At 62.5% G+C, this 56,348-nt stretch carries 53 protein-coding genes (1 of these 53 running past the window's edge); 25 read left to right on the forward strand and 28 right to left on the reverse strand.

Annotation, left to right across the window (positions count from 1 at the left end; translation table 11 throughout):
- Positions 1-400 precede the first annotated feature (400 nt).
- From M5B44_RS22405 to M5B44_RS22430, 6 genes are read right to left on the reverse strand one after another with little or no spacing between them, the layout of a single operon-like run.
- On the reverse strand, positions 401-1,213 hold the full coding sequence (locus M5B44_RS22405) for a YfaP family protein (protein ID WP_248740523.1): 813 nt from the start codon (positions 1,211-1,213) through the stop codon (positions 401-403).
- Between the two features lie 3 nt (positions 1,214-1,216).
- Positions 1,217-2,836 carry a DUF2300 domain-containing protein gene (locus M5B44_RS22410; protein ID WP_248740524.1) on the reverse strand — a complete coding sequence of 540 codons (1,620 nt, stop codon included), beginning with the start codon at positions 2,834-2,836 and terminating at the stop codon, positions 1,217-1,219.
- Between the two features lies 1 nt (position 2,837).
- Positions 2,838-7,403: an alpha-2-macroglobulin family protein gene (locus M5B44_RS22415; protein WP_248740525.1), complete on the reverse strand. Its 4,566-nt coding sequence runs from the start codon at positions 7,401-7,403 to the stop codon at positions 2,838-2,840.
- Entirely contained in the window at positions 7,400-8,065 is a 666-nt protein-coding gene (locus tag M5B44_RS22420; RefSeq protein WP_248740526.1) for a DUF1175 domain-containing protein, read from the reverse strand. The genes M5B44_RS22415 and M5B44_RS22420 overlap by 4 nt, the downstream gene beginning before the upstream one ends.
- Positions 8,035-9,747: a DUF2138 domain-containing protein gene (locus tag M5B44_RS22425; RefSeq protein WP_248740527.1), complete on the reverse strand. Its 1,713-nt coding sequence runs from the start codon at positions 9,745-9,747 to the stop codon at positions 8,035-8,037. The genes M5B44_RS22420 and M5B44_RS22425 overlap by 31 nt, the downstream gene beginning before the upstream one ends.
- Positions 9,748-9,798: 51 nt before the next feature.
- Entirely contained in the window at positions 9,799-10,590 is a 792-nt protein-coding gene (locus M5B44_RS22430) for a YfaP family protein (protein WP_248740528.1), read from the reverse strand.
- Positions 10,591-10,867: 277 nt separating this feature from the next.
- Between M5B44_RS22430 and M5B44_RS22435 the strand changes: the two genes are divergently transcribed.
- From M5B44_RS22435 to M5B44_RS22455, 5 genes are all read left to right on the forward strand, one after another.
- Positions 10,868-12,013 (forward strand): Fic family protein, encoded by a 1,146-nt coding sequence (locus M5B44_RS22435; RefSeq protein ID WP_248740529.1) that lies wholly within the window; start codon positions 10,868-10,870, stop codon positions 12,011-12,013.
- 88 nt (positions 12,014-12,101) lie between these two features.
- Positions 12,102-12,344 carry an exodeoxyribonuclease VII small subunit gene (locus tag M5B44_RS22440; protein ID WP_007894317.1) on the forward strand — a complete coding sequence of 81 codons (243 nt, stop codon included), beginning with the start codon at positions 12,102-12,104 and terminating at the stop codon, positions 12,342-12,344.
- Entirely contained in the window at positions 12,341-13,228 is an 888-nt protein-coding gene (gene ispA / locus M5B44_RS22445) for a (2E,6E)-farnesyl diphosphate synthase (RefSeq protein WP_085712314.1), read from the forward strand. The genes M5B44_RS22440 and ispA overlap by 4 nt, the downstream gene beginning before the upstream one ends.
- 91 nt (positions 13,229-13,319) lie before the next feature.
- Complete coding sequence (gene dxs / locus M5B44_RS22450; protein ID WP_248740530.1) at positions 13,320-15,218, forward strand: 1-deoxy-D-xylulose-5-phosphate synthase; 1,899 nt, start codon at positions 13,320-13,322, stop codon at positions 15,216-15,218.
- Positions 15,219-15,358: 140 nt separating this feature from the next.
- Positions 15,359-17,242: a TonB-dependent receptor domain-containing protein gene (locus M5B44_RS22455; protein WP_248740531.1), complete on the forward strand. Its 1,884-nt coding sequence runs from the start codon at positions 15,359-15,361 to the stop codon at positions 17,240-17,242.
- A gap of 3 nt (positions 17,243-17,245) precedes the next feature.
- On the opposite strand, the gene M5B44_RS22460 is transcribed toward M5B44_RS22455, so the two are convergent.
- From M5B44_RS22460 to nrdR, 12 genes are all read right to left on the reverse strand, one after another.
- On the reverse strand, positions 17,246-18,046 hold the full coding sequence (locus tag M5B44_RS22460; protein WP_248740532.1) for a cobalamin-binding protein: 801 nt from the start codon (positions 18,044-18,046) through the stop codon (positions 17,246-17,248).
- Positions 18,046-18,465, reverse strand: a complete 420-nt coding sequence (locus M5B44_RS22465; protein ID WP_065259553.1) for an MFS transporter — start codon at positions 18,463-18,465, stop codon at positions 18,046-18,048. Before M5B44_RS22465 ends, M5B44_RS22460 begins: the two co-directional genes overlap by 1 nt.
- Positions 18,462-19,079 carry a GTP cyclohydrolase II gene (gene ribA / locus M5B44_RS22470; protein ID WP_065259552.1) on the reverse strand — a complete coding sequence of 206 codons (618 nt, stop codon included), beginning with the start codon at positions 19,077-19,079 and terminating at the stop codon, positions 18,462-18,464. Before ribA ends, M5B44_RS22465 begins: the two co-directional genes overlap by 4 nt.
- Positions 19,080-19,202: 123 nt before the next feature.
- Positions 19,203-19,937, reverse strand: a complete 735-nt coding sequence (locus tag M5B44_RS22475; RefSeq protein WP_248740533.1) for a substrate-binding periplasmic protein — start codon at positions 19,935-19,937, stop codon at positions 19,203-19,205.
- A 28-nt stretch (positions 19,938-19,965) separates the two neighbouring features.
- On the reverse strand, positions 19,966-20,469 hold the full coding sequence (locus tag M5B44_RS22480) for a phosphatidylglycerophosphatase A (RefSeq protein ID WP_065259550.1): 504 nt from the start codon (positions 20,467-20,469) through the stop codon (positions 19,966-19,968).
- Complete coding sequence (gene thiL, locus M5B44_RS22485; protein WP_248740534.1) at positions 20,466-21,431, reverse strand: thiamine-phosphate kinase; 966 nt, start codon at positions 21,429-21,431, stop codon at positions 20,466-20,468. Before thiL ends, M5B44_RS22480 begins: the two co-directional genes overlap by 4 nt.
- Positions 21,432-21,448: 17 nt before the next feature.
- Complete coding sequence (gene nusB, locus M5B44_RS22490) at positions 21,449-21,949, reverse strand: transcription antitermination factor NusB (protein WP_085712321.1); 501 nt, start codon at positions 21,947-21,949, stop codon at positions 21,449-21,451.
- The gene (gene ribE / locus M5B44_RS22495; protein WP_003228649.1) at positions 21,946-22,422 is read right to left on the reverse strand and encodes a 6,7-dimethyl-8-ribityllumazine synthase; all 477 of its coding nucleotides are present in this window, start codon (positions 22,420-22,422) and stop codon (positions 21,946-21,948) included. The genes nusB and ribE overlap by 4 nt, the downstream gene beginning before the upstream one ends.
- Positions 22,423-22,513: 91 nt before the next feature.
- Positions 22,514-23,605 (reverse strand): bifunctional 3,4-dihydroxy-2-butanone-4-phosphate synthase/GTP cyclohydrolase II, encoded by a 1,092-nt coding sequence (ribBA, locus tag M5B44_RS22500; RefSeq protein ID WP_065259547.1) that lies wholly within the window; start codon positions 23,603-23,605, stop codon positions 22,514-22,516.
- A 16-nt stretch (positions 23,606-23,621) separates the two neighbouring features.
- Complete coding sequence (locus tag M5B44_RS22505; RefSeq protein WP_248740535.1) at positions 23,622-24,284, reverse strand: riboflavin synthase; 663 nt, start codon at positions 24,282-24,284, stop codon at positions 23,622-23,624.
- A gap of 47 nt (positions 24,285-24,331) precedes the next feature.
- Positions 24,332-25,465 (reverse strand): bifunctional diaminohydroxyphosphoribosylaminopyrimidine deaminase/5-amino-6-(5-phosphoribosylamino)uracil reductase RibD, encoded by a 1,134-nt coding sequence (gene ribD, locus M5B44_RS22510; protein WP_248740536.1) that lies wholly within the window; start codon positions 25,463-25,465, stop codon positions 24,332-24,334.
- A complete protein-coding gene (gene nrdR, locus M5B44_RS22515; RefSeq protein ID WP_003228656.1) occupies positions 25,462-25,926 on the reverse strand; it encodes a transcriptional regulator NrdR in 465 nt (154 codons plus the stop codon). Before nrdR ends, ribD begins: the two co-directional genes overlap by 4 nt.
- 128 nt (positions 25,927-26,054) lie before the next feature.
- Between nrdR and M5B44_RS22520 the strand changes: the two genes are divergently transcribed.
- Genes M5B44_RS22520 through trxA form a run of 3 tightly spaced genes read left to right on the forward strand, consistent with a single transcriptional unit; the run spans position 26,055 to position 28,084 of the window.
- Positions 26,055-26,519, forward strand: coding sequence for a hypothetical protein (locus M5B44_RS22520; protein ID WP_065259544.1), 465 nt, complete (start codon positions 26,055-26,057; stop codon positions 26,517-26,519).
- Positions 26,516-27,172, forward strand: a complete 657-nt coding sequence (locus M5B44_RS22525; protein ID WP_248740537.1) for a class I SAM-dependent methyltransferase — start codon at positions 26,516-26,518, stop codon at positions 27,170-27,172. Before M5B44_RS22520 ends, M5B44_RS22525 begins: the two co-directional genes overlap by 4 nt.
- A gap of 39 nt (positions 27,173-27,211) precedes the next feature.
- Positions 27,212-28,084 carry a thioredoxin gene (gene trxA / locus M5B44_RS22530; RefSeq protein ID WP_102620873.1) on the forward strand — a complete coding sequence of 291 codons (873 nt, stop codon included), beginning with the start codon at positions 27,212-27,214 and terminating at the stop codon, positions 28,082-28,084.
- Positions 28,085-28,088: 4 nt separating this feature from the next.
- On the opposite strand, the gene M5B44_RS22535 is transcribed toward trxA, so the two are convergent.
- A complete protein-coding gene (locus tag M5B44_RS22535) occupies positions 28,089-28,445 on the reverse strand; it encodes a hypothetical protein (protein ID WP_248740538.1) in 357 nt (118 codons plus the stop codon).
- Positions 28,446-28,579: 134 nt separating this feature from the next.
- Here M5B44_RS22535 and M5B44_RS22540 point away from each other — a divergent pair, with 134 nt between their 5' ends.
- The 5 genes from M5B44_RS22540 (at position 28,580) to M5B44_RS22560 (ending at position 32,562) form a co-directional block, all read left to right on the forward strand.
- Positions 28,580-29,182, forward strand: coding sequence for a DUF2796 domain-containing protein (locus M5B44_RS22540; protein ID WP_248740539.1), 603 nt, complete (start codon positions 28,580-28,582; stop codon positions 29,180-29,182).
- 15 nt (positions 29,183-29,197) lie between these two features.
- A complete protein-coding gene (locus tag M5B44_RS22545) occupies positions 29,198-29,908 on the forward strand; it encodes an ABC transporter ATP-binding protein (protein WP_134828252.1) in 711 nt (236 codons plus the stop codon).
- Between the two features lies 1 nt (position 29,909).
- Complete coding sequence (locus M5B44_RS22550) at positions 29,910-31,175, forward strand: ABC transporter permease (protein WP_064599744.1); 1,266 nt, start codon at positions 29,910-29,912, stop codon at positions 31,173-31,175.
- Positions 31,176-31,186: 11 nt separating this feature from the next.
- A complete protein-coding gene (locus M5B44_RS22555) occupies positions 31,187-31,705 on the forward strand; it encodes a DUF3299 domain-containing protein (RefSeq protein ID WP_248740540.1) in 519 nt (172 codons plus the stop codon).
- Between the two features lie 158 nt (positions 31,706-31,863).
- Positions 31,864-32,562 (forward strand): OmpW/AlkL family protein, encoded by a 699-nt coding sequence (locus M5B44_RS22560; protein WP_114885812.1) that lies wholly within the window; start codon positions 31,864-31,866, stop codon positions 32,560-32,562.
- Between the two features lie 190 nt (positions 32,563-32,752).
- Here the strand turns inward: M5B44_RS22560 and M5B44_RS22565 are convergent, their stop codons facing one another.
- Both M5B44_RS22565 and M5B44_RS22570 read right to left on the reverse strand, forming a co-directional pair.
- Positions 32,753-33,682, reverse strand: a complete 930-nt coding sequence (locus tag M5B44_RS22565) for an NAD-dependent epimerase/dehydratase family protein (protein ID WP_248740541.1) — start codon at positions 33,680-33,682, stop codon at positions 32,753-32,755.
- Positions 33,675-34,559 (reverse strand): sugar nucleotide-binding protein, encoded by an 885-nt coding sequence (locus M5B44_RS22570; RefSeq protein WP_248740542.1) that lies wholly within the window; start codon positions 34,557-34,559, stop codon positions 33,675-33,677. Before M5B44_RS22570 ends, M5B44_RS22565 begins: the two co-directional genes overlap by 8 nt.
- A gap of 178 nt (positions 34,560-34,737) precedes the next feature.
- Here M5B44_RS22570 and M5B44_RS22575 point away from each other — a divergent pair, with 178 nt between their 5' ends.
- Positions 34,738-39,033, forward strand: coding sequence for a DEAD/DEAH box helicase (locus M5B44_RS22575; RefSeq protein WP_248740543.1), 4,296 nt, complete (start codon positions 34,738-34,740; stop codon positions 39,031-39,033).
- Here M5B44_RS22575 and M5B44_RS22580 read toward each other — a convergent pair.
- Positions 39,027-41,129: a mechanosensitive ion channel family protein gene (locus tag M5B44_RS22580; protein WP_248740544.1), complete on the reverse strand. Its 2,103-nt coding sequence runs from the start codon at positions 41,127-41,129 to the stop codon at positions 39,027-39,029. The genes M5B44_RS22575 and M5B44_RS22580 overlap by 7 nt on opposite strands.
- 189 nt (positions 41,130-41,318) lie before the next feature.
- On the opposite strand from M5B44_RS22580, the gene M5B44_RS22585 reads away from it, so the two are divergent.
- From M5B44_RS22585 to M5B44_RS22600, 4 genes are all read left to right on the forward strand, one after another.
- Positions 41,319-42,530, forward strand: a complete 1,212-nt coding sequence (locus tag M5B44_RS22585) for an MFS transporter (RefSeq protein ID WP_248740545.1) — start codon at positions 41,319-41,321, stop codon at positions 42,528-42,530.
- Between the two features lie 171 nt (positions 42,531-42,701).
- Complete coding sequence (locus M5B44_RS22590) at positions 42,702-43,499, forward strand: endonuclease/exonuclease/phosphatase family protein (protein ID WP_248740546.1); 798 nt, start codon at positions 42,702-42,704, stop codon at positions 43,497-43,499.
- Positions 43,496-44,782, forward strand: a complete 1,287-nt coding sequence (clsB, locus tag M5B44_RS22595) for a cardiolipin synthase ClsB (RefSeq protein ID WP_248740547.1) — start codon at positions 43,496-43,498, stop codon at positions 44,780-44,782. The genes M5B44_RS22590 and clsB overlap by 4 nt, the downstream gene beginning before the upstream one ends.
- Complete coding sequence (locus tag M5B44_RS22600) at positions 44,779-45,768, forward strand: lysylphosphatidylglycerol synthase domain-containing protein (protein ID WP_248740548.1); 990 nt, start codon at positions 44,779-44,781, stop codon at positions 45,766-45,768. Before clsB ends, M5B44_RS22600 begins: the two co-directional genes overlap by 4 nt.
- On the opposite strand, the gene M5B44_RS22605 is transcribed toward M5B44_RS22600, so the two are convergent.
- From M5B44_RS22605 to M5B44_RS22615, 3 genes are all read right to left on the reverse strand, one after another.
- Entirely contained in the window at positions 45,769-46,527 is a 759-nt protein-coding gene (locus M5B44_RS22605; RefSeq protein WP_007955615.1) for an alpha/beta hydrolase family protein, read from the reverse strand.
- Positions 46,517-47,626 (reverse strand): DUF3182 family protein, encoded by a 1,110-nt coding sequence (locus M5B44_RS22610; RefSeq protein WP_248740549.1) that lies wholly within the window; start codon positions 47,624-47,626, stop codon positions 46,517-46,519. Before M5B44_RS22610 ends, M5B44_RS22605 begins: the two co-directional genes overlap by 11 nt.
- Before the next feature lie 178 nt (positions 47,627-47,804).
- On the reverse strand, positions 47,805-48,800 hold the full coding sequence (locus tag M5B44_RS22615; protein WP_248740550.1) for a GlxA family transcriptional regulator: 996 nt from the start codon (positions 48,798-48,800) through the stop codon (positions 47,805-47,807).
- A gap of 101 nt (positions 48,801-48,901) precedes the next feature.
- Between M5B44_RS22615 and M5B44_RS22620 the strand changes: the two genes are divergently transcribed.
- The 7 genes from M5B44_RS22620 (at position 48,902) to M5B44_RS22650 (ending at position 54,064) form a co-directional block, all read left to right on the forward strand.
- The gene (locus tag M5B44_RS22620; protein WP_248740551.1) at positions 48,902-49,456 is read left to right on the forward strand and encodes a cysteine hydrolase family protein; all 555 of its coding nucleotides are present in this window, start codon (positions 48,902-48,904) and stop codon (positions 49,454-49,456) included.
- A gap of 154 nt (positions 49,457-49,610) precedes the next feature.
- Positions 49,611-50,279: a YjfI family protein gene (locus tag M5B44_RS22625; RefSeq protein WP_134828264.1), complete on the forward strand. Its 669-nt coding sequence runs from the start codon at positions 49,611-49,613 to the stop codon at positions 50,277-50,279.
- 17 nt (positions 50,280-50,296) lie between these two features.
- Positions 50,297-50,995 carry a PspA/IM30 family protein gene (locus M5B44_RS22630; protein WP_114885831.1) on the forward strand — a complete coding sequence of 233 codons (699 nt, stop codon included), beginning with the start codon at positions 50,297-50,299 and terminating at the stop codon, positions 50,993-50,995.
- A 124-nt stretch (positions 50,996-51,119) separates the two neighbouring features.
- Positions 51,120-51,764 carry a DUF2491 family protein gene (locus tag M5B44_RS22635; RefSeq protein WP_248740552.1) on the forward strand — a complete coding sequence of 215 codons (645 nt, stop codon included), beginning with the start codon at positions 51,120-51,122 and terminating at the stop codon, positions 51,762-51,764.
- 13 nt (positions 51,765-51,777) lie between these two features.
- Positions 51,778-52,203 (forward strand): DUF350 domain-containing protein, encoded by a 426-nt coding sequence (locus M5B44_RS22640; protein ID WP_085712345.1) that lies wholly within the window; start codon positions 51,778-51,780, stop codon positions 52,201-52,203.
- Between the two features lie 17 nt (positions 52,204-52,220).
- A complete protein-coding gene (locus M5B44_RS22645; RefSeq protein ID WP_248740553.1) occupies positions 52,221-52,907 on the forward strand; it encodes a DUF1190 domain-containing protein in 687 nt (228 codons plus the stop codon).
- On the forward strand, positions 52,907-54,064 hold the full coding sequence (locus M5B44_RS22650) for a glutathionylspermidine synthase family protein (protein WP_248740554.1): 1,158 nt from the start codon (positions 52,907-52,909) through the stop codon (positions 54,062-54,064). Before M5B44_RS22645 ends, M5B44_RS22650 begins: the two co-directional genes overlap by 1 nt.
- Before the next feature lie 65 nt (positions 54,065-54,129).
- Here the strand turns inward: M5B44_RS22650 and M5B44_RS22655 are convergent, their stop codons facing one another.
- From M5B44_RS22655 to M5B44_RS22665, 3 genes are all read right to left on the reverse strand, one after another.
- Positions 54,130-55,335, reverse strand: coding sequence for an acyltransferase family protein (locus M5B44_RS22655; protein WP_248740555.1), 1,206 nt, complete (start codon positions 55,333-55,335; stop codon positions 54,130-54,132).
- Positions 55,336-55,604: 269 nt separating this feature from the next.
- On the reverse strand, positions 55,605-56,123 hold the full coding sequence (locus M5B44_RS22660) for a single-stranded DNA-binding protein (RefSeq protein WP_007966163.1): 519 nt from the start codon (positions 56,121-56,123) through the stop codon (positions 55,605-55,607).
- Positions 56,124-56,132: 9 nt separating this feature from the next.
- A protein-coding gene (locus M5B44_RS22665; RefSeq protein ID WP_119428952.1) for an MFS transporter crosses the window boundary here: on the reverse strand, positions 56,133-56,348 show its 3' end. Its footprint extends 1,182 nt past the window's final position; 216 of the gene's 1,398 nt are visible here — the last part of the coding sequence; the start codon falls outside the window, past its right edge; its stop codon occupies positions 56,133-56,135.

The raw sequence follows: 56,348 nt of genomic DNA on the forward strand, positions 1-56,348 counted from the left end.
GTCGGACTGGTTTCGACTATATGCCTCAGCCTGACAGCATGCGTGGGAGTAGGCGTTTCCCTCCCTGAAAAAACCACACTCAAAACCGACGCCTACAGAGTACAAAACTACCGCTCGACTCCCCCACAGATCACCAGAACAGCAAAATCGACACCTGTCCGAGAATGGTGCGGAGTTACTGTCTGGGCGCTAGTAGTTCCAGTGCCGTTGAAACTGCCGGTGTGCACGTCGTACTCCGAGCAATCCTTCGGCAAAGATGAGTTCGGAAACGAGCTCGTTCTGCTCGACACCGAGCAAAAAGTGCCATCTCCGCTATACGCTTGTGGTCCATTCATGGTGCTGGGACCCATCGTTCACGGATATGAAGGCAATGCACTGTGCGGCGTTTTCCCCGATTGACTCACGGATAGCTGAACGACTTCACCAACGTCAACTCCCCCACCGCCCGCATCGGCACCACGAACGTTTCCATCTTTTCGCTCGGCGTCCCTTCTTCGGTAATCACCGTCACCTGCGCGGTAGTCAACGGCTGCACCGACTCTTCCCCGCCCTCGTCATCTCCGCGATAACCACCACCAAAATAATTCACATACACCAGATACTGCCCCTTGATCGGCGCCGGCATGGCGAAGATTTCCGGGCCGTAACCGGTGGTCACGTCGACGTCCAGGGCGGCGCCGTTGGGGGCGACGCGGTCGCCGTACCAGATGTGCGCGCCGTCAGGCGTGATCAGATGCAGGTCGAGGTCGGTGCCGTCGCTGTCCCAGGACAGCAGCACGCGCAGTTTGGCCGGGGTGGCGCCGCCGTTGGCGTTGAGGAACTGGGTGCGGTGGCGTTGCTGGCCGTCGGGGCTGCGGACTTCGACGCTGTTGCTGCCTTTGGGGAAGGAGAACGGGCGGTCGAAGCGGCCGCTGTCGTCGATTTTCAACGGCATGCTGACGCCATTGACGATCAGCCGGCCGGGCTCTTTGCTTTTCGGCGTGGCCTTGATTTCACCGCTGATACGGGCGGTGTTGGCCTGGCCGACCGGGGTGTTCACCGAGGAGGCCGGGTAGTTGACGGTCTGGCGGAAGTTTTCGCCGTCGCCCTCGGGCGCGCCGCTGCGCCAGCCGCCGACCGGGGTGTCGAGTTTGACGCTGTCGGCGGCCATCGCCATCGGCCATGCATTGAGGGCGCAGAGCAACAGCAAGACCTGTGGATAACGGAGTGTCATGGTCTATTCCAGCAAAAGGTGACGGGCGAGCCCTTCGATGTAGGTTTCATCCTGGCCGTTGGGGTGTGCTTCAAAGGCCAGGTGCAGGTATTCGTGTGTCAGGTCGAGGCGATCCTGCAACGACAGCACGCCGCGCACGTAGATGCGCTGGCGTTCGCGGTCGACGAAGGGCCGGCCGAAGGCGAGTTTGCAGACGGCGAAGGTGCTGACTTCGTTGTAGCCGGTTTCGCTTTCCAGCCTCGGACGCCAGCCACGCCGCTGCTTCTGCAGCCAGTCCTGCGCGGCGGGCAGCGCTTCGCAGGACGCCACCGGGTTGTCCCAACGACTGAGGCTGGCACGGGGATAGGCGTGCAGCAGGATCGCGTCGTAACGCTGGCCGGCATTGGCTTGTTCGACGGCTTGTTGCCAGGCGAGTTTGTCGGGGCCGGGTTGATCGGAGTGATAGGTGACGGTGCTGCCGGCCAATACCAGATCCGCCGTCCACGCCGCGATGTTGCGCGATTCGACAGAGGCTGGACGTGGTGCGACCCGTTGGCGGGTGCTGCTGTCATCGATGCTCAGGCATTCGCCGTTGCGCGTGGCGTTTTGCAGCAGATACGTGCGGATCGCCACGGCCAACGCTTTGGCCGCTTCGGCGGGTTCCGGTTTGGCTTCGCGCTCCAACACCCGAGCGACGTATTCTTCGCGATCCAGCCGCGCCACAAGCTTGTCGTTGAGCAGAAACAGTTCGCCATCGCTGTGGATATCCAGCGCATTGCCGTTGGCGAATTCGACACGGTAATCGCCCTGCAACGGACCCGAACCCGCCACCCGATCACCGGCCAGAACCCGGGCAAGCGGATAGCGCGAAAACAGACCGACCTCGACACATCGCCCCGCGTCCGCCGGCCAGGAAGCAGGCAACACCGTCGCCAACGCAGCACCGTAATGCCGCAGAACCATCTGACTGGTACCCCGGCCACCGGCCCAGATCGGCGAGCCGTCCGCCGTCCAGCCAGCAAAACCGCCCTGGCGTGACTTAGAATCCTGATCGCCAAGCCAGCTCCAGGTTTTCACCCGCAAGCGCCCGCCGAGCTCACCGACGACATTACCGTCCGCCGCATTCAAGACGACATCAAGCAGCAACCGGCGCATCTGATCCTGAGCCGGCAACCAAGACAAAACCTTCAGCAAGTCAGCCACGGAAACCCGGGTAGCCGGCTGCACCGATGGCAGGTCCAGCAACCACGACGGCGCCTGTCGCGCCTGCCAATAGGTTCTCCAATCGCCAGCAGTTATGCCCAACCGCGCCGGCTCGAAATACAGCCCGCAGGATTTCACCAGCGCCTGATCACGCTCGATCTTGCCGCCCGCGCTGCAGCAATAAACCTCTTCCTTCGACTGCCCGCGACATTCATATGCCGGCTCTTGCGCGCCGGTATCCACCAGCCACGCGTAAACGAACACCTTCCACAAACTGCCCAGCGGTGCCTCCAGCGACGAAGGCAATGGCTCGCGGGCGATCAGTTGCGTGGTGTTCAGCGACAGCAACTCGCCCTTGTAGGCCACGCGCAACGGTTCATCCTGCGCCGTCGCCAGCGCAGGAATCACACACAGCATCAGCCACAGCAGCGGCCGGGTCATGTCAGTTGACCGTGACCTGACCGAGGGCGGCTTTCGCCTCCTGGGCCTGATGCTGCGGCGCGTAGACCTGAGTGAAACGCACCGGCGGCAGGTTGAACTGGCCCTTCTGCGAGAACCGCACCAGATGCCGCAGACGCAATTCACCGCTCAGCGCATCCACCGGCACCGCGTAGACCAGTTGGCCCGGTTCGAAACGTGCTTTTTCCAGCGCGGTCGGCTCGGTGCCGTCCTTGCCCTGCAACTTGATGCCCCACGTGGTGCGCTCGACATCCGCGCCCGGCGGCAGCGGCACTTCAAGCATGCCGTAGCGCAGCGGTTTCGGTGCTTTGCTGGTGAGGATCACTTCGTCCAGGTACAGGCTGTCGCTGGACAGTGGTTTAGTACCGACCGGCTCCAGTTTGAAAGTGAACGCTTCGTCACCCGGCACCAGACGCGACAGGCGACGAGTGATGGTCACCGCCATCGGATCAATTGCCGGTTGCTGGGTCTGGAAACTCAGCGCGGCACGCAACGGACGCTCCTGAGTGCCCGACACTGACAACACGCTCGGCACCGACGTAGCACCCTGCCACGTCCAGAACATTTCACCGGTCGCGCCGTAGTTTTTCTTCCAGCCTTCGCCCGGAGCCAGGGCGATGGTCGGCGAGGCCTGAGCGATGCTGCGTTGCAGCCAGGTCAGCGCCAGCGCACGTTCGAGGGTCGATTGCTGCGGCAACAGGCGTTGCAGCAGCGCGTTCGCACGAGCCTGATCGAACGGTTGCAGCGACAGGTTCAGCGCTTCGATAAACGGTTGCGAACTGACCGACAAGCGCTGTTGCGCAGCGCCCAACTGACGATTGAACGCATCCGGCAAAGCGACTTTCGACTGGGTCGCCAGCGATGCGGTCAAGATCCGCGCCGCCGCCAGACTGAGCGCCGAATCCGGATCGCTCATCACCAGACTGTCTTCACCGTCGTCCATCAGGTTCGCGGCATTACCCTCACCGGCCTTGGCCAGATCGTCCATCAAGCCGCTGAGCAGCGTGTTGACCGGCAGATGCATCTGTTTGGCGAACGACAGGATCAGCGCCCGTTGCAGCAATGGCGTATTCGGCGCCTGCTTGGCGTAGACCTCCAGTACCCGTTGCCAGTGTTCCGGCGGCAGGGTCAGCTCCAGCACCTGGCTGGCGTTCCAGTCGGCGTAATAGGCGTAAGCGGTTAGAAACGCATCCGGCTCACCGTCGAAACCCCACCAGGTGAAGCTCGCCGACGGCCCGGCCATTTGCACCAGCCGCAGACGGCTGTTCTGCATGATCAGGCGCAAGCGGTCGCGCATCTGCGGGCTCGACGCCAGCGACGGATAGGCGATGCTCAGCGGCAGCAGGCGGCTGGCGGTCTGCTCGACGCCGCCGTACGGATAGCTGAGCAGGTCGTCGAGGGCCGAACGGTACAACGCTTGCGGGCTGTCATCCAGACGCAGGCGAATGTCGGTGGCGTCCGCCGGCAGGCTCAACGGCGTGTCGCCGCTGGCTACCTCAATGCTCTGGGTCTGCGTCACTTGCCAGCCTTCGCCGGTGGCGCTCAGGCGCACAGCCAAGGCATCGGCGGTTTTGCCGTCCTGCACCAGTTCCGCTGTCCATTCGCCGGAGGCCAATGCGAAGGCCGGCAGCGGCAGGTAGTTGATGCCGTTGTTGAGGGTCACCGGCAGGCGCTGTTCGGCGCCGGCGTAGTGGGTCACCAGTTCAGCCTTGACCGGTTTCTCGGCCTGGCTGAAGGCGAACACGCCGAGTTGCGGCTGATCACCCTTGCGGAATTTGCTCGGGCCGCTCCACTTCAGGTACAGCGGTTTTTCCGAGCGGACGAACTGCTTCTTCTGCCCGACCTGACCGTCATCGGCAATCGCCCGCGCGGTGATGCGCCAGCGGGTCAGCGAGTCCGGCATCTTGAAGGTGAAGCGGGTCTTGCCGTCGGCGTCGGTCAGCAGCTCCGGTTGCCACGCGGCGGTGTCGACGTCTTCGCGGCGCGGCCGCTCCAGCACTTTCACCCCTCGCTCGCTGCGGTTGGCCTTGCCCGGCGCGCCGGGGCTGCCCGGCAATGCCACGTCGTAGCTGATGAACGACAGGCTGGCGCTGGTGCGCACGTTGTTGCGGCGCGGGTGATAGAAGAACTGGTCGATGGTCGGCGCGACTTCCGGTTGCAGCGCGTAGACCATTTCGTCGACCACGCTGACCGTCAGGTGCGCCGGCACAGCCTTGCCGGCAAACTGCGTGGTCAGGTCGACCGTCACGGTATCGCCCGGCTGATAGGTCTCTTTGTCGGTCTTGATCGCCACGTCGATCTGCGGCGCGACGACCTTGATCCCGGCGTTCTGGAAGCTGTACTGACCGCCCTTGGTGTACAGCACCGAGAACGTCAGGTTCGGCGCGAAGTTGTCCTTCACCGGGATGCGTGCGCGGTATTGGGTGTCGCTGAGTTTTTCCAGTTTCAGCCAGTCGCCGCCCTTGGCCAGCAGCGCGGTGGCTTCGACCTTGTCGCGCTCCAGCGACAGCAGTGCATCGCTGACCGGCTCGGGGAAGGTGATCAGTGCCAGTGCTTCGTCACCGGCCTTGTACTCCGGTTTGTCGAGGACGATTTCCACGGTGCCCGGCACAGCCTTGACGCCATCGCCGGTGACCGAATGACCGGTGCCACCAAGCACCCGGCCAAACTGATCCTTCAGCGACAGGTTGTAGGTCCCCGGACGATCGAACGTCACGCTGAAACCTTTGTCTTTCGCCGCCAGTTTGCCTTCGCTGGTGGTCTGGTCTTCCAGACGCACCCAGCTGTAGCTGCTCGGCACCACGGCCTGCGCCTGTTCGCTGCCACCTTCGTTGGCGTAGCTGAACGCGACTTTGTCACCGACTGCGCTGAAACGCTGCGGCGCAGTCAGGCGAAAGCTTGCCGCGCCCCGGTCGATGAGGATTTCCTTGGTGGTCTTGACCCGATACGCCGCGCCATCGCTGGCGAACACGGTGAGCATGTAGCGGCTCGGCTTGTCGGCGGCCGGCAGGTCGAGGGCTGCATTGCCCTTGCTGTCAGTGGTCAGTTCAGTGCTGGTCAGTTCCACCGGGAATTGCCCGAGGTATTGCAGCTCGTTGTCGACCATCGACAGTTGCTGGGCGCGCAGGCTCAGGGTCAGTTTGGCATTGGCCACCGGCTTGCCGTCCGGGTACAGCAGCACCAGGCTGCCCTTCACCGGATCGCCAGTGCGGTAATCCTGCTTGGCCAGATTCAGCGAGATTTCGAAGTGCGGCTTGATGTACTCCGCCACCCGGAACGCGCTGCTGTAGGCCTGATCCTTGTAGTTGAAACGCAGCTCGTAACCACCGGCCACCGCATTGTCCGGCAGCTGGAAACGGCCCTGGGTGCCGGCCTTCGAATCGAGCTTCAGGTCGAGGCGTTGCAACTCGGTACCGGTCGCATCGAGCACGCTGACATTGACGTCCGCCGCGCCCGGCAATACCGAATCCCGCGCGTTCTTGAATTCACGACCAACGATTTTCAGCGACACCCAATCGCCCGGGCGATAAAGCGGCCGGTCGGTGAAGGCGTAGAGTTTGGTGTCGTAGATTTCGCTGTCGTAATAGAAGTTTTCCGAAACGAATACGCCGCCCTCTTCGTCCTCGCCGATGACGAACGAACGCTCCGGGCTGACGTGTTTCAGGCGCAGCAGACCATCGGTGTCGGTGGCGCCGCTGCTCATCACGCCGAGGCCGTCGGTCCACAGCACATTGACCTTCGGCACCGAGCTGCCTTCGTGTTTGCGCGCGGCCCACACCAGCAATTCATCACCGGCAATCTTGCTCACCGCCACGGTGTTGGAGACGAACACCATGGTGGTCGCGCGGTACTTGCCGATCAGCGCTTCGACCAGATACAGGCCCGGTTTCAGATTGCCCAGCGGGATGTACACGTTACCCGGCGCGACGCTGACGAACTCGCTGGACGACCCGGCCAGATTGACCCCGGTCGGCGGCTGGATCGGTTTGGCCTGCCACAGCGGATAACGGAACTGGCTGACCACCGGCAGACCCGGAATCAGCGCGAACTGCGGCTGCGCGTCATAAGGTGTGGGCGCGGCGATGGCATTGCCCATCTTCAGTTCCGGCACTTCCTCGGTGACTTGCTGGCGCGACTCGTAGGAGAACGCACGCTGCATCACCCGACGGGATTTGCGGTACCAGTTGTCCCACAGGTACGCGAGGGTGTTCGACAGGCCTTCACCCTTGAACTGGCCGTCGCTGACCACGCGGTGCAGGTTCTTCTGGCGCTTGAGGAAGTCCAGCGGCTTGTCGATCTTGTACACGCGGATGTCGGCGCCGCCGTACGGTTCCATGCGGAAACGGCGGTAGTCACGGCCCGGTGCTTCGAGGCGCACCACCGCCTGCTCGTCGCTGGCGAAACTGCTGTCGGCCAGCAGGAAAAAACTTTCACCGGACACCGGCGTGTAGCCGCTTGGCTCGACGGAGTCTTCGGCATTCACCGCCGAAAACGGCAGGGTCAAGAGCAACAGAAAAGGCAGTAAACGCAACATGCGGGCACCGGTCATTGGGAGAGAAAGTTCAGTCGATAGACGCCGATGAAGTTGGGGTTGGCTGCGTCGGGTATCCATCGGGTGTCCTTCCATGTCATGAGTTGCTGCAGGCTTGCCGAACGCATGCCGTTGTCGGTTGGGGTGGTCGTGCCGGTGTGATAGGCAATGTAGCGGCCCATCCAGATCATCAGGTGCTGGTCGTCGCCCTGATCGAAAAACATCAGATCGCCGGGCCGTGCCTGGGACACGTCGCGGCCGATCAGATGGCTGTTGAACTGAATCAGTTTGATCGCGTTGACGTAGGGCCCGACCTTGCCGCCGCCCTGTTGCCATTGCTGGGCGAACTTGCGTTGCTCGTCGCTCAACGCCAGCTCCGGCGGCAGGTAGCGATTGGACACGCCATTGCTGCGCAGCCATTTGTCGTCATGGACTTTCAGCGCTTCGTTGGCGGCAAACCGCACCAGCCCGGCGCAGTCCTGCTGATACCAGCGCGGGCTCGGGCCTTTGCTCAACTGCTCCTGAGCGATACGCACAAACCAGGCGCGAAAAACCTGGGACTGCGCAGGATCGAGCACCGGCGCTTCGACCGCTCGGGCGCCCGCGCTCAGTAACAGCGCGAGCAGGCCGAGGCTGCGGATCAATGCCGTCACAGCGCTTTCCACTCCAGCGGCAGCCATTGCCAGTGGCCGTCGGGCTCACTGCCTTCCGGCAAGGTCAGGGCGTATTTGCCCATGCCGCCGAGGGTGCGCAGTTTCGGGATCAGGTAGGTTTGCGCGGCGTTGTAGAACACCGGCTCCATGTCCTGGGGCAGGCTGTCGAGGGTTTCCTGCTGCATCAGTTGCGCCATGGAATCCGGGCCGAAGTAGATCGGCATCAGCACGTCTTTCGGCAGCACATCGGCCATCGGCGGGAAGCGCTTGTCGAGGGTGCCGAGAGCCTTGTCGACCAGTTTGTCGTCGAGGGAAAACAGCAGCGTCGAACCGTGGCGCGCGAGGCTGACTTTCATGAAGGCACGGCCGGTGATCGCGTCCGGGTTCTCGGCATCCTTGGCAGCATACGGGCCGAAGTTGGAGCTGACCTGACGCTGCCAGAGGTGGCTCTGGCCTTCCTGCTTTTCGACCACCGGGAACGCGTGGTCGTCGACCTTGCTTTCGTAGGCGCCGACCATCGAATCGAACAGCGTGCCGATATCAGCGTCGAGCTTGCCGCTGTCCTCGTCCTTCAGACTGGCCACCAGCAACGGTGTGTACAGCCGCGAATCGGCGTACCAGCAAAGGCCTGCCGCACCGGCCACGTGCTCGGTGAGTTTCTGCGCTACCGCTTCTTCGGCGCCGAGTTTCACCAGCAACGGTTTCTGCGGTTCGGCGGCCACCGGCAAGGTCACGCAGGCACTGGCGCCCAGCGGCATGGCCTGCCAGACCGGTTTGAAATCGAAGTCCGGCTGGTTGTCCAGCTCATCCATGGCCAGGAAGCTGTGCCAGCCCTTGTCGTCCATGTCGAAACGCAGGCCGGCGAAGTTCGGGATGAAGCGCTGGTAACCCATGGCCAGGACGCTGGAATTGACCGACAGACGTTGCCTGGTTTCAGGCGTCTTGACCGGCAGCCCGAACGCTTCGGGGAACAGTTTTTCGCCATTGAGCAGCGCCGCCAAAGCCTGCGGCGAAACATGGCCGGACTCTTCGGAAGCGCCACTTTCCGGGTCGTAGAACTTGGCCGGATTCGACAGCACCACCAGTTTGTCGCCACGGGAGGCGAACAGCAGGGATTTGCTGGCGTTGTAGGTCAGTTGATACAGCGGCACGTCCTCACCGCCGACTTTCAGGGTGCTGAACACGCTCAGTTGCGAATCGTCCAGAGCGACTTTCGCCAGAGGCTCCAGCAGCTTGGCCAGCCCGCCGCGATCCATCACCAGCAGGAAATCCTTCAGGCGACCATCAGCGCCGCGCCACAGCGCCACGTCTGCCGGTTGATCGAAGAGTTGCTCGATCAGGCTGTCCTGCAGCTTCAGGTCATGCTCGTAGATGATCCGCCGCAAGCTGCCGATCAACCCGAGGCGGTCGGCATGGGTTTCGTAATAGAAGACGAAATCCTCGGTGAGCGTGGCCTTGAGGAACGGCACCGTCAGCAGGTCCTTGGGCAACTGGCTCAGGGAACGGGTTTCCAGCAGCGCATCCGGACGGCTCAGGCCGAGCTTGTCGCTGGCCAGTGCCGCCGCCGGCACCTTGGGCTTGTGCATCAACCAGCCGAGCCCGCCCGCCACGCCGGCCACCAGGCACAGCCCGGCCACCAGCAACGGCCAGCGCCGGGAAGGTTTGGCGGTGGGTGCGGCGGTCGCCGGGGTCTCAGTGTTTTCGCTCATCTTCTCGCTCATGTTCCCAAAGCTCGGCAGTTCATCCGTGGTGCGGGATGCTTAATAGTTGAAAGTCTTGACCAGCAGCAGATCACCGATGGCCCGCAGGGGCACGATGAACGTTTCGCGTTTTTCGTCGACGGTGTTTTCGTTGAGCACCAGCGTGATCTGCGAGGTGATGACCTCGTTCTGGTTGCTGGCCTCCTCGAAGTTATAGCCGCCGTCGCCGAAGTTGCCCCAATAGTTGACGTAAACCAGATAGGTGCCATGCAGCGGTGCGGTCATGGTGAACATTTCCGGGCCGGGGCCGTCGACGCCGTCCGGGTCCAGACCGCCGCCGTTGGTCAACGCCGTGTGGGCGAAAAACGCATGCTGGCCGTCCGGGGTAATGATATGCAGGTCAAGTTCGGCCTTGGGATCGTCCCAGCCCAGCACCACGCGAATTCGCGCCGGTGTGCGCAGGTTGTTCGCTTCGTAGAACTGCACGCGCTTGAGCGACTGGCCTTCGGCACTGCGCACTTCGACGCTGTTTGATCCCGCGCCGAAGGCATAGGGCCGGGCGAAACGCCCATCGTCGTCGGTGTACAGGTTCAGCGGATTGCCGTTGACCGCCAGGGTGTGCGGCCCGCGCTGATTGCCGATGGCCTTGAGCTGGCCCTGGATCATCGTGCGGTTGCGCTGGATGCCGCGATCGATCGGCGGCGTGGGGTAGGCGACTTGCGGGTTTTCACTGCGGTCGAGCAAGCCGTTGTAGCGCCAGCCGCCCACCGGTTCCGACATCTCGGCAGTCGGCGCGGCCGACAGCGCCGGCGCGCAGGCCAGGCCGATCAGCAGCAAAAGAATTGAACGCATGTAATGCCTCCTGCCATGCCTGAACGAAACCTTGCACCCGATCCTCGGTACTTCACAGCGGTGAAAACTGCGTTTCGTCTGAAAGACCCGTGACTGTCGGGTCGTAGAAGGCGCGAAGGTTAGCGATTCGGCAGTTTTTTAACAATCGGATACATCTTGAAATGCGGTGGGAATCACGCCCTCGGGTGGACGATGAGCCGAATAGGCGTCATATTCGGCTCACCAAATGAGCCGAATAGCGTTTCTATTCGGCTCACGCACTCAGGAATGGCATTTCATGGCAACTCACTGGATCTGGCAGCAGCCCGACTGGCCCGACTTCAACTGGCAGGCAGAGCGTCTCACTGCGTTGTTGCGCGAATGCGTTCAGGCGCAGGGACAATTGATGGGCATGGCAGGATCAGTGGGCCATTCACTGAGCGCTCAGACTGAGCTGGACGCGTTGCTGCAGAACATCGTGACCTCCTCGGCCATCGAGGGGGAACAATTGAATGTTGAATCCGTGCGTTCTTCACTGGCACGACGCCTGGGGCTGGAATCGCCTGATGGCGACAACGTCAGCAAGCGCAGCGAGGGGCTGGCGCAACTGATGCTCGATGCCACTCAACGTTTTGCCGAACCGCTGACGCTGGAACGATTGCTGGAATGGCATTCATGGCTGTTTCCAGAACAGGAGAGTGGTTTCCTTTCGCGAGCAATCAATGTCGGCGCATTACGCGGCGATGAGCCGATGCAGGTGGTTTCCGGACGAATCGACCGTCCGACCGTGCACTTCGAGGCGCCACCGCGACAAGGTCTTGAGCGGCAACTCGACAGTTTTCTCACGTGGTTCGACGCCAGTCGGCAACAGGCAGGCCTCGATCCTTTGCTGCGAGCCGGCATCGCACATTTCTGGTTCGTCACCTTGCATCCGTTCGACGACGGCAATGGACGCCTGACTCGCACCCTTACCGACCTGGCACTGGCTCAGGGCGAAGCGCAGGCGATTCGTTTTTATGCGATGTCCGCCAGCATTCTCGAAGATCGCGCCGGCTATTACCGGATTCTCGAATCGAGCCAGAAAGCCACGCTGGACATTACCGACTGGCTCACATGGTTCCTGCAAACCTTGCTGCGCAGTCTGCAACAGGCCATCGCGCGGATTGAAAGTGTGTTGGGAAAATCACGCTTCTGGCAGGCGCACCGTGAATCCGGGCTGTCGGCGGAGCAGATCAAAGTGCTCAATCGCTTGCTCGATGGTGGTGAACGCGGTTTCGAGCACGGTATCAGTGCGGCGCAATACCAAAGTGTGGCCAAAGTTTCCAAAGCCACAGCGACCCGACATCTGGCGGAACTGCTGGAAAAAGGCTGCCTGCAACGTCTTCCGGGCGGCGGGCGGAGCACTCGTTATCAGATTCAATATCCGGACGAATCGGCCGACTGACACCCATGTCCGTCGGCCCGCTCATTTGCCCATAAACCCCCTATCTGCTAGTGTCGCGCCGGTTTAACGTCAACCGGAATTAGCCGCCATGGCCCGCAAAAAAGCTGCACTGGATTTCGAACAGTCCCTCGCCGACCTGCAAACGCTGGTCGAGCGTCTGGAGAACGGTGAATTGTCGCTGGAAGACTCGCTGACCGCTTTCGAGCAGGGCATCGGTCTGACCCGTGACTGCCAGGCAGCGCTGGCCCAGGCCGAGCAGAAGGTCCAGGTGTTGCTGGAGCGCGATGGCGAGCTGGCCGAGGAACCCTTCGACGCGGATCAGCCAGAATGATCGCGGCGTATTCGGCGACCAGCCAGGCGCGGGTCAATGCGGCACTGGAAACCCTGTTCAACGCACCGCTGCCGGAACTGGCGCGGCTTTACGAAGCGATGCGCTACAGCGTGATGAACGGCGGCAAACGCGTGCGTCCGCTGCTGGCTTACGCCGCGTGCGAAGCCCTCGGCGGCAAGGCCGAGCAGGCCAACGGTGCAGCCTGCGCGGTTGAACTGATCCACGCCTACTCGCTGGTACACGACGATTTGCCGGCGATGGACGACGACGATCTGCGTCGCGGCCAGCCGACCACTCACAAGAAATTCGATGAAGCCTGCGCGATCCTCGCCGGCGACGGTTTGCAAAGCCTGGCGTTCAGTGCCCTGCTCGACCCGCGCCTGAGCGACCTGAGCGCGGATATCCGCCTGCAACAGGTCACAGCGCTGGCGCACGCGGCAGGCCCGGCCGGCATGGTCGGCGGCCAGGCCATCGACCTCGGCTCGGTTGGTCTGAAGCTAGACCAGAAAGCCCTCGAACAGATGCACCGGCACAAGACCGGCGCCCTGATCGAGGTCAGCGTCAAGCTCGGCGCCCTGGCCAGCGGCCGCGCCGAGAAGGATGAACTCAAGGCCCTGCAAAGTTATGCACAGGCCATCGGCCTGGCGTTCCAGGTGCAGGACGACATCCTCGACGTCGAAAGCGATACCGAAACCCTCGGCAAACGCCAGGGCGCGGACATTGCCCGCGACAAGCCGACTTACCCGGCCCTGCTTGGCCTCGACGCCGCCAAGGCCTATGCCCTGGAACTGCGCGATCAGGCCCTGCACGCGCTGCGACCGTTTGACGCGGCTGCCGAGCCGTTGCGTGATCTGGCCCGGTATATCGTCGACCGGCGCAACTAAAGGCTAATCAGCCAAAAAAGACCAACGCGTGGGCAGGGGACGATGCATCAGGTAAACTGCCGCATCTTTTATACCTATAACGATTCGCCTGATGCCCACGACGTTCCATGAGATTCCCCGCAAGCGCCCGACCACGCCCCTGCTCGACCGCGCGAACACGCCGGACGGCCTGCGCCGGTTAGGCGAAGCCGAGCTGGAAACCCTGGCTGATGAGTTGCGCCTGGAATTGCTCTACACGGTCGGCCAGACCGGTGGGCATTTCGGTGCCGGCCTGGGCGTCATCGAGCTGACCATCGCGTTGCATTACGTCTTCGACACTCCGGACGACCGGTTGGTGTGGGACGTTGGTCATCAGGCTTATCCGCACAAGATCCTCACCGGTCGCCGCGAGCGCATGGAAACCCTGCGCCAGAAGGACGGCATCGCCGCTTTCCCGCGCCGCTCCGAGAGCGAGTACGACACCTTTGGCGTCGGCCACTCCAGCACCTCGATCAGTGCCGCGCTGGGCATGGCTATCGCCGCCCGCCTGCAAAACAGCGATCGCAAGGCGATTGCCGTGATCGGTGACGGCGCGCTGACCGCCGGCATGGCCTTCGAGGCGCTGAACCACGCGCCGGAAGTGGACGCCAACATGCTGGTGATCCTCAACGACAACGACATGTCGATCTCGCGCAACGTCGGCGGTCTGTCGAATTATCTGGCGAAGATCCTTTCCAGCCGCACTTATGCGAGCATGCGCGAAGGCAGCAAGAAAGTCCTGTCGCGCCTGCCCGGCGCCTGGGAAATCGCCCGTCGTACCGAAGAATACGCCAAAGGCATGCTGGTCCCCGGCACCCTGTTCGAAGAGCTGGGCTGGAACTACATCGGCCCGATCGACGGCCACGACCTGCCGACCCTGATCGCCACCCTGCGCAACATGCGCGATCTGAAAGGCCCGCAGTTCCTGCACATCGTCACCAAGAAAGGCAAAGGCTTCGCCCCGGCGGAAGTCGACCCGATCGGTTACCACGCCATCACCAAACTCGAACCGCTGGACGCCCCGGCCGCTGCGCCGAAAAAGGCCGGCGGGCCGAAGTACTCCGGCGTGTTCGGTGAGTGGCTGTGCGACATGGCCGCCGCCGACCCGCGTCTGGTGGGCATCACCCCGGCGATGAAGGAAGGCTCGGACCTGGTGGCGTTCAGCGAACGTTTCCCGCTGCGCTACTTCGACGTGGCGATTGCCGAGCAACACGCCGTGACCCTCGCGGCCGGCATGGCCTGCGAAGGCGCGAAACCGGTGGTGGCGATCTATTCGACGTTCCTGCAACGCGGCTACGACCAGTTGGTGCATGACGTCGCGGTGCAGAACCTCGACGTGCTGTTCGCCATCGACCGCGCCGGTCTGGTGGGCGAAGACGGCCCGACCCACGCCGGCAGTTTTGACCTGTCGTTCCTGCGCTGCATCCCGGGCATGGTCATCATGACCCCGAGCGATGAAAACGAACTGCGCAAGATGCTCACCACGGGCCACCTGTACAACGGCCCGGCGGCGGTGCGTTATCCACGCGGCACCGGCCCGAACGCGACCATCGAGAAAGACCTCGAACCGATCGAGATCGGAAAGGGTGTGGTGCGTCGTCAGGGCAGCAAGGTCGCCCTGCTGGTGTTCGGCGTGCAAATGGCCGAAGCCCTGAAAGTCGCCGAGACGCTGGACGCGACCGTGGTCGACATGCGCTTCGTCAAACCGATGGACGAAGCGCTGGTACGCGAAATCGCCAACAGCCACGACCTGCTGGTGACCATCGAAGAGAACGCGATCATGGGCGGCGCCGGTGGCGCGGTCAGCGAATTCCTCGCCCGCGAGAACATCCTCAAGTCGGTGCTGCACCTGGGCTTGCCGGACATTTACGTCGAGCACGCCAAACCGGCGCAGATGCTGGCCGAGTGCGGGCTGGACGAGGCCGGGATCGAAGCGGCGGTGCGAGAGCGCCTGGAGCTGCTCAACAAGTAAAACGCAATGCCCATGTGGGAGCGGGCTTGCTCGCGAAGGCATCGGATCAGTCGATAATGAGTTGACTGACACACCGTCTTCGCGAGCAAGCCCGCTCCCACATTTGATTTGTGTATACCTGAAAGACCTACGGAATACCGATGAACCTCTCGCGTCTCGCCCTGCCCCTCCTTCTGCTGCCAACCGCCAACATCCTCGCCGATACCTTCGAGCGCGATCAGGCCCTGAAGCTGCCGGACGTGCTGATCAGCGCCAACCGTCAGGTGGAAGCCCGCAACGACAGCAGTGCCGCCAACACCGTATTCACACGCGAAGACATCGAGCGCCTGCAACCGCGCAGCGTCACCGACCTGCTGCAACGGGTACCCGGCGTGCAAGTGGCACAAACCGGCGGGCGCGGCAGTCTGCCCGGTATATACATCCGAGGTACGCAGTCGGCGCAAAGCCTGGTGCTGGTCGACGGCCAGCGCATCGGCAACTCGACGTCCGGCGACAGCAACCTGCAGCACCTCAACATCGAGCAGATCGAACGCGTCGAAGTGCTGCGCGGTTCGCGCTCGGTGATCTACGGCAGCGATGCGATTGGCGGAGTGATTCAGATCTTCACCCGGCGCGGCGCCGAGCAAGGCTTGCAGCCGCGAATGCATGTCGGCTTCGGCAGCAACCAGACCTGGGAGCGCAGTGTCGGCCTCTCCGGTGGCGATGAGAAAACCCGCTTCAACCTCGGCGCCAGCCTCGATGAAACCGCCGGGATCGACCGCACCCGCGAGTCCTATCCCAGCGACAGCGATCACGATGCCTACCGCAACAAATCCATCAGCCTGAGCCTCAGCCATGCGCTGACCGATGACATCGAAGTCGGCGCCAACCTGCTGGATAACCGTGGCAAAAGCGAGTTCGACAACCCGTTCGGGCGCTTTGATCCGGTCACCTTCGACTCCGTCCAGCAACAGCCCTACAGCGATTTCGCTGTCAGCAGTTTCAGCAGCTACATCGATGCGCGGATCAACGAACGCTGGAAATCGCGCCTGGAACTCGGCCACAGCGAAAACCGCGACAAGTCCCTCGACAAGCTCAGTGACGAACGCTCGGTGTTCAACACCTACCGCGACTCGGTGACCTGGCAGAACGACCTGACCCTCGATGCTCGCAACAGCCTGATCCTTGGCGGCGACTGGTACGAAGACCGGGTCAACAGCAGCACCGCGTTCGACGAGGACAGCCGCTGGAACCGCGCCGCGTTCATCCAGCATCGCTTCCAGGCCGACAGTTTTTCCACCGAGCTAGGCCTGCGCCGAGACGACAACCAGCAGTTCGGCGGCCAGAACAGCTGGAGCGGCACGCTGACGTTGCCGGTCAACCCGGACAACGATCTGTTGCTCAGCTACAGCGAAGGCTTCCGTGCACCGACCTTCAATGACCTGTACTACCCGGACTTCAGCAACCCGAACCTGAAACCGGAAACCTCGAAAAGCTACGAGCTGCAATGGCGCAGCCAGTTGAGCGACAGCAGCCGACTCGAGGCGTCGCTGTATCGGACCGATCTGGAAGACGCGATCATCTTCGGCAGCAACTCACGCCCGGAAAACGTCGCCTCGGCGCGGATCAACGGCTTCGAAGCAGCGCTGAAACAGGAGTTGTTCGGCTGGCAGAGCAATTTAGGCGTGGCAATCATCGATCCCCGCGACCGCGACACCGGCCACACCCTGGCGCGCCGTGCCCGTCGCACCTTGAGCTGGGATCTGGATCGGCAATTCGATCGCCTCGGCCTCGGCGCAACTTGGCAGGCTGTCAGCAGCAGTTATGACGACCTGAACAATCAGCAGCCACTGGGTGGTTATGCGTTGCTGGGACTGCGCAGCAGCTGGGCGCTGGACCGCGAGATCAAGCTGGATTTCAAGGTGGATAACCTGCTGGACAAGGGTTACAGCCGGGCGCTGTACAGCCATGACGGCAGTCATTATGGCTATCGTGAGGAAGGCCGGGCGTTCATGTTCGGAGTGACCTGGACGCCGCAGCTCTAGCGGTCAGCGGTCTGGTGCAATCAGTTGGCAGAGCTTGGCCGTCGCCTCGATCATCTGGCCGCTCGGACGCTCCAGACCTTTATCGGTGACCAGCAGTAACTGCCCACTCTTGACGGCCACCACCTGCGGCCAGGCATTCCACGCATCCAGTTGCGGCTGATCGCCGGCCAGAATCACCTCGGGATCAAGCTGTAAAACGGCTTCGACGCTCACCTGCGGCGCCGGCAACGACAGGTCGGCAAACACATTGTGTGCGCCGCACACTTCAAGCGCATCGCTGATGATCTGCCCGCCGCCAATGGTGTACAGCGGCTTGTCCCAGACTTGATAGAACACCCGCAACGGCGTTTCCCGTCGGTAACGCTGGCGCAGCTCATCAATCTTGCGCCGCAACCCGGCCGCCCGCTCAACCCCGCGCTCAGGACGACCGAGCTGTGTCGCAATGGCTTCGATCTGCGTGGTCAACTGCTCGAAACTGTGGGGTTCAGCAACGAAGGTCGGGATGTTCAGGCGCTTGAGCTGATCGCGCTGGGCCGGGCCGACACTGCCGGGCCACAGCAGCAACAAGTCAGGTTTGAGACTGAGCAGCCGCTCCATGTCGAGCTGGCCGTAACGGCCCACCGAAGGCACATCCTTGATCGCGGACGGCCGGTCACCGGCATCCAGCACGCCCACCAACAGGTCGGCCGAATTCAGCTCCACGACAATTTCAGACAGAGATGGCGCGAGACTGACCACCCGCAGGGCGGCCAGGGTTTCGCTACTGACGGCCAGCAGCAGTACCGCCAGCCAGAGACGACGCATCAACCGAGTTGACGCGGGATACGGTAGAGGTAGAACAGCACCGCCGTGGACAGCGCCAGCAGCATCAGCGGCACAGCTTCGAGACCGACGAACACCGCCAGTGCACCGATCCACGCCGGCAATCCTGCCGCAAGAAACGCTGTGCGACGACGAGCCGCGAGGGCAATCCACGCAGCGGGTTCTTCAGGGGTATCGAGGGCTTTTTGCGTGGCGATCAGCGCATGTTTGTAACGGCCGAAAAACTTCAGGCTGACAAACATCGAGGCCACGCCGGCAATGAACAACGGCATCGCCAGCACCGGCATGATCGCTTCGCTCTCGCCGAATACGGCGTTGAGCACGAACAGCGGCACCAGTGCCAGCGCCAGGTATTTCCACCAGGCGACCGACAGGCGGCGGCGCACCTGACCGCGGGTCACGCCCGGTCTACCTCGCCCTGATGTTCGTTGCCCATCATGTGGTCGAGCTTGCTGGCCTTGGTCGCCAGGTACAGTTTGTTGTGCGGGTTGTGGCCGGTGTGCAGCGGCACGCGCTCGGCGACGACGATATTCATGTCGGTCAGGGCTTTGACCTTGCGCGGGTTGTTGGTCATCAGGCGCAGGGATTTCACGCCCAGATGCTCAAGCATCGGCAGGCACATGGCGTAGTCACGCTGGTCGGCGGCAAAGCCCAGACGCTCGTTGGCTTCAACGGTATCGGCGCCGCCGTCCTGCAATTCGTAGGCACGGATCTTGTTCAGCAGGCCAATGCCACGACCTTCCTGACGCAGATACAGCAACACGCCACGGCCTTCACGGGCGATGGCCTTCAGCGCAGCTTCCAGTTGCGAGCCGCAGTCGCAACGCTGGCTGAACAAGGCATCGCCGGTCAGGCATTCGGAGTGCAACCGGCCGAGTACCGGGGCACCGTCGGCAATCTCACCCAGGCTCAGCACGACGTGCTCGCGGCCGGTGGCTTCATCGAGAAAACCGTGCATGGTGAATTGCGCAAAAGGCGTTGGCAGCTTGGAAGCGGCGACAAAAACGACAGGCACCGGTGTGCTCCTGATCTAAAAAGTCCGAGATTCGCTGGGCGGCATTGTAACAGCAGGTTCCGGCAGACGCTTAGGCTGAATTATCGGCCATAACGATCAAAAAGTTTGATGACTGGCCTGCCGTCATTGCCCCCGGTCGAACGGATACGGCTGCTTCCAGCGTTCGAAGATGGGCTTCAATTCGCCGCTTTTCACCAGTTGATCCATGCGCTGGTCGTAGATCGACATCAGCGCACGGGCCTGAGGGGTGTCGGCGAAGCCGAGGTACAGCGGCAACTCCGCCAGATGCGAATAACGGTATTGCGAAGGGTCGGCGGCATTTCTCACCACCGCTTCGATTTCCGTCAGGGCGTCGATGTAGTAATCCGCCCGCCCCTGCTTGAGCATCGACAGAATCCCGGTGCGGCGTTCGATCTGGTTGTAGCGCTTGATGTTCGGCAGGTAGGTCTCGTATCGATAACCCCGCACCCAGGCCAGCCGGTACTTGCCGAGGGTGGCCTCGGTCGGTGCCGGATTGCTGGCAAGGCCCAGCGCGTAGATGTGGTCGGAATCGAAGTTCCATTTGGGATACAGAACCTGCTCGGCCTCACCGCGATAGGAGCCGACCAGCGCGTCGACTTCCTTCAACTGCACCAGACCCACCGAGCGGGTGTACGGCACGGTGCGGATATCCAGAGTCACGCCGGCCGGTTCGAACACCTTGCGCAGGACGTCCCAGCCCAGGCCGTGGCCATCGGCGGCGGTGTAGTCTTCCCAGTCTTCACTGGCCAGGTGAATGACCGACGGCGGCGCATCCTGTGCATGGGCAACCGCACCCAGCAGGATAAAAAACAGTATCGCCAACCAGCGTCGAGCCATCCCTGTGTCCCTCATCCACGCCTTGAAATCAGGCGAAAATCCACACCAGACCCTGCATCGCCAGCCAGGCGAACACGCCCGCCAGCACGTCGTCGAGCATGATGCCGACGCCGCCATGCACATGCCGGTCGATCCAGCGGATCGGCCACGGCTTGAGGATGTCGAAGAAGCGGAACATCAGGAACCCGGCGAGCAACCAGTACCAGCCTTCCGGCACCAGCCACAGGGTGATCCACATCCCGACCATTTCGTCCCAGACGATGCCCTCGTGATCGTGCACCCGCAGATCGTCGGCCACCTTGCCGCACAGCCAGAAGCCGAACAGCATGGTGATCCCGAGCATCAGCCAGTAGCCCCAGTCGGGCAACATCTGCCACAACGGAATAAAGGGTAGCGCAACTAACGAGCCCCACGTGCCCGGTGCTTTCGGCAAGGTGCCCGAACCGAAGCCGAACGCAATGAAATGCCAGGGATTGCGCCAGACCGACGGCGGAACGAATTCGCCGGGAACCTGTTTCGGGTGATCTGTCACGGTGACTCCTGAAAATGTTGATAACCCCGGATTTGCGGGGTGATGTCATGCCCTTCGCGGTCCAGCAGCACCACGCCCTGCCCCTCGGCCACGCGCCCGATCACGTGGATCGGCCAGCCATCGGCCAGCAGCGCCGGCAATTCGACGGACGGCAAGGTAAAGGCCAGCACGTAATCATCGCCACCGCTCAACGCCGCGCGCTCGGCACCGCGCTGGCCAAGAAACGCCACCAGCGCGTCCGACAGCGGCACGCGCTCGCGTTCGACTTCGAGGCGAACCTTCGAAGCCAGAGCGATATGGCCGCAATCGGCGAGCAGGCCATCGGAGATATCCAGCGCCGAAGTGGCCTTGCCCCGCAGGGCCTGACCGAGGGCGAGCTGTGGTTGCGGCGACCAGTAATGATCGAGCAGCGGCTGGGCGATGTGCGGCTCGGCGTCACGCTGGCCAAGCACCAGCGGCAAGGCCCCGGCGGCATTGCCCAGCTCACCGCCGACACACAGCAAGTCGCCGGGCTGCGCGCCGCTGCGGGTCAGGGCCTGGCCGGCCGGGACACGACCGAACACGGTGACGGTGAGGCTCAATGGCCCGCGCGTCGTGTCGCCGCCGACCAGCGCCACACTGCAGCTTTGCGCCATGCGGTTCAAACCGCGGGCATAGGCTTGCAGCCAATCGGCGGTCACCGTCGGCAGAGTCAGGGCAAGGGTAAAGGCGACGGGCGTGGCGCCCATGGCAGCGAGGTCGCTGACCGCCACGGCCAGCGAGCGCTGACCGAGCAGAAACGGATCGCAGGGATCGGCGAAATGCACGCCGGCCACCAGCGTATCGGTGGAGATCGCCAACTGTTCCCCGGAGGGAACTGCCAGCAAGGCGCAGTCGTCGCCGATCCCCAGTGCAACGCCTTCGCCGCCCTGCGCACAAGGCGCGGCGGCGAAGAAATTGCGGATCAGCTCAAACTCGCCCATGAGGTATCAAGCGCGTTTTAGCGCTTGAACGCCTTCACTTCAGCTTCACGCAGGCGTGGTGCCAGCTTGTCGAGCACGCCGTTGACGAACTTGTGGCCGTCGGTGGAACCGAAGACCTTGGCCAGTTCGATACCTTCGTTGATCACAACGCGGTACGGCACGTCGACGCGCTTGAGCAGTTCCCAGGTGGACAGGCGCAGAACCGCCAGTTCAACCGGGTCCAGCTCTTCGATCGCCAGGTCCAGGCAAGGCTTGAGCGCGGTGTCGATTTCGGTGCGGTTGGCCGGAACCCCGTGGAGGATTTCGCGGAAATACGCGCCGTCGACATCGGTGAAATCGTTATCGACCCGGAACTGCGCTTCGATCTCGTTCAGCGAAGCCTTGGCCATGTGCCATTGATACAGGGCCTGAGTCGCGAGCTGACGGGCTTCGCGGCGCTTGGCGCTTTTCGATGGCTTGCCGGCATCCGCAGGTTTCGGATCGCGCGGGTTGAAACGATCGCTATCGTCGCTAATCACTTGGCCTCCAACTGCGCCAGCAGGCTGACCATTTCCAGAGCGGACAGGGCAGCTTCAGCACCTTTGTTGCCGGCCTTGGTGCCGGAACGTTCGATGGCTTGCTCGATGGAATCAACGGTCAGGACGCCGAAAGCGACCGGTACGCCGAATTCCATGGACACCTGGGCCAGGCCCTTGGTGCATTCGCCCGCCACGTATTCGAAGTGCGGAGTGCCGCCACGAATGACCGCGCCCAGGGCGATGATTGCTGCGAACTCGCCTTTCTGGGCGACTTTTTGCGCAACCAGCGGGATTTCGAAGGCGCCAGGTGCGCGGATGATGGTGATGTCGCTTTCGCTCACGCCGTGGCGAACCAGGGCATCAACTGCACCGCTGACCAGGCTTTCAACCACGAAGCTGTTGAAACGGCCCACTACCAAAGCGTAGCGGCCTTTAGGGGCGATGAAGGTACCTTCGATGGTCTTCAGGGTCATTCGTCAGATCTCTTAAAGAGCCGGGACGCGTCTGTTTCGCGTCCCTCAGTGATTTATTTGCCGCGAATTCGGGTCCGGAAACAACCGGTCATTATTCGGAGGGCACGTATTCTACAACTTCCAGATCGAAACCGGATATCGCATTGAACTTCATCGGTGCCGACATCAGGCGCATTTTGCGTACACCGAGGTCACGCAGGATCTGCGAACCGGCACCGACGATGCTGTAGGTGGTCGGTTTTTTCACCGCCGCCTGATCGCCGGTTTCGCGGATGTGCGCCAGCAGCACGTCGCCATCCAGCGGGTGACCGAGCAACAGCACCACACCGCTGCCGGCCTCTGCGACCGCAGCCATGGCGGCGCGCAGGCTCCAGCGGCCCGGCTGCTTGACCATCAGCAGGTCGCGCAGCGGGTCCATGTTGTGCACGCGAACCAGGGTCGGCTCTTCGGCGCAAACGGTGCCCAGGGTCAGTGCCATGTGCACGTCGCCTTCCACGGAATCACGATAGGTCACCAGGTTGAATTGGCCCAGTTCGCTGTCCAGTGGCTGCTCGGCAATCCGCTGAACGGTACGTTCGTGGATCATCCGGTAGTGAATCAGGTCGGCGATGGTGCCGATCTTGATGTTGTGTTCGGCCGCGAAAGCTTCCAGTTCGGCGCGACGGGACATGGTGCCGTCGTCGTTCATCACTTCGCAGATCACGCCGCTCGGCTCGAAACCGGCCATGCGCGCCAGGTCGCAGGCGGCTTCGGTGTGGCCGGCGCGAGCCAGGGTGCCACCGGCCTGGGCCATCAGCGGGAAGATGTGGCCCGGGCTGACGATGTCTTCGGCTTTCGCGTCTTTCGCCGCAGCCGCTTGCACGGTGCGCGCGCGGTCGGCAGCGGAAATGCCGGTGGTCACGCCTTCGGCCGCTTCGATCGACACGGTGAACTTGGTGCCGAAGCCGGAACCGTTGCGTGGCGCCATCAGCGGCAGCTTCAGGGTTTCGCAGCGCTCGCGGCTCATCGGCATGCAGATCAGGCCACGGGCGTGCTTGGCCATGAAGTTGATGTGCTCGGCCTTGCAGCATTCGGCGGCCATGATCAGGTCGCCTTCGTTCTCGCGGTCTTCGTCATCCATGAGGATGACCATCTTGCCTTGGCGGATGTCTTCAACCAGTTCTTCGATGCTATTGAGCGCCACAAGGCACCCCCTTCAGTCAGGATTTGAGGTAGCCGTTGGCGGCCAGAAAGCTTTCAGTGATGCCACCGGACGTCGGCTCTGCAGCCTTGTCGCCCAACAGCAGACGCTCGAGATAACGCGCCAGCAAGTCGACTTCCAGGTTCACCCGACGACCTGGCTTGTAGGACGCCATGATGGTTTCGCTCAAAGTGTGCGGAATGATCGTCAGCAGGAATTCGGCGCCATCGACCGCGTTCACGGTCAGGCTGGTGCCGTCGACGGTGATCGAGCCTTTATGGGCGATGTACTTGGCCAGCTCTTTCGGCGCGCGAATGCGAAATTCCACGGCGCGGGCATTGTCGCTGCGCGAGACCACTTCGCCGACACCGTCGACGTGACCGCTGACCAGATGCCCGCCGAGACGGGTGGTCGGGGTCAGGGCTTTTTCCAGGTTGACCGGGCTGCCGCTTTTCAGGTCATTCATGGCGGTGCAGTCGAGGGTTTCGCGACTGACGTCGGCGGCAAAGCCGTCGCCCGGCAGCTCCACGGCGGTCAGGCACACGCCGTTGACCGCGATGCTGTCGCCGAGTTTGACGTCGCTCAGGTCGAGCTTGCCGGTTGCGACATGCACCCGCACATCACCGCCCTTTGGGGTCAGTGCGCGGATACTGCCGATGGATTCGATGATGCCGGTAAACATGGGGTTCTCCTTGAGAACGAAGCCAGCGCTAACGCGATGGCCGGGAATTATACGCTCGCCGATGAGACAGGGATTGCAGTGACTCGCCAGTCATCGCCAACCGCGCGAATTTCAGTGATTTTCAGCTCCGGCGCATCCTTCATATAGGCTAGCGGCCAGTCCAGAAGCGGACGCGCCGTGGAGCCGAGGAACTTGCCGGCGATGAAGATAACGAACTCGTCGACCAGACCAAGCCGGGCAAACGCGCCGGCCAGTCGCGGGCCGGCCTCGACCAGCACTTCGTTGACGCCACGGTTGGCCAGCTCGATCAGCAATTGATGCAGATCGACCTGACCGTCATCGCCCGGCACGATCAGGCATTCCGGGCCGTGGGCGTACTGTTCTTCGATGGCCACGCAAGTGGCGACCAGCGCCGGGCCGGCCTTGAAGAACGGCGCATCCAGCGGCACTCGCAGGCGTCCGTCGATCAGCACCCGCAGCGGTGGACGGCTCAGGGCCAGCGCGGTTTGTTCGGCATCCAGCCCCAGCTCATCGCCGCGCACGGTCAGGCGTGCGCCATCAGCCAGCACCGTGTCGGCGCCGGTCAGTACCACGCTGGCCTGGGCGCGCAGACGCTGCACCGCCGAACGCGCGGCAGGGCCGGTGATCCATTGGCTCTCGCCGCTTTCCATCGCGGTGCGACCGTCGAGGCTCATGGCCAATTTGACCCGCACGAACGGCAAGCCGTGTTCCATGCGCTTCAAAAAACCTTGATTGAGCTTGCGCGCTTCGGCTTCCAGCACACCGCTTTCGGTGGCGATGCCGGCATCGGCCAGACGCTGCAGACCGCGTCCGGCGACTTGCGGATTCGGATCGCGCATCGCCGCGACCACCCGACCGACACCGGCATTCACCAGCGCATCGGCGCAGGGCGGTGTACGGCCGTGGTGGCTGCAAGGTTCAAGGGTGACGTAAGCGGTCGCGCCCCGGGCCAGTTCACCGGCGGCGCGCAGGGCGTGGACTTCGGCGTGGGGTTCGCCGGCGCGCTCATGCCAGCCTTCGCCGACAATCTGCCCGTCGCGCACGATCACGCAGCCGACCCGTGGATTGGGGTGCGTCGTGTAGTGCCCTTTGCGCGCCAGCTCCAGGGCCCGGGCCATGAAGTGGGCGTCGAGGATGGCCTGTTCGGCGGCGGTGGTCATTCTTTCACCGGTTCACGGGCGAGACGGTCGATCTCTTCGCGGAACTCGTTGAGGTCCTGGAAGCGGCGGTACACGGAAGCGAAACGGATGTAGGCGACTTCATCGAGCTTTTGCAGCTCGGCCATCACCAGTTCGCCGACCACGAGGGATTTGACCTCGCGTTCGCCGGTGGCGCGCAGCTTGTGTTTGATGTGCACCAGCGAGGACTCGAGACGCTCGACGCTCACCGGACGTTTCTCCAGGGCGCGCTGCATGCCGGCGCGGAGTTTTTCTTCGTCGAACGGTTGGCGGCTGCCGTCGGTTTTGATCAGGCGCGGCAACACCAGTTCGGCCGTCTCGAACGTCGTGAAACGTTCGCCGCAGGCCAGGCATTCACGCCGGCGGCGCACCTGTTCGCCCTCGGCGACCAGACGCGAGTCGATGACCTTGGTGTCGTTGGCACCGCAGAAGGGACAGTGCATGGTGGCTGGCAACAAAAAAAGGGAGGGCCATGGTAGCGCATCCCGGTGGCAAGACAAGCCATAGGCTTTGCGGTATACAGACTGCCATGATCGTTTGATCCATGGATTTCATTTTGACGGAGCCACCAATGTCGTTACGACCGCTCGTTTTGCTCAGTGTTTTCAGCCTGCTGGTGGCCTGTGGCAGCGACGCGCCCAAGCCGCAGCCGCCAACACCGGGCCCGGCACCGCAACAGGCGCAGAAAAAGGCCAAAGAAGCAGCCGACCTCGGCCCGCTGCCTGCGTATCAACGTGAACTGAGCGGCACCCTGCAAGGCGTGCCGGCGGGCGCCGAAGTCGAACTGGCGCTGCTGGTGATCGACGAGAAAGGTCGCCCGCAACAATTGCTCGCCAGCTCCAGCCTGATCGGCAACAACCAGGTTCTGCCGTTTCGCCTGCGCTTCAATCCTGATGCCTTCCCGGTCGGGGCGCGGGTCGAACTGCGTGGCCGCGCCACACAGTCCGGCCAGCTGATCCTGCACCTGCCGTCGCAGACCATCAGCCAGCCGACCACCCAGGCCCTGGGCCAGCTGCAATTTGTAAAAGCGCCATGAATGCACCGCTGGACCTGCAACAGTCGCTGGGCGAGTTGCTCGGCGATGCCCGACTGAAAGCCTGTGCGTTGCCGGATACCGATTTGCAGCTGTGGCTGATCGACGGCGACAACATGGCCCGGGAATTTAGCCCGGACGAAACCCGGCGGATCCTGCACGAGCCGCCGTACTGGAGTTTCTGCTGGGCCAGTGGTCTGGCGATGGCACGCTATCTGGCGGAATTTCCCGAGTGGGTGCGCGGCAAGCGCGTACTGGATTTCGGCGCCGGTTCCGGGATCGCCGGGATTGCTGCCGTGAAGGCCGGCGCGCTGGAAGTGGTGGCCTGCGACCTCGATCCGCTGGCGATTGCCGCGTGCCGGGCCAACGCCGAACTCAATGACGTGCAGATGAGCTATTCCACGGACTTCTTCGCCGAGGCGGATCGCTTCGATCTGATCCTGGTGGCCGACGTCCTGTACGACCGCGAGAACCTGCCGCTGCTCGACGCCTTTCTCAGTCGCGGCCGCGAAGCATTGGTGGCGGATTCACGGGTCAGGGATTTCCGTCATCCGCTGTACCGGCGCATCGAAATGCTCGAAGCCATGACCCTGCCGGATCTGGCCGAGCCCGAAGAGTTTCGCCATGTCAGCCTCTACCACGCGGCCCGCGCCTGACCGTATAGTTGCCCCATTCACGCTTTTACGAGATACCCCATGAGTCAGCAAACGCCGTACATCTTCGACGCCACGACGGCCGACTTCGACCAGTCGGTGATCGAGGCCTCCTTTCAAAAACCGGTGCTGGTGGATTTCTGGGCCGAATGGTGTGCGCCGTGCAAGGCGCTGATGCCGATGCTGCAAGGCATCGCCGAGAGCTATCAGGGCGAGTTGCTGCTGGCCAAGGTCGACTGCGACGTCGAGCAGGACATCGTCGCCCGCTTCGGTATCCGCAGCCTGCCGACCGTGGTGCTGTTCAAGGACGGTCAACCGGTGGACGGTTTTGCCGGGGCCCAGCCAGAGTCTGCCGTGCGCGCCCTGCTTGAACCTCACGTAAAAATGCCACCGCCGGCAGCGGCTGATCCGTTCGAGCAAGCCCAGGCGCTGTTCGACGAAGGCCGTTACGCCGATGCCGAAGCCGCTCTGGTGGTGATGCTCAACGAAGACAACACCAACGCCAAGGCGCTGATCCTGTATGCCCGTTGCCTGACCGAACGCGGTGAACTGGGTGAAGCGCAAACCGTGCTCGACGCGGTCAAGAGCGACGAACACAAGGCTGCACTGGCCGGTGCCAAGGCGCAGATCAAGTTCCTCGGCCTGGCCCGTGACCTGCCGGACGCCGCCGACCTGAAAAGCCGTCTGGCGCAAAACCCGCAGGACGATGAAGCGGTGTATCAACTGGCGATCCAGCAACTGGCCCGCCAGCAATACGAAGCGGCGCTGGACGCCCTGCTCAAGCTGTTCATCCGCAACCGCAGCTACGGTGAAGGCCTGCCGCACAAGACCTTGCTGCAAGTGTTCGAACTGCTGGGCAACGATCACCCGCTGGTGACCGCTTACCGGCGCAAGGTGTTTGCGGCGCTGTACTAAGCGCTTACTCGATCCAGCTGTAGAGCGGTGTATCCCCGCCGCTCATGACTTTCACGTCGGATGAATGGCGCAGGCGCACCAGCAAGCGCTTGCCCGCCGCCGCGCTGCCGGTCAGTCCTTCGAGCTGATCCAGCAGCTCCGGCCCGCTGAGTTGCCCGGCCTTGCGCAGCAAATCCCTGGCGACCTGCCACAACGCGTCATCCTGATTGACCGGCTTCGCCACAGGCGCTGCGGCGGCTTGCGGCTGGGCCGTTTGCACCTGCACGCCAAACTTCGCACCGAACCTCGCCCAGTCGCTTTCATCCAGTTCCAGGGTCAAATCCACCGGCAACTCACCGACGGTTCCGCGTATCCGCAACATAACTTCGCTCCCGCACATTTCTGACCTGCATGCTCCCACGGGACTTGTGTAACGCCAAGCGGGCGGGCAAACTCTGCGCACTTTCGTTATAAGATTACATAACAAACTCTTCACTTTACTTCCCGGAGTCCGCCATGCGTCGTCTGCTGCTCGCTTTGCCGTTTGCCCTGTTGCCGCTGGCCATCGCCCAGGCCGCCGATGAGCACGATCATGATCACGAACATGGCAGCCTCGGTGCCCACGAGCATGGCGTCGGTCGCCTGAACGCGGCGCTCGACGGCCAAACCCTGGAGCTGGAGCTGGAAAGCCCGGCGATGAACCTGGTCGGTTTCGAACACGTCGCCACCAGCGATGCGGACAAGGCCAAGGTCGCTGCCGCCCGTACACAGCTGGAAAAACCATTGGCGCTGTTCAGCCTGCCGGCCGCCGCCGGTTGCAAAGTCGCCAGTCAGAAACTGGAAAGCCCGCTGTTCGGTGACAAGCCGGATGCCGACGATCACGACGACGATGACCACGACGAAGACGCCAAGGGCGGTGAAGCGCATCACCACGACCACAGCGAAATCCACGCTCACTACCAGTTCACCTGCGCAGCACCGGGCGCCTTGACTACCCTGGATCTGGCGAACATTTTCAATACCTTCCCGGCGACCCAGAAAATTCAGGTACAACTGATCAGCCCGAACGGCCAGCAAGGCACGGAAGTGACGGCCAAATCCGCCGCCCTGAAATTCTGATCACGAACCGGCACCATGACCCACGCACTCATCGAACTGTCCGACCTCGGCTTCAACTGGCCCGGTCACCCGCCGCTGCTGGACATCCCGGCGTTTCGTCTGGAACCGGGTGAAACCCTGTTCCTCAAGGGCCCCAGCGGCAGCGGCAAGACCACCCTGCTCGGCCTGCTCGGCGGGGTGCAGAAGCCCGGTCGCGGCAGCATTCGCCTGCTCGGCCAGGAACTGACCGAACTGGGTGCCGGCGCTCGCGACCGTTTTCGCGTCGATCACACCGGCTACATCTTTCAGCAGTTCAACCTGCTGCCGTTTCTCTCGGTGCGCGAAAACGTCGAGCTGCCCTGCCACTTTTCGAAGCTGCGGGCCGACCGTGCGAAGCAACGTCATGGGAGTGTCGATCAGGCCGCCGCCACCCTGCTCGCCCACTTGGGTCTGAAGGACGAAGGCATTCTCGGACGCCGCGCCGATTCGCTGTCGATCGGTCAGCAGCAACGGGTCGCCGCCGCGCGAGCATTGATCGGTCAGCCAGAACTGGTGATCGCCGACGAACCGACCTCGGCGCTGGACTACGACGCCCGGGAAAACTTCATTCGCCTGTTGTTCGCCGAGTGCCGCGAGGCCGGTTCGAGCCTGTTGTTCGTCAGCCACGACCAGAGCCTGGCGCCGCTGTTCGACCGTCACCTGTCCCTGGCCGAACTCAATCGCGCCGCCACGTCTGCCGAGGTCTGAGATGTATCTGTTCCGTCTGGCCATGGCCAGCCTCGCCAACCGCCGCTTCACCGCTCTGCTCACCGCGTTCGCCATCGCCCTCTCCGTCTGCCTGCTGCTGGCGGTGGAACGGGTGCGCACCGAAGCCAAGGCCAGTTTCGCCAGCACCATCAGCGGCACCGACCTGATCGTCGGCGCCCGTTCCGGTTCGGTGAACCTGCTGCTGTATTCGGTGTTCCGCATCGGCAACGCCACCAACAACATCCGTTGGGACAGCTTCGAACACTTCGCCAGCAACCCGAAGGTGAAGTGGGCGATCCCGATGTCCCTCGGCGACTCCCATCGCGGCTACAGGGTGATGGGCACCACCGAAGCCTATTTCGAGCATTACCAGTACGGTCGTCAGCAGCACCTGGAACTGGCCGACGGCCGCGCCTTCGCTACCGATCCGTTTGAGGTGGTGCTCGGTGCCGAAGTGGCCGAGGCGCTGCATTACAAACTCGGCGACAAACTGGTACTGGCCCACGGCGTGGCGGCGATCAGTCTGGTCAAGCACGATGACAAACCGTTCACCGTGGTCGGCATTCTCAAGCGCACCGGCACCCCGGTGGACCGCACGTTGCACATCAGCCTCGGCGGCATGGAGGCGATCCACATCGACTGGCACAACGGTGTGCCGGCCCGTGGCAACGGGCGGATCAGCGCCGATCAGGCGCGCAACATGGACCTGACGCCGCAAGCGATCACCGCGTTCATGCTTGGCCTCAATAGCAAGATTTCCACCTTCGCGCTGCAACGGGAGATCAACGAATTCCGTGGCGAGCCGATGCTGGCGATCCTGCCGGGCGTGGCCTTGCAGGAACTGTGGAGCCTGATGAGCACCGCTGAAAAAGCGTTGTTCGTGGTCTCGCTGTTCGTGGTGCTGACCGGGTTGATCGGCATGCTCACGGCGATTCTCACCAGCCTCAACGAACGTCGTCGCGAGATGGCGATTCTACGTTCGGTCGGTGCGCGGCCGTGGCACATCGCAAGCCTGCTGGTGCTGGAAGCCTTTGCCCTGGCACTGACCGGGGTGATCGCCGGGCTGGCGTTGCTGTACATCGGCATCGCCGCCGCTCAAGGGTATGTGCAGGCCAATTACGGGTTGTATCTGCCGCTGGCATGGCCAAGCGAGTATGAATGGACGCTGCTCGGTGGCATTCTGGCTGCCGCGCTGCTGATGGGCAGCGTGCCGGCCTGGCGCGCGTATCGCCAATCATTGGCCGATGGCCTGTCGATCCGTTTATGAGGATGTTCACCATGCCCCGCGCTGTCCTTGCGCTGCTGATGCTGGTCGCCCTACCCGTGTGGGCAGCGGCGCTGAAAGACCTGACCTGGTCGGAGATGATCCCGCCGGACGCGGCGCCCGAGGTGCCGAACATGACACCGCTGCATGACCTGTCGAAGATGAGCGATGCACTGTCCGCCGAATCCGCGCCAGCGGCGAAACAGGACATGCCCAACGCCCCGGTAGTGCAGAGCCTCGACGGGCAGAACATCCGCCTGCCGGGCTACATCGTGCCGCTGGAAGTCAGCGAGGAAGGCCGTACAACGGACTTCCTGCTGGTACCGTATTTCGGTGCCTGCATCCACGTGCCGCCACCGCCATCGAACCAGATCGTGCATGTAAAAAGCGAAGTCGGCGTGAAACTCGACGAGCTGTATCAGCCGTACTGGGTCGAAGGGCCGTTGCAGGTCAAACCGTCTACCAGCGAGCTGGCGGATGCCGGCTATCAGATGGATGCGGACAAGATTTACGTCTATGAGCTGCCGGAGTAATTCCGGCAATCAGTTATAGCCCGCCAATTCGGCTTCGCGAGCAAAGGTTCCACAAAAAACCCGCCCATCACTGTTTCATTGAGCTGAGTCAAAAGACCGTATCAGACGGATTCGTACCATAGGACATCAAACATTTTTAACGTCCTTTGGGAGCTTCCATGAACAAGTCCTTGCTCAGCGCTTCGCTGTTTGCCCTCGCGCTCGCAGCCCCGCTCGCCCACGCCCACGAAGCCGGCGACATCATCGTTCGTGCCGGTGCGATCACCGTCAACCCGAAGGCCGACAGCTCCAGCGTCAAGGTCGATCAGGGTCCGCTGAGCGGCACCAACCTGGGCGGCAAGGCGACCATGAGCAGCGACACCCAACTGGGTCTGAACTTCGCCTACATGCTGACCAACAACATCGGTATCGAGCTGTTGGCCGCATCGCCGTTCGAGCATGACGTGAAGATCAAGGGTACTGCCCTGCCGGCCGCCAACGGCAAGCTCGGCACCCTGAAACACCTGCCGCCGACCCTGAGCGTCGTCTACTACCCGCTGGATTCGAAGTCGGCGTTCCAGCCATACATCGGCGGCGGCATCAACTACACCTGGATCTACGACGAGCACGTCGGCAGCGAAGCCCAGTCCAACGGCTTCAGCAACTTCAAGGCGAAAAACTCCTGGGGCCTGGCCTGGCAGGTCGGCGCCGACTACATGCTGACCGACAACATCATGCTCAACGCCCAGGTGCGCTACATCGACATCGACACCCGCGCCACCGTCGAGAACAACGCCGTGGCTCCGGGCACTCGCGCCAAAGTGAATGTCGACGTCGATCCATTTGTGTACATGGTCGGTCTGGGCTACAAGTTCTAAGCGAGCAATCAAAGAACGTTCACGTGGTGGTGAATGAGGCTTGGTGGCGGGCAGACTCAGAACTGACGGCGATGTTACGCAATCGACCGGGGAGCAAGCTCCCTCGCTACAGGAAATGTGTTTGAAATCCGATTTCCGGCCGTGAAAAAGGCGCCTGTCAAAAGGCGCCTTTTTCATGTCCGCGAGAAGCTCAGCGGCCGAGCAGACGCGCCAGGCCGACGCTCATCGGCGTTGGCGTCGGGCACTTGAATCGCTCAAGCAACCGAGCGTTGTTCGCCCGCGAATGGCGGATGTCGCCGGAGCGCGCAGGGCCGTAGCTGACCGGCGGCAGCTCACCGACCACCGCTTCCAGCGCAGCCAGCATCTGCTTGAGGTTGGTCGCCTGATTCCAGCCAACGTTTACCGCACCGACTTGCACTTCAGGTTTTTCCAGGGCCTGCACCAGCACGTCGACCAGGTCTTCGACGTACATGAAATCCCGGGTCTGCTCGCCATCGCCGAACACGGTGATCGGCAAGCCTTTCTGCGCGCGTTCACTGAAGATGCTGATCACACCGGAGTACGGCGAGGACGGATCCTGGCGCGGGCCGAAAATGTTGAAGAAACGGAAGATCGCCGGTTCCAGACCGTGCTGGCGACGATAGAAATCGAAGTACTGCTCACCGGCCAGTTTGTCCGATGCATACGGCGTCAGTGGTGCTTTAGGCGTGTCCTCGCTGATCGACTCGCCCTCGCCATTGTTGCCGTAGACCGCTGCGCTGGAAGCGAACAGCACACGCTTCACGCCGGCCTCGCGCATGGCTTCGCAGACGTTGAGCGTACCGATGAAATTGCTCTGGTGAGTCTTCACCGGATCATCCACCGACGCCTGCACCGACGCCACGGCGGCCAGGTGCGCGACGGCGCTGCAACCTTGCATCGCCCGGGCGACCAGCGCGGCATCGGCGACGTCGCCGACGATCAGTTCGACCTTGGGATTGTCCAGCGGCAGGTTGCTGCGTTTGCCGGTCGACAGGTCATCGAGGATCCGTACCGAATGGCCGTTGGCGAGCAACGCGTCCGTCAGGTGCGAACCGATGAAACCGGCGCCGCCAGTAATTAAAACAGGGCCTTCAGCCATGACGATAAAACCTATCCAGTAAGCCCGGGAGCGCGGCACGCCAGGCGCGCGGCTTGATCCCGAAAGTGTGCAGAATTTTCTTGCAGGCCAGCACCGCGTGTTGCGGTTCTTCAGCGGCGTCCTCACGCGCGGCGTGGGCCTGGGCGGTCGGTTCTTCGATCGCCAGCGGATGCAGGCTGCGGGCCTCGGTGAGAATCGCCTGCCCCAGCGCCAGCGGTGTGGTCGCCTCGTGGCCGGCGTAGTGGTAAGTGCCCCACAGCGGCGCGGCGCAATCGAGTTGCTTGAGGACCGAGATGATCACCCGGGCCGCATCGTCGACCGGCGTCGGATTGCCGCGACGGTCGTCGGCCAGCAGTAATTCGTCCGGCTTTTCAGCGCGAGCGAGGAAGCGTCCAAGGGTTCCGTCCGGGCTGTCATCGAGCAACCAGCCGAAGCGCAGTAATACGTGCTGCGGACAGGTGGCGCGCACGCTCTGCTCGATCCGCCACAGCGCCTGACCGCGCAGGCCCAACGGCACCGGCTCGTCCTTTTCGCTGTAGGCGGTGGCGCGGGAACCGTCGAATACCCGGTAGCTGGACGGCTGCACCAGCACGATGTTGTGGTGCTGGCACAGCTCGGCCAGACGCTCAATGGCGCGTTCCTGGCCCGACAGACGGCTTTCGCTGACGGTCTCGGCCTGGAACCAGTCGAAATAGTAGGCAAGGTTGATCAATGCATCGGGACGGGTGTCGTCGAGCAGTTGTGTCAGGCTCGCGGCATCCCAGCCGTCTTCGGGCGGGCGGGGGGCGAGGAAACCGATGTCTTCCTCCGCACCGAGGCGAATCAGCGCCTGCCCAAGGGCATTTCCGCCGCCCAGTAACATAAGGCGCATTCGCATAGAGTCAGCAGGCCCAGTCTGATTGGAACGATGGCTTTAGCGACGATGCGCGTGGCACCGTCGTCGATAATTGCCGGAATCGTTGCATTTTGCGGGTTTAGTGCGCAACCGTCACCCGTAAAGTGTAGATCCCCGGCGGTACTTGCAACTTCGCCCGCCCGCCCGCATAACTGCAGACATGAATCTGCCCATCCCCAAGGACGCAGCCCTGGCAGGCTTTCACCCCGCCGTCAGCGCCTGGTTCAGCCGCACATTCGCGACGGTCACTGCCGCCCAGGCCCGCGCATGGCCGTTGATCCGCCAGCGCCGCTCGACGCTGATCGCGGCGCCCACCGGCTCCGGCAAGACCCTCACCGCATTCCTCGCCGTGCTCGACGATCTGGTCCACCGTGGCCTGGAAACCCCGGACGGTCTGCCGGACGAGACGCTGGTGGTCTACGTTTCACCGCTCAAGGCGCTGTCCAACGACATCCGCATCAACCTGCAGAATCCGCTGGCCGGGATAACCGAGCAGTTGCGCCAAATGGATCTGCCGCCGCTGGAAATCACCACCGCCGTGCGCACCGGTGACACCCCGCAAAAAGACCGAGCCGCCATGCGCAAGAGCGCGCCGCACATTCTGGTGACCACCCCGGAATCGCTCTACGTGCTGCTCGGTTCCGAATCCGGCCGCAAAATGCTCGGCACCACCCGCACGGTCATCGTCGATGAAATCCACGCCATCGCTACCGGCAAACGCGGCAGTCACCTGGCCTTGAGCCTCGAACGCTTGCAGGCGTTGTGCGCCGAACCGTTGACCCGCATCGGTCTGTCGGCCACGCAAAAACCGATCGATGCCGTCGCACGCTTTCTGGTCGGCCATGAGCGCCCCTGCGAAATCATCGACATCGGCCACGCCCGCCCACGGGATCTGGGCATCGAAGTGCCGCCGGTGCCGTTGTCGGCGGTCATGGCCAATGACGTCTGGGAACTGGTTTACGACCGTCTCGCCACGCTGGCCCGTGAACACCGCACCACGCTGATTTTCCTCAACACCCGGCGCCTGGCCGAACGCCTGAGCCGGCACCTGAGCGAACGCCTCGGCAAACACGCCGTGGCCGCGCACCATGGCAGCCTCGCCAAGGAGTTTCGCCTCGATGCGGAACAACGACTCAAGCGCGGCGAACTGCAAGTGCTGATCGCCACCGCGTCACTGGAACTGGGGATCGACATCGGCGAAGTCGACCTCGTGTGTCAGATCGCCTCGCCGCGTTCGATTGCCGGATTCCTGCAACGGGTCGGCCGTTCCGGACACCAGGTCGGCGGCACGCCAAAGGGACGCCTGTTCGCCACCACCCGCGACGATCTGATCGAATGCGCCGCCCTGCTCGACTGCGTACGCCGGGGCGAACTCGACATCCTGCACATCCCCGAAGCGCCGCTGGATGTGCTGGCCCAGCAGATCATCGCCGAGGTCAGTTGTCAGGAGTGGGCCGAAGACGATTTGCTCGCGCTGTTCCGCCGGGCCGAGCCCTATGCCCGCCTCGACGAAAAACACTATCAGGCGCTACTGACGATGCTCGCCGAGGGCTACAACGGTCGCCAGGGCATCCGCAGCGCCTACCTCCATCGCGACGCCGTCAGCCGAACCCTGCGTGGGCGGCGCGGTGCGCGGCTGACGGCGGTCACAAGCGGCGGCACGATCCCGGACAACGCCGATTACAGTGTGCTGCTGGAACCTCAGGGCCTGAACATCGGCAGCGTCAACGAAGACTTCGCCGTGGAAAGCATTGCCGGCGATGTGTTCCAGCTCGGCAACACCTCTTACCGAATCCTGCGGGTGGAAACCGGCAAGGTGCGGGTCGAGGATGCCCAGGGTCAGCCGCCGACCATTCCGTTCTGGCTCGGCGAAGCGCCCGGTCGCAGCACCGAATTGTCGATGGCCGTGGCCCGCCTGCAGGCACAGCTCGATCAACTGCTGAGCGCCAGCCCCGGCAACCTGCAACCGGCCCTCGACTGGCTGACCGCAACCCTGGGACTGGACCTGGCCAGCGCCGAACAGCTTGTGGATTATCTGGCCCGAGCTCGCCTCTCCCTCGGCGCCCTGCCGTCCCAGGACACGCTGCTGATGGAGCGGTTTTTCGACGAATCCGGCGGCACTCAACTGATCATCCATTCGCCATTCGGCAGTCGTATCAACCGCGCCTGGGGCCTGGCCTTGCGCAAGCGCTTCTGCCGCACCTTCAACTTCGAATTGCAGGCCGCCGCCAGCGAAGACGCCATCGTGCTGTCGCTGTCCACCAGCCACAGTTTCGAACTCGACGAGGTCTGGCGTTATCTGCACAGCAACAGCGCCGAGCACATTCTGATTCAAGCGGTGCTGGATGCGCCGTTATTCGGTGTGCGCTGGCGCTGGAATGCCGGGGTGGCGCTGGCCCTGCCGCGCTACACCGGCGGGCGCAAAGTCGCGCCGCAATTGCAGCGGATGAAAAGCGAAGACCTGATCGCCAGCGTGTTTCCGGATCAGATCGCCTGCCTGGAAAACCTCGCCGGCGAACGGGAAATTCCCGAGCATCCGCTGGTGGAGCAAACCCTCGACGATTGCCTGCACGAGGCGATGGACAGCGAAGGCTGGCTGCAACTGCTGCGGCGCATGGAGCGCGGCGAAGTGCGGCTGATCGCCCGTGACCTTCCGGCGCCCTCGCCGCTCGCGGCGGAAATTCTCAGCGCCCGGCCTTACACCTTTCTCGACGATGCGCCGCTGGAAGAGCGTCGCACTCAAGCCGTGCTGAATCGCCGCTGGAGCGATCCGCAATCCACCGATGACCTCGGTGCGCTGGACGCCGACGCTATCGACGCCGTGCGCGAAGAGGCCTGGCCGACACCAAACAGCGCCGATGAAATGCACGAAGCGCTGATGAGTCTGGCCTGCATCAGCGAGCGCGAAGTCGAGGCCAATGCGCATTGGCGCGAATGGCTGAATGCGTTGGCCGAGACAGGGCGAGCCTGCCGATTGCAGATCGATCCCGAGCACTCGCTCTGGCTGGCACGGGAACGCCTGACCTGTCTGCAAGCGCTTTATCCACAGGCGCATTCGGCACTGCCAGCGCTACCCGGCTTCGATGAGGTCTGGACCGCCGACGATGCCTTGGTGGAAGTCATCCGCGCACGGCTGAGTGCATTCGGCCCGCTGCCGCTGGAGGCCATCGCCCGGCCGCTTTCATTGCCAGCCGCACCCTTCCATCAAGCCCTCGCCCGACTGGAGCGTGAAGGCTATGTGCTGCGCGGTCGGTTCACCCCGGGGCTGACGATTGAAGAATGGTGCGAGCGGCATCTGCTGGCGCGGATCCACCGCTACACGGTCAAGCGCCTGCGCCGGGAAATCGAACCGGTGGCATTGCAGGACTTCATGCGATTCCTGTTCGACTGGCAGCATCTGTCCCCGTCCACCCGGGGTCAGGGCAGCACCGTGTTGCCGGCAATTGTCGGTCAGTTCGAAGGCTATCCGGCAGCGGCATCGGCGTGGGACAGCGACATCCTCCCGGCGCGGCTCAAGGACTACTCACCGAGCTGGCTGGATGATCTGTGCCGCAGCGGAAAACTGGTGTGGACGCGCCTCAGCGCCCGGCAGAAAACCAGCGGCACGGCGCTGCGCAGTACGCCCGTTGTGCTATTGCCGCGCAGTCAGGTCGGGTTGTGGAGTTCGCTGGCCGAACAGACGCCGATCAGCGAACTGTCGCCCAAGACGCAGAAAGTCTTTGAGGCCCTCAGCCAGCACGGCGCGCTGTTCTTCGATGAGCTGATTCATGAAGCGCATCTGCTGCGCACCGAACTGGAAATCGCCTTGCAGGAACTGGTCGGCGCCGGTCTGGTGAATGCCGACAGCTTTGCCGGCCTGCGGGCGCTGATCACCCCGGCGAGCAAGCGCCAGCAACGCAGCAGTCGGCGCGGGCGCGGAGCCTTTGTCGGGGGCATGGACGACGCCGGGCGCTGGGCGCTGCTGCGTCGTGGGCCGGTTGTGGAAAACAGCCAGACAGCGCCGCCCGAAACCCTGGAACACATCGCCATGACCTTGTTGCGCCGTTACGGCGTGGTGTTCTGGCGCCTGCTGGAACGCGAAGCCGACTGGCTGCCGAGCTGGCGAGAATTGCTGCGCACTTTCCATCGACTGGAGGCCCGCGGCGAGATTCGTGGCGGGCGATTTGTCAGCGGTCTGGCCGGCGAACAATTCGCCCTGCCCGAGGCGATTCCGCTGTTGCGCGAGGTCCGCCGTCGCCCTCACGACGGCAGCCTGATCGCGGTGTGCGGGGTCGATCCGCTGAACCTCGCCGGCACCTTGCTACCGGGCGCAAAAGTACCTGCGCTGGCGAGCAATCGGCTGGTCTATCGCGACGGCTTGCCAGTCGCTGCGGAGGTCGCCGGCAAGCAGCAATTCTGGGTGGAACTGGACCCCACCGCCATGAGCGACATTCGAAACAAGCTGACCCGTCACTGAGTCCGCGCCTGTTCCGGCAGCATCACCGACGAATGCGCCGCCACCTCATTGTCTTGTCGCTTCGGCAACAAAACCTGCTGTGGATAAGTCTGCGCGAAATGCACCCACGGGCTGTTATCCACAAGTTTTTTCAAACGCTGGTTGAACGCGCGGCTCACCGCATATTGCCCGCCCGACACCGTGCGGAACTGCGCGGTCAGGACCACACCGTTCAGGTCCATCTTGTCCACGCCGAACACGTCCAGCGGCCCTTGCAGGTTGTACTTGAGGAACGGGTCTTCGCGGATCGAATCCCCGGTTTCGCGAATCAGTTCGATGGCTGTTTCGACATCGGTGTCGTAGGTGAACTGCACCGAGAAGAACGCGAACGCAAACTGCCGCGATTGGTTGGTCACTGCCTTGATCTGACCGAACGGCACCGAGTGCACGAAGCCTTTGCCGTCGCGCAGGCGCAGGGTGCGAATGGTCAGGCCTTCGACCGTGCCGGCATGCCCGGAATCGAGCACCACCCAATCGCCGATCGACAGCGTGTCCTCAATGATGATGAACAGCCCGGTGATCACGTCCTGCACCAGTTGCTGCGAACCGAAACCGATGGCCAGGCCGACCACCCCGGCACCGGCCAGCAGCGGCGCGACGTTGATCCCGAGATTGGCCATGGTGGTGATTGCGCAGATCACCACCAGGATGATTTTGATCGCATTGCGCAGCAGCGGCAGGATGGTTTTCACCCGGGTGCTGGGCTGGCGCGCCGAGCGTTTGCTGACCGGCGGTTTCAGCGCTTCCTGAATCGCCGTATCGAGCACCACCCACAGCAGCCACGTCACGAGGAAGATCAGGCCGATGCTGCTCAAGGCATTGCTGATCGCCCGGCCGACCGTGCTGCTTTGCGCAAAATCAATCAGCGACACGCCCCAGATCCGCCCGAGGATATCGATGAACGCAATCGCGATGACGATCCGCAGCAACGCATGCAACAGACTGAGAAAACGCTCCTTGTAGGCGCTGCTGCGCTGGATCGCCTCGGCCCGGCGTGATTTGAACAGGTGCTGCAGCACCGTGCTGAGAAACACCGTGCCGATCAGCAGCACCGTGGTGAACAGCGCGCAGCGCAGGGCCTTTTGATTGTCCTCGCCGATGCCGATCAGATTGACCGCCGAGACCAGCACCATCAACACGATCGGCCAGTACCAGAGCCCGGAAAAGATCCGCAGCGACTCCTGCAGCGAGGGTTGTTTCAGACGCTGGGCCAGCGGTCGGTTGCGGATCAGGTGCGCCACCGGCCGGCGCAGACGAATCACCAACAGACCGAAGATGATCGACGCCAGCAGACCAGTGAACACCGCGATGCTGCTGGTGATATTGCCGCCCAGTTGCCGGGCGATCTGCGGGCTGGTCAACGCGTCACTCAACGCGGCGAGAAAGCCGATCAGGAACAGCGGTTTCGGGCAGTAGTCGCGAATGATCTGCACCGCTCGTCGCTTGTGGCCGGTATTGAACATCACCACTACGCACAAAAGCATCGAGGTGGAAAAAATACCGCTGCTGGTGGCGTAGGCAAAACACAGCGCCAGCGCCCGGCCGACCGAGGCCGGCAGGAAGTGACTGACGTACAGGGTCAACGGCAGACAGATCAACGCAGGCAATGTGTAGGGCAACAAATAACCGATCAGGTCCTGACTGCGGTGGCGGGTGCGCAGCCAGCGGCCCTCGCGCATCCGCTTGGCCAGCACGCTGCCAAGCACGGTCAACACGGCGAAGGTGCCGAGCCACACGCCGGACAGCATCATGAAATCCCCGGCCACGCTCCACCCCGAGCGATCCGACGGCTGATTGACCAGCCTGTCGACTTCATCCGCCGCCCGGTCGGCCCGCAGACGCCAGGCATCGACCAGATGCTCGTTGAGATCGAGCTTGTCCTGCACGTCGTCGATGCTGGAACTGATGGCGCCGAGCAGTCCGCCCTGCACCAATGGCTCGGGTTCGGCGGCTTTTGCGGTGGCTGCCGGGACGCCCGGCAATGTGGCGGCCTGCAGCATCTGGCCGCCGGAAAACAGCAGCGCCCCCAATAGAATTGCGATCCTGAACCTGGTCAAAACGCAGAGCTCCCTTGGTTGAACCTGTAAGGAACTGAGCGTTTTTTGCTCGGCAAAGTTCAAGAACGCCTTGAAGGCGGCTTTTGATCTTTGCTCTCAGGTCAAATATCAAATGCCCATCCCTGTATTTTTCAGCCCCTGCCAAACCCCGACACTGCGCTCCATTCAATCCTCTACCGGAGTGCCGTCATGCCCATTGCCTTGCTCGCGCTGACTCTCAGCGCATTCGCCATCGGGACGACCGAGTTCGTCATCGTTGGCCTGCTTCCCACCATCGGCGCCGATCTTGGCGTCAGCCTGCCGTCCGCCGGGCTGCTGGTCAGTCTCTACGCTCTTGGCGTAGCCATCGGTGCGCCGGTGCTGACCGCGCTCACCGGCAAAGTCCCGCGCAAGCTGTTGCTGCTGTCGCTGATGGTGCTGTTCACTCTCGGTAACCTGCTGGCGTGGCTGGCGCCAAGTTATGAATCGCTGGTACTGGCGCGGATCGTCACCGGTCTGGCCCACGGCGTGTTCTTCTCCATCGGCTCGACCATCGCCACCAGCCTGGTGCCCAAGGAAAAAGCAGCGAGTGCGATTGCAATCATGTTCACCGGCCTGACCGTGGCGCTGGTCACCGGCGTACCGCTGGGCACCTTCATCGGTCAGCATTTCGGCTGGCGTGAAACCTTCCTCGCGGTGTCGGCGCTGGGTGTCATCGCGTTCATCGGCAGCTTGCTGTACGTGCCGAAAAACATCGCCCACAGCAAACCGGCTTCGCTGCTGCAACAGCTGCAAGTACTCAAGCAACCGCGCCTGTTGCTGGTCTACGCCATGACCGCCATCGGTTACGGCGGCTCGTTCATCGCCTTCACCTATCTGGCGCCGATTCTTCAGGACATCTCGGGCTTCAGTGCCGGCACGGTCAGCCTGGTGCTGCTGGTGTACGGCGTGTCGGTCGCCGTCGGCAATATCTGGGGCGGCAAACTGGCAGACAAGCGCGGGCCGATCAGCGCCCTGAAAATCATCTTTGCCCTGCTCGCCGCCGTGCTGTTCGTGCTCACCTTCACCGCCGCCAATCCGTGGCTGGCGCTGGCCACCGTGCTGGTCTGGGGTGCGGTCGCCTTCGGCAACGTGCCGGGCCTGCAGGTGTATGTGGTGCGTCAGGCTGAACATCACACGCCGCAAGCGGTGGATGTGGCGTCGGGGCTGAATATTGCCGCGTTCAACCTGGGGATTGCCGGGGGCGCCTGGGGTGGCGGGCTGATTGTCGAGCACATCGGCCTGATTCATACCGCATGGATCGGCGGGCTGGTGGTACTGGTGGCATTGGCCCTGACCGCGTTGAGCGGTCGCCTCGACCGACTGGGCCCGGTGTATGCCGAACCTGTTGAAGGCTCCACCCGCGTCGTTGCCGGCCACTGATCCGGCGAATACCGACCGTCCGTAGTCCCGTCGAAACTTTCCCGAACCGCCCGCAGTCACCAACAGACAGAGGCGGTACGAGGACTTTCGACGGGAGAACGGCATGACAGCGATTCACATCGATGGCCCACCTGGGCGCAGCAAGCGCCACACCTCGGCAGGCATGCCGTCATGAGCATTCCGGAGCCGGTCGGCGTCACCGACGAACAGGCCACCGTCATCACGACGGTGCGCCGCTTCACGGTGCTGACGGTCAACACCCACAAAGGGTTCACCGCGCTGAACCGGCGCTTCATCCTCCCCGAACTGCGCGAAGCGGTCCGCAGCGTCTCCGCCGACGTGGTGTTTCTGCAGGAAGTCCACGGCACCCACGAACACCATCCCAAGCGCTACAACAACTGGCCGACCATGCCGCAGTACGAATTCCTCGCCGACAGCCTGTGGCCGCAGTTCGCCTATGGGCGCAACGCGGTGTACCCGGAGGGCGATCACGGCAACGCGCTGCTGTCGAAATTTCAGATCGTGCGCCACGACAACCTTGACGTTTCCATCAGCGGCCACGAAAACCGTGGCCTCTTGCACTGCGTCCTGCGCCTGCCGGGAGACGATCGCGAACTGCACGCGATCTGCGTCCATCTGGGCCTGCGTGAAAGTCATCGCAACGCACAGCTGAGGCTACTGGGCAAACGCCTCGCCAACCTGCCGGACGATGTGCCGGTCATCGTCGCCGGCGACTTCAACGACTGGCGTCAGCGCGCCGATGCGTTGCTTGAACCCTGCGGTCTGCGGGAAGTGTTTGCCGAACATCAGGGCAAACCGGCGCGCAGTTTTCCGGCGCGCTGGCCGGCGCTGCGGCTGGACCGGATCTACGTGCGCAACCTCAAGGCCAGCCAGCCGAGGGTGCTCGCCAACCGGCCCTGGTCGCACCTTTCCGATCACGTGCCGTTGTCCGTGGAGATCGAACTATGAGCAGCGCGCCGCTGGAAAAATCCGCCGTGGAACCGATCACCATCACCCCACCGATCCGCGAGCCCGGCCACGTCGATGTCGACTATGGCTGGCAGGGCAGCAACCGCGTGGAACTGCTGGAAAATGGTGAGGAATACTTCCCCCGAGTCTTCGACGCCATGCGCGCAGCGAAGAGTGAAATCCTGCTGGAGACCTTCATTGTTTTCGAAGACAAGGTCGGCAACGAACTGCAGCAGATCCTGATCGATGCCGCCCGGCGTGGCGTACGCACTACCGTCAGCCTCGACGGCTTCGGTTGCGGTGAACTGAGCACCGGATATCTCACCGCGCTGAGCGAGGCCGGTGTGCACCTGCAAATCTTCGACCCGGCACCCAAACGCCTGGGCTTTCGCACCAACTGGTTCCGTCGCCTGCACCGCAAGATCGTGGTGGTCGACGGGCTGACTGCGTTCATCGGCGGGATCAATTTCTCCGGCGATCATCTGGCTGATTTCGGCCCGGAGGCGAAGCAGGATTACGCCGTGGAAGTTCAGGGGCCGGCGGTGGCCGACATCCATCATTTCGCCCTGCTGCAAAGCGGTCGCCCCGGACGGGCGCGCTTCTGGTGGCAGCGCCGGCGCCAGCGTCGGGCGGAGATGGCGTTCACCGAGCACGACGGTCAGGTGCGCCTGGTTTTTCGCGATAACGACCGGCATCACACCGATATCGAAGACATTTACTTGCAGGTCCTGCGTCGTGCGAAACGCCGGGTGGTGATCGCCAATGCCTATTTCTTTCCCGGTTATCGCTTGCTGCGCGAGATGCGCAACGCGGCTCGGCGCGGCGTCGATGTGCGGCTGATTCTGCAGGGCCAGCCGGACATGCTGGTGGCCAAGCTCGCGGCGCGCATGACCTACGACTACCTGCTCAAGGCCGGGGTGCAGATTCACGAATATTGCCAGCGGCCGCTGCACGGCAAAGTCGCGTTGGTGGATGAAGAATGGAGCACCGTCGGGTCGAGCAATCTCGATCCGCTGAGCCTGTCGCTGAACCTGGAAGCCAACGTGTTGATCCGCGACCGGGCCTTCAATGCTCATCTGTTTGAGCGACTCGAAGATCTGAGCAACAACCACTGCAAAGCGATGGACGCCAGCAAGTCGCCGCGCGGGCGCCTCTGGCACATGACCGTGGGGTTTCTGGTGTTTCACTTCCTGCGCCACTTTCCAGCGATGGCCGGTTGGCTGCCCGCGCATAAACCCCGTTTGAAACCCTTCATCGGCAAGCGCGGGAGCGATCCGTCATGAGTCGTTCCGATGCTCCGTCCGCGACGCATTCGCCACCCGCCGCCACATCTCGCTGGAGCCGCCGGAAGCGCCCGCTGACGTTGCTGTTTTTTCTCGCGCTGATCGTCCTGCTGACAATGTTCGCCAGCCGCATCGAATGGGCCGAGGTGCTGCAAACCCTCGCCGACTTCAAGGTGCGCACGCTGATCATCGCTTCCAGCCTGACGCTGTTGAGCTTTCTGGTGTACGCCAGTTTCGACCTGATCGGCCGAACTTACATCCGTCAGGACCTGACATGGAAACAGATCCTGCCGGTGGGCATCATCAGCTACGCGTTCAACCTCAACCTGAGCGCGTGGGTCGGCGGGATCGCCATGCGTTATCGGTTGTATTCAAGGCTTGGCGTGAGCAAAAGCAACATCGCCAAGATTCTCGGGCTGAGCCTGGCGACCAACTGGTTCGGCTACATGACTATCGCTGGCGCGGTGTTCAGCAGCGGGCTGGTGCGCATGCCGCCGGGGTGGAAAGTCAGCAGCGATGCGTTGCAGGGGATTGGCGTGTTGCTGCTGTTGATCAGCCTCGGTTACCTGGTCGCCTGCCGGTTTTCCCGGCGGCGCGAGTGGTCGATTCGCGGGGTGGAAATCAACCTGCCGTCGCTGCGCATGGCGGTCCTGCAACTGCTGCTCGGTGCGCTCAACTGGTCATTGATGGCGGCGGTGATTTTCACCTTGCTGCCGAGCAAGCTCGACTATCCGCTGGTGCTCGGCGTGCTGCTGATCAGCGCGATTGCCGGAGTCATCACTCACATTCCCGCCGGGCTCGGCGTGCTGGAAGCGGTGTTCGTCGCCCTGCTGCAACACGAGGCATCGCGCGGCAGTCTGGTGGCAGGTTTGCTGGCCTATCGGGCGATCTATTTCCTGCTGCCGCTGCTGATCACCGTGGTGATGTACCTGGTGGTGGAAGCCAAGGCCAAGGCGCTCCGGATCGAGAAGAAACCCAAGCCCTGATCAGCGCGACTGAATGATGCTCAAGCGTTCCCCCACCACCATCTCGGTGATCCAGTCGACCAGAATCGAGGTGTAGGCCTGCTGCGAGGTTGGATCGCTCAAAGCATGGTCGGCACCGTCGATGATGCGATGGGTCAGCGAGTGAGTCTGTTGGCACGCGGCGCGGTAACTCATGATCGTCGCGTGAGGCACATAGTCGTCGGTTTCCGATTGCACCAGCAGCACGTCACCGGTGAATTGCGAGCAGGCATGCAGCGCCCGGTTGCTGTCGGCCCGCACCAGCGTGCCGCGATAATCGCGCAAGTCGGCCTTGTCCAGATCGCGTTTGGGCGTGTGCCATTGTTCGTCGCGGTACAGCGCCGGCACCCGCAGCGCCAGCCAGCGCACCGGGCGCAATGAGGTGAGGATCGAGGCGAGATAACCACCGTAGCTGGTACCGACCACCGCGATGGCCGAGGTGTCCAGCGCCGGGTGGGCGAGCAATCGGTCGTAAGCTGCGAGCAGGTCGCGCAGGTTGTCTTCTCGGGTCACCCGGCTCAACGGAATGCCGGTGCCGCCGGTGTGCCCGCGCAAGTCGAATGTCAGGCACACGCAGCCCAGACCGGCGATGCCTTTGGCCCGTTCCAGGTCCCGCTCCTGACTGCCGCCCCAGCCGTGCACGAACAACACGCCTGGGACTTTCGATTTGGGACTGAGGAAGGTCCCGCTCATCTGTTCGTCATCAATGTCGATCTGAATGCTTTCGCTTCTAGCCGTCATAGGATTGGACCGTTACGTATTTGAGGAGAAAGTCGCTGTTCTCGGCCGGGCCGCGATAGACCTCGATGGCATCCGCCGGCAGGGCCCGGTCGATGTAGGTTTCCACCGACGACACGCGGATCGCGCGCATCGACGGGTCGTTGACGAAACTCTGCAACGCCGCCACTTCCGCGCTGCTCGCGCCGCCCATGCGCCAGGATTGTTCGAGCACGCCGCTGCGCTTCTGGCCTTCGCTGTCCAGACCTTGAGCGATGTCGTAGTTGCGTCGCGAAGCATAGAACCGTGGATAGGCTTCGTCCGCCGCCCGGTCGAACACCTGCGCCTGTTCGATAGCCAATCGCACATCGTCCGGCAAATTCAGTTTCAGCAAGTCCGCATAACCGCCCTGCACTACCAGCAGGTTCGAGCCGCCATAGACCTCTTCGCCGAGGGCGTCTTCGGTCAAGTATTGATCACCGCAGTAACTGAGCACCCGGTCGCCGATGAACGACTGACCGACGCTGTGGGTGACCACCTGGCTCAGGTCCTGTTCGAGCACCACGCCGTCGCTGAACTGTCTGGCAATATCGGGACGCGCGAGAATTTCGTCGAAAGCGTCGAGGCTCTTGATCACTTCCTGTCCGCGACCGGCGCACGCATGAATCGGTTTGAGACGGATCGGGCCGCTGTACAACAGATGTTCGGCGGCAGGTCGCGCATCTTCCAGGGCAAACACACTGAGCCCGTCGAGCACGACATTGCGCGTGCGTTCTGAAAACAGCGGTGACCAGCCTTCTGGTGCATGGGCCTGATGGCTGCGCAAGCCATGGCTGATGGCTTTGGTGCAGATGAAATCGTGCTCGACGAAACCGCCCCACAGACCCTCGGGGCCCTTGATGCCCAGTTCATGGGCCTTGGCAGCGCCGACGATGGTTTGGGTCGGCAGCAGATACAGGTCGCGACCATGGTGCTTTTGCGCGTCGTAGCTGCCGCCGAATTTCAGTCCGAGAATCTGCGCCAGCCAGCGGGCCAGCGCCTTGTTGGTCTGCACTTCGTGTTGCGGCGCGTCGGGGCGTACGGAATGGGCGACCACTATTCTGTTGCGAGGTGTCGGGGTCATGCGTCCCCCTTCCAGCGGCTCGGTGAATGTAGGTCAGAGGGTGCAGAGATCAGGCCAAACCATGACGACGCCAAAACCTTTGCGGATCAGTCGATTAGCCTTTTCGTACTGGCGTTGCGCCCGTTTCAATCTGCACGATGGCCGCCACGGCCACGGCATTTTGCACGATCGCGCGGTGTTATCTCGCCAGCGAGGTCGGCGGGGTCACGCCGAACCGATTGCGGTAGTCACTCGGCGCCAGCCCGGTGATTTTCTTGAAGATGGCGCGAAAGGCTCCCGGATCCTGATACCCCACCGTCCACGCAATGTGATCGATGGTGCCGTTGCTGAACTCGAGCATTTCCCGGGCCTTGCCGACCCGCAGGTGTTGGCAGTATTCAGTAGGTTTCAGGCCGGTCGCCGCCCGAAAGCGTCGCAGGAATGTGCGCTCCTCCAGCCCCGAGCGCTCGGCCATCGCAGCCAGCGAAACGTCAGTCGCGCCGGTGCTTTGCAGCCAGTGCTGGACCTTGAGAATCGACGCGTCGCCATGGCCGAGGATCGGCGCGAAATTGCTGCCGCAGGCACTGGCGCTGTCGCTATGTTCCATGACCAGGAACCGTGCGGTTGCGCTGGCGATGCTCGGCCCGAGCAGGCGATCGACCAGCCGCAGTCCCAGTTCTGACCAGGCCATCAACCCGGCCGTGGTGATCAAGTCGCCGTCATCGACAATCGGTGTGTCGGCCTTGAGTTTGATCTGCGGATAACGCTCGGCAAAGGCCTTGGCCGAGGTCCAGTGAGTGGTGGCGCTGCGACCGTTGAGCAGGCCGCTTTCGGCCAGCAGCCACGAGCCCACGCAGACGCCGCCCAGCGTCGCGCCACGGCCATGCTGATCGCGCAGCCATTGCAGCAATCCCGGCGATGCTTGCTCTGCGCTGAACCCGGCGATCGACGGCGGAATCAGCACCGCCAGCAAGCCCGTTTCGGTAGCAGGATGACTGTCGTAAACCCTGACCGGGGCCTGCTCGTTCCCGACCTGCCAGTGGCTCACTCGCAGTCGCGGCAATTGCGCGGCCTGATGCTCGACGGCGATCCGGTCGGCCACGCCGAACAGGTCGGTCAAGCCATGCACCGCTGCCAGTTGCGCGCCGGGATAAATCAGCACGCCCAGCTCGGCAACGGCCCTTTCAACGCCCATTGTCAGTTTTCCCCTGTCTATTGTCGGTGCGGCCAATCCTCGAAGACGTAGCGGGCGCCGATACTGAATCCACTCCCAACAAACACTTCGAGGAAACACCCATGGCCAGGCAAGCGCTCATCGTAGTCGATATCCAGAACGACTACTTCCCCCAAGGCAAGTGGCCGCTGGCTGGCGTCGACGCCGCCGCCGACAACGCCGCCCGACTGATCGCCGCGTTCCGTGAAGCGGGTGATCCGGTGATTCATATCCGTCACGAATTCACCTCGGCGGACGCACCGTTCTTCACCCCGGGCTCCGAGGGCGCAAGGCTGCACCCCAAAGTGCTCAACCGCTCCGACGAACCGGTGGTGCTCAAGCACTTCGTCAACGCCTTTCGCGAAACCGAACTGCAATCGATCCTCGATGAACAAGACATCAAGGCACTGGTGGTGGTCGGCAGCATGAGCCACATGTGCATCGACGGCGCGGTCCGGGCTGCGGCGGATCTGGGCTACACCGTCACGGTGATCCACGATGCCTGCGCCACCCGCGACCTGGAATTCAATGGCCTGACCGTGCCGGCCGCCCAGGTGCATGCGGCGTTCATGTCTTCGCTGGGGTTTGCCTACGCCAGTGTGGTCTCGGCAGACGATTTCCTCGTGGCCACCCGCTGATCCTCATACACGAACGTCCGCAAGAAAGACCGGCCCGCCAAGTTGCGGGCCTTTTTTCGCGCGCTGAAAAAATCTCACGCGTGAGCCATTGATGGCACTTTGAATTGGTTGTAGTGTGGCTCACGCGTGAGATGTTCATAACGGAGTCATCGCCATGAAAAGCAGCTCCCCTGCAACAAAATCGGAGAGCCCGAAGGGAGTGCGCTCGACAACGTCCGCGAAAAAACCGTCGAGCTTCTATATGAAGCAGATGCGCGCGGGCCTGGCTGCCGCCGGTTATGTGAAACACGAAACTTGGGTGCTTCCCGAAAACCGAAGCTTGCTCAAGCAAATGGAGCAACAGCTACGCCAACCGATTCTGGCTGGCTCTTTCATGTCGGAGAATTACATGAGCGCAGGCAACAACTGGAACATCGATAGCCTCTACAACGCTTTCAAGGCACTGGACGAGGTGGCGTCCCACGAGATCACGCTGTCCCTGATCCAGAGCGCCGAACCCAGCCTCAAGCTGGAAATGAACGAATTCGGCGGCCTGCCGATTCACATCGCCATCGCGGGTCAGCAGATCATCGTCGATACCGTGCTGGTGGACATCGATTCGATTACCGACGTGCGCACCTTCAACGACGCGGTGCTGCGCAGCCGGGAAATGTTCCCGCTGTCGTCGATCGGCATCGAGACCATGCCGAACGGCCAGACCGTCTACAACATGTTCGGCGCGCTGAGTGCGGATTCGAGCCTGACCAACGTCGTCACCGAGGTGAAAACCCTGGTCGACAACGTGCAGCGCGCCAGCGAAGCCTTCGAACACTTCTTCAAGTAATCAACAGGGAAAATCCAATGACTCAGTCCATCTGGAGCAAGTTGTTCACCGCTCTGCGCGGCGGCGCCAATGAAGTCGGCGAAGCGATCGTCGACCAACAGGCCCTGCGCATCCTCGACCAGGAAATCCGTGACGCCGACAGCGCCCTGTCCAACGCCCGTCGCGAACTGGTCACCATCATGGCCAAGCACAAACTGTCCGCCGACCGCGTGAGCGAGTACGACGCCAAGATCAAGGACCTGGAAGCCAAGGCAGTCTCCGCCCTGAACGCCGGCCGTGAAGATCTGGCGATGGAAGTGGCCGAAGCGATTTCGACCCTGACCAACGACCTGAGCACCGAGAAGGCCCAGAGCGACGAGTTCGGCACCTACGCCGACAACATGCGCAAGGACATCAACAAGGCCGAAGCGCGGATCAAAAGCCTGCGTCAGCAAGTGGACATGGCCAAGGCCCGTGAAAGCGTGCAGAAAGCCCAGGTCAGTGCCTCCATCGCCAGCGGCGGCGCCAACGGCAAGCTGGAAACCGCAGTCGGCACCCTGAACCGCCTGCAAGAGAAGCAAAAGCAGCGTGCCGCCGAGCTGAACGCTCAGGACGAACTGGCCGATGCCACGACCGGCAACGATCTGGAGCGCAAGCTGCGCGACGCCGGCATCACGCCGAACGAGGGCAGCGCCAACGCGATCCTCGAGCGCCTGAAGCAGAAGTCGGCCCAGTAAGGGCAGACAGAAGAAAAGAAGGGCACCGGGTGCCCTTCTTTTTTGCCTGCTCGTTTGTCACGAGGCCGGTACACTAGCGGCGTTTTGCCAACGAACACCTCCACCCGCTTCAAGGAATGTACCCATGGGATGGTTAAAGAATTTGCTCGGCACCGGTTCGGCCCCTGCACCTGCACGCGAGGCGGCCAGCGGCCCGTTGGGCCTGGCGCAGGGCAAGGCGATCCGGTTCGACTCGACGCTCGGCCTGCTGCTCGACGGCAGCACCTCGGTACGGGTCCCCGATGCCCAGGCCATCTGGAGCGCCGGCTGGATCGACCTCGGCCAGTCGAACAAGCTGTATCGCTACTACCTGGACAACGAAGATTTCTGGCTGCAAGTCCACGTAACCGGCGACGATCAGATCGAATCGGTGACGCTGTTCAATTACGTCAGCTATGTCACGGTCAACAGTGACGCCGAACTGCAGCGCCTGGCGGGCCCGAACAGCCTGATCGGCCTGCCGGCCTACACCCATGACGGCGTGTCCTTCACCCGTGAATGGGGCACCGAACGCGGCCAGACCGAACTGGTCCCGCTCACCGAGCAAGTGGTCAATCCCGACGAGTCCTACACCATCGAACACCATTCGATGCTGTACGCCCGGGAAACCGGCCTGACCGACCGTCGCGAGCTGCTGCTGTTCTCCGTCGAGCAGGATGAAGAAGGCACTGTCAGCCTGAGCACATCGCTGGGCATCTCGCTGTACACCACCGATCTGAGCACCATTTAAAAGGAAGTTCCCCATGCTGGAAGTGCTGTCCGTTTCCCTGAACAAGGCCGCGCTGGTCGGTTTCGCCGCCTATCTGATCGGCGCCGTGCTGCTGTTCATGCTGTTTCAGTTCGTCTACACACGCATCACGCCGCACAAGGAATTCGAACTGATCCGCGGCGGCAACAACGCGGCCGCCATCGCCCTGTCGGGCGCGATCATCGGTTTCGCGATCCCGGCGAGCAACATCATCGCCCACTCGATCAACGTCCTCGATTTCGTCCTCTGGGCCGTGATCGCCGCTGCGGTGCAACTGCTGGCATTCCTGGCCACCGGACTGGTGCTCAAAGGCACGTCCCAGCGCATCGCCAACGGTGAAGTTGCCGCCGGCATCTACGTGGCAGCGGTGGCGATCAGCGTCGGCATGCTCAACGCCGCGTGCATGACCCCGTCCTACTGATCGGCAGGAAGCCCGAGATGAAACGAAGCAAGTACGTTCAACTGTCCCTCGCCGCATCAGTGGCCCTGGCGATTTCCGGTGAAGCAGCCGCCCAGGAACAACAGCGCACCTTCCAGAGCGTGGAACAGTGCGTCGACGCCGAAGTGGCTGCCGATGCCTGCTCGAATGCCTACGTCGCGGCCCTGGCCGAACACCGGCGTATCGCCCCGGCTTATGACGACAAAACCAAGTGCGACGCGGACTTTGCCGCCGGCTGGTGTCAGAAGAACTCCGACGGCCGCTTTGTGCCGAAGCTCGGTGGTTTCAAGGTGCCGCAAAACACCGAGCCGGCACAGAACCTTGATGCGATTGCCAATGCGCAGATGCCGGAAGGCAATGCCGAGCCCGTGCAGACCACCCAGAACACGACCCACGTCTCCAGCGGTGGCGGGTCGAGCAACGGGTGGCTCACCGGATGGCTGATCGGCAATGCCATGAGCAACAACTCGCGGACGGTGTATCGCGACCGCGATACGCGCCAGACGTACGACACTTCGACGCTGAACCGGCGGATCGAATCGGCTCCGACCACTCGCAGCAATTCGGACTACACCAGCTCCCGTAGTAAATCGGTCAACGTGGCGTCTTCCACTTCCCGTGGCGGTTTCGGCAGCCAGTCCAGCGCACGCAGCGGTTGGGGCGGCTGGGGCAGTTCGAGCAGCTGATGAAGAAGATCCATTGCGCCGAGCGCCACGACTGGAAACAGACGGCCGAAAGCCTCGGTTTTCTGTTCCACACCATCGACGACGAGCCCTACTGGGAAGAACGCGCGTACTACCAGTTCACGCTCACGCAGATCGAAAATGATCTCGAGGATCCGACCACCGAACTGCACGAGATGTGCATGGATCTGGTGGACCGGGTCGTGCGCAGCGAGGAGCTGCTTGATCGCTTGAGCATCCCCGCGTCGTACTACGACATGATCCGAACGTCCTGGCTGGAAGGTCATCCGCATCTGTACGGACGCATGGACTTCTCCTACAGCGGCAACGGCCCGGCGAAACTGCTGGAGCTCAACTACGACACGCCCACCAGCCTGTACGAAGCCTCGGCCTTCCAGTGGGGCTGGCTTGAGCAATGCATCGAGCGCGGGATGCTGCCGCGCCATGCCGACCAGTTCAACAGCATCGACACCCGACTGCACGAAGCCTTTGCCGCGCTGAAACTCAAGCGCCCGTTTTACTTTGCCTCGATGAAAGGTTCGGTCGAGGACAAGGGCACCACGGACTACCTGCGACTGATCGCGGAAAAGGTCGGCATCGAATCGCGGCACATCGATATCGAAGACATCGGCCTGACAACTGAAGGACGTTTCGTCGACCTTGAGGATCGCTGGATTCCGCACCTGTTCAAGCTGCACGCCTGGGAATTCATCTTCCACGAGCCGTTCGGTGCAGCCATCGCCGATTGCGATACGCAATTTTTCGAACCGGCGTGGAAGGCCATTCTCTCCAATAAAGGCGCCCTGCCCTTGCTCTGGGAATTGCACAAGGGCCATCCGAATCTGCTGGCCGCTCATCTCGATCCGGATCCGGCCAGCGCAGTGCCCAGGGGCTGGGTGCGCAAGCCGTACTTTTCCCGGGAAGGTGCCAACATCGAGCTGCAAACTGCCGACGGTCTGATCGTCAAAGAGGACGGCCCCTACACGGATGCGCCCTTCATCCTGCAGGAATTTGCGCCGCTGCCAAGGTTCGATGACAGCTACACGCTGATTGGGTCCTGGGTGATCGGCGACCAGGCCGCAGGAATTGGCGTGCGCGAAGACAATAGCCTGATCACCAAGGACTCGAGCCGTTTTTTACCGCACCTGATTCTTGACTGATTCGAGACCGGCAATAAAAAACCCGTAGCGTTTGCGCGCTACGGGTTTTTCGTTTCCGGCGTCGGTTACGACAGCTCGGTCGTACGAGCCGGAGCTTCCACCAAAGGTTTTTCCCGGACCGGTTCGGCGGTGGCGAGACCGGCCATTCTGCGGCGAGAGATTTCCGCGCCACGGCGACGCAGCGGCGTTTCGACAAACCGGTAGTTCAGCTCACTGCAGATCACCATGATCGCAAACGACGTCAGCAACAGTTGGACGGTGAACTCGCTGCCCAGCTCGACGCCCCGCTCGCTGGCCACACGACTCCAGATCTCGGTGCTCAGGTGGTAGGCAAACATGTGCACGACGTACAGGGCGTAGGAACGCGAACCCAGCCACTGGCCGATAGCGCTCAGGAAGGCTGGACAGTAGATGTAACCCTTCTGGTAACTGGAGAGCCAGACCAGGATCAGCGCATTGATCGCCAGCAACCCGACAGCGATCGGTGTTGCAATGAGCTGGCCGGCAATGGCGCCCATCATGTACAGCAGGAACAGCGTGATCCCCAGCCGCTTGATCAGGCTGCCACCCAACGCCACGGGCTCGATTTCCTTGTACAAGGAGGTGCGCGTGAACAGGCAGAGCAGGATGCCCCACATCATGGCGTCAAGACGGAACGAAAACAGCATTCCCGCCGGCGCCGCACCAAACGCATTGCGATCCAGCGGAAACTGCACGGCGATCAACGTAATCAGGGCGATCACCCGCCACCGTGTCGAAGTGATCAACAGCAGGAACAGCGGGAAGATGAAGTAGAACTGCTCCTCCAGCGCCAGACTCCAGTAAACCGAGTTTGGCCCCAGGATCACCCCGTACTGGTTCGCCAGGTTACCGGTGAATGTCGCGACGGCGGTGAAGCTGCGCACATTGTCGAACCACGACTGGAACGCATTGGACTGGTTGAAGAAGATCGAGAACACCAGCGGTATCAACACCCACAGCCAGGCAGTGGGCAGCAGGCGGTAAGCCCGTCGAATCCAGAATGACGTTGCGGCGAGACCGAAGCGATTCTGCTCGCGGTTCTGATCGAAGTAATCGAGGTAGGCCTTGCTGACGACAAAACCTGAAATACAGAAGAACAGATCCACCCCGGACCAGGGGGAATACACGTTGAACAGCTTTTCCATGAACGCGCCATGAAATGGCAATAACAACGTACTGTGGGCAAACACCGTCATCAGGATGGCCACACCGCGCAGGTACTCGATTTCCTTGTTCTTGCTACTGCTCATCGGTTTCTCTTGTTCTTGTGATGAGAACTGACGCCCGATGCCGGGGAGCCCGCTCTTGCAAAAAATGGACGGGCTCGAAAGCGCCGGGACCGATCATGGATCGGCTTGCCGCTGCCTTCAAGACTCTTTGCGAAACTTTACCGCCCTGAACGCCCGGACTGTTTAGTCAGTTCACGAACATCCAAAAGCCAAGTGCAACCGCCAAAACGACGAAGCCCCCGCAATGCGGGGGCTTCGAATCCAGACCGGGCCTGGTTCAGCGACTTCGATCAGAACGGGATATCGTCATCGAAGCTGTCGAAATCCGGAGCTGGCTGCGGCGCGGCCTGCTGTGGAGCCGGGGCCGGACGCTGCTGAGGAGCCGACTGCTGCGGACGCGGAGCCTGCTGGCGTGGCGCCTGCTGCTGGTAGTTGTTGCCACCGCCTTGTTGGTCGCCCTGTTGTGGACGGCCGCCCAGCAGTTGCATGGTGCCTTGCATGTCGACCACGATTTCGGTGGTGTAACGCTTGATGCCGTCTTTTTCCCACTCGCGGGTCTGCAGCTTGCCTTCGATGTATACCTGCGAACCCTTGCGCAGGTATTCGCCGGCGATTTCGGCAACCTTGCCGAACATCGATACGCGGTGCCACTCGGTCTTCTCGACCTTCTGACCGGTCTGCTTGTCGGTCCACTGTTCGCTGGTTGCCAGACTCAGGTTGGTCACGGCGTTACCGTTAGGCAAGTAGCGAACTTCGGGATCCTGGCCGCAAGTGCCGACCAATATGACTTTGTTAACCCCACGGGCCATAACGTTCTCCTAGGCTTCGCAAGCAGCCCCGGCCGGGTTGTTCACCAGGCGTTCGAGGGTGTCGCGATCCACTAATTCTTTATCCAGTTTGATGTAAACAGCCGCTTCATCGGCGACTATCACTGCATCTGTTACCCCTACGAGGGCCCTGAGGCGCTCGACCAGACCCGCTTCGCGGATCGCCTCGGGCGACAACGGCAAGCGCAGGCTCGTCACGTAGGGTGG

The sequence above is a fragment of the Pseudomonas sp. MWU12-2029 genome (assembly GCF_023242425.1).
Taxonomy (GTDB): Bacteria; Pseudomonadota; Gammaproteobacteria; order Pseudomonadales; family Pseudomonadaceae; genus Aquipseudomonas; species Aquipseudomonas kribbensis.

What these genes read in the sequence shown, in the direction of transcription:
- M5B44_RS22535 (WP_248740538.1), bottom strand. Translation starts at nt 28,445, where the DNA reads ATGTTGCGGATACGCGGAACCGTCGGTGAGTTGCCGGTGGATTTGACC.
- M5B44_RS22525 (WP_248740537.1), top strand. Translation starts at nt 26,516, where the DNA reads ATGAATGCACCGCTGGACCTGCAACAGTCGCTGGGCGAGTTGCTCGGC.
- M5B44_RS22565 (WP_248740541.1), bottom strand. Translation starts at nt 33,682, where the DNA reads ATGGCTGAAGGCCCTGTTTTAATTACTGGCGGCGCCGGTTTCATCGGT.
- M5B44_RS22600 (WP_248740548.1), top strand. Translation starts at nt 44,779, where the DNA reads ATGAGTCGTTCCGATGCTCCGTCCGCGACGCATTCGCCACCCGCCGCC.
- M5B44_RS22620 (WP_248740551.1), top strand. Translation starts at nt 48,902, where the DNA reads ATGGCCAGGCAAGCGCTCATCGTAGTCGATATCCAGAACGACTACTTC.
- M5B44_RS22420 (WP_248740526.1), bottom strand. Translation starts at nt 8,065, where the DNA reads ATGGCTGCCGCTGGAGTGGAAAGCGCTGTGACGGCATTGATCCGCAGC.
- M5B44_RS22520 (WP_065259544.1), top strand. Translation starts at nt 26,055, where the DNA reads ATGTCGTTACGACCGCTCGTTTTGCTCAGTGTTTTCAGCCTGCTGGTG.
- M5B44_RS22430 (WP_248740528.1), bottom strand. Translation starts at nt 10,590, where the DNA reads ATGCGTTCAATTCTTTTGCTGCTGATCGGCCTGGCCTGCGCGCCGGCG.
- M5B44_RS22410 (WP_248740524.1), bottom strand. Translation starts at nt 2,836, where the DNA reads ATGACCCGGCCGCTGCTGTGGCTGATGCTGTGTGTGATTCCTGCGCTG.
- nrdR (WP_003228656.1), bottom strand. Translation starts at nt 25,926, where the DNA reads ATGCACTGTCCCTTCTGCGGTGCCAACGACACCAAGGTCATCGACTCG.
- M5B44_RS22405 (WP_248740523.1), bottom strand. Translation starts at nt 1,213, where the DNA reads ATGACACTCCGTTATCCACAGGTCTTGCTGTTGCTCTGCGCCCTCAAT.
- M5B44_RS22540 (WP_248740539.1), top strand. Translation starts at nt 28,580, where the DNA reads ATGCGTCGTCTGCTGCTCGCTTTGCCGTTTGCCCTGTTGCCGCTGGCC.
- thiL (WP_248740534.1), bottom strand. Translation starts at nt 21,431, where the DNA reads ATGGGCGAGTTTGAGCTGATCCGCAATTTCTTCGCCGCCGCGCCTTGT.
- M5B44_RS22415 (WP_248740525.1), bottom strand. Translation starts at nt 7,403, where the DNA reads ATGACCGGTGCCCGCATGTTGCGTTTACTGCCTTTTCTGTTGCTCTTG.
- M5B44_RS22655 (WP_248740555.1), bottom strand. Translation starts at nt 55,335, where the DNA reads ATGAGCAGTAGCAAGAACAAGGAAATCGAGTACCTGCGCGGTGTGGCC.
- M5B44_RS22660 (WP_007966163.1), bottom strand. Translation starts at nt 56,123, where the DNA reads ATGGCCCGTGGGGTTAACAAAGTCATATTGGTCGGCACTTGCGGCCAG.
- M5B44_RS22630 (WP_114885831.1), top strand. Translation starts at nt 50,297, where the DNA reads ATGACTCAGTCCATCTGGAGCAAGTTGTTCACCGCTCTGCGCGGCGGC.
- dxs (WP_248740530.1), top strand. Translation starts at nt 13,320, where the DNA reads ATGCCCACGACGTTCCATGAGATTCCCCGCAAGCGCCCGACCACGCCC.
- ribD (WP_248740536.1), bottom strand. Translation starts at nt 25,465, where the DNA reads ATGACCACCGCCGCCGAACAGGCCATCCTCGACGCCCACTTCATGGCC.
- M5B44_RS22475 (WP_248740533.1), bottom strand. Translation starts at nt 19,937, where the DNA reads ATGGCTCGACGCTGGTTGGCGATACTGTTTTTTATCCTGCTGGGTGCG.
- M5B44_RS22645 (WP_248740553.1), top strand. Translation starts at nt 52,221, where the DNA reads ATGAAACGAAGCAAGTACGTTCAACTGTCCCTCGCCGCATCAGTGGCC.
- M5B44_RS22545 (WP_134828252.1), top strand. Translation starts at nt 29,198, where the DNA reads ATGACCCACGCACTCATCGAACTGTCCGACCTCGGCTTCAACTGGCCC.
- M5B44_RS22550 (WP_064599744.1), top strand. Translation starts at nt 29,910, where the DNA reads ATGTATCTGTTCCGTCTGGCCATGGCCAGCCTCGCCAACCGCCGCTTC.
- M5B44_RS22460 (WP_248740532.1), bottom strand. Translation starts at nt 18,046, where the DNA reads ATGCGTCGTCTCTGGCTGGCGGTACTGCTGCTGGCCGTCAGTAGCGAA.
- ribE (WP_003228649.1), bottom strand. Translation starts at nt 22,422, where the DNA reads ATGACCCTGAAGACCATCGAAGGTACCTTCATCGCCCCTAAAGGCCGC.
- M5B44_RS22625 (WP_134828264.1), top strand. Translation starts at nt 49,611, where the DNA reads ATGAAAAGCAGCTCCCCTGCAACAAAATCGGAGAGCCCGAAGGGAGTG.
- M5B44_RS22440 (WP_007894317.1), top strand. Translation starts at nt 12,102, where the DNA reads ATGGCCCGCAAAAAAGCTGCACTGGATTTCGAACAGTCCCTCGCCGAC.
- M5B44_RS22425 (WP_248740527.1), bottom strand. Translation starts at nt 9,747, where the DNA reads ATGAGCGAAAACACTGAGACCCCGGCGACCGCCGCACCCACCGCCAAA.
- trxA (WP_102620873.1), top strand. Translation starts at nt 27,212, where the DNA reads ATGAGTCAGCAAACGCCGTACATCTTCGACGCCACGACGGCCGACTTC.
- M5B44_RS22560 (WP_114885812.1), top strand. Translation starts at nt 31,864, where the DNA reads ATGAACAAGTCCTTGCTCAGCGCTTCGCTGTTTGCCCTCGCGCTCGCA.
- M5B44_RS22610 (WP_248740549.1), bottom strand. Translation starts at nt 47,626, where the DNA reads ATGACCCCGACACCTCGCAACAGAATAGTGGTCGCCCATTCCGTACGC.
- M5B44_RS22505 (WP_248740535.1), bottom strand. Translation starts at nt 24,284, where the DNA reads ATGTTTACCGGCATCATCGAATCCATCGGCAGTATCCGCGCACTGACC.
- M5B44_RS22575 (WP_248740543.1), top strand. Translation starts at nt 34,738, where the DNA reads ATGAATCTGCCCATCCCCAAGGACGCAGCCCTGGCAGGCTTTCACCCC.
- M5B44_RS22640 (WP_085712345.1), top strand. Translation starts at nt 51,778, where the DNA reads ATGCTGGAAGTGCTGTCCGTTTCCCTGAACAAGGCCGCGCTGGTCGGT.
- M5B44_RS22650 (WP_248740554.1), top strand. Translation starts at nt 52,907, where the DNA reads ATGAAGAAGATCCATTGCGCCGAGCGCCACGACTGGAAACAGACGGCC.
- M5B44_RS22590 (WP_248740546.1), top strand. Translation starts at nt 42,702, where the DNA reads ATGAGCATTCCGGAGCCGGTCGGCGTCACCGACGAACAGGCCACCGTC.
- clsB (WP_248740547.1), top strand. Translation starts at nt 43,496, where the DNA reads ATGAGCAGCGCGCCGCTGGAAAAATCCGCCGTGGAACCGATCACCATC.
- M5B44_RS22605 (WP_007955615.1), bottom strand. Translation starts at nt 46,527, where the DNA reads ATGACGGCTAGAAGCGAAAGCATTCAGATCGACATTGATGACGAACAG.
- M5B44_RS22635 (WP_248740552.1), top strand. Translation starts at nt 51,120, where the DNA reads ATGGGATGGTTAAAGAATTTGCTCGGCACCGGTTCGGCCCCTGCACCT.
- M5B44_RS22570 (WP_248740542.1), bottom strand. Translation starts at nt 34,559, where the DNA reads ATGCGAATGCGCCTTATGTTACTGGGCGGCGGAAATGCCCTTGGGCAG.
- M5B44_RS22555 (WP_248740540.1), top strand. Translation starts at nt 31,187, where the DNA reads ATGCCCCGCGCTGTCCTTGCGCTGCTGATGCTGGTCGCCCTACCCGTG.
- M5B44_RS22585 (WP_248740545.1), top strand. Translation starts at nt 41,319, where the DNA reads ATGCCCATTGCCTTGCTCGCGCTGACTCTCAGCGCATTCGCCATCGGG.
- M5B44_RS22455 (WP_248740531.1), top strand. Translation starts at nt 15,359, where the DNA reads ATGAACCTCTCGCGTCTCGCCCTGCCCCTCCTTCTGCTGCCAACCGCC.
- ispA (WP_085712314.1), top strand. Translation starts at nt 12,341, where the DNA reads ATGATCGCGGCGTATTCGGCGACCAGCCAGGCGCGGGTCAATGCGGCA.
- M5B44_RS22615 (WP_248740550.1), bottom strand. Translation starts at nt 48,800, where the DNA reads ATGGGCGTTGAAAGGGCCGTTGCCGAGCTGGGCGTGCTGATTTATCCC.
- M5B44_RS22435 (WP_248740529.1), top strand. Translation starts at nt 10,868, where the DNA reads ATGGCAACTCACTGGATCTGGCAGCAGCCCGACTGGCCCGACTTCAAC.